The organism is Streptosporangium sp. NPDC049644 (genome assembly GCF_040675205.1).
In the GTDB taxonomy this organism is placed as follows: Bacteria; Actinomycetota; Actinomycetes; order Streptosporangiales; family Streptosporangiaceae; genus Streptosporangium; species Streptosporangium fukuiense.
The window spans coordinates 1-56,764 of record NZ_JBFAOJ010000042.1; the positions used below are offsets into that span (position 1 = coordinate 1).

The 56,764-nt window shown below is 70.8% G+C and carries 50 protein-coding genes, 2 tRNA genes and 1 riboswitch (1 of these 53 cut by a window edge); of the genes, 24 read left to right on the top strand and 28 right to left on the bottom strand.

The features are described 5' to 3' along the window. Window positions 1–47 precede the first annotated feature (47 nt). Window positions 48–121 (bottom strand) — tRNA-Pro (locus AB0J58_RS23150). Between the two features lie 89 nt (window positions 122–210). Here AB0J58_RS23150 and AB0J58_RS23155 point away from each other — a divergent pair. Beyond that, window positions 211–281: transfer RNA gene (locus tag AB0J58_RS23155), tRNA-Gly, on the top strand. A gap of 396 nt (window positions 282–677) precedes the next feature. On the opposite strand, the gene AB0J58_RS23160 is transcribed toward AB0J58_RS23155, so the two are convergent. Further along, window positions 678–1,142, bottom strand: a complete 465-nt coding sequence (locus AB0J58_RS23160) for a hypothetical protein (protein ID WP_364218613.1) — start codon at window positions 1,140–1,142, stop codon at window positions 678–680. Between the two features lie 388 nt (window positions 1,143–1,530). On the opposite strand from AB0J58_RS23160, the gene AB0J58_RS23165 reads away from it, so the two are divergent. From AB0J58_RS23165 to AB0J58_RS23175, 3 genes are all read left to right on the top strand, one after another. Then, window positions 1,531–2,889 carry a TrpB-like pyridoxal phosphate-dependent enzyme gene (locus AB0J58_RS23165; RefSeq protein WP_364218615.1) on the top strand — a complete coding sequence of 453 codons (1,359 nt, stop codon included), beginning with the start codon at window positions 1,531–1,533 and terminating at the stop codon, window positions 2,887–2,889. A 184-nt stretch (window positions 2,890–3,073) separates the two neighbouring features. Next, a complete protein-coding gene (locus AB0J58_RS23170; RefSeq protein WP_364218617.1) occupies window positions 3,074–4,660 on the top strand; it encodes an NAD(P)/FAD-dependent oxidoreductase in 1,587 nt (528 codons plus the stop codon). A 62-nt stretch (window positions 4,661–4,722) separates the two neighbouring features. After that, entirely contained in the window at window positions 4,723–6,378 is a 1,656-nt protein-coding gene (locus tag AB0J58_RS23175; protein ID WP_364218619.1) for a SpoIIE family protein phosphatase, read from the top strand. A 172-nt stretch (window positions 6,379–6,550) separates the two neighbouring features. Here the strand turns inward: AB0J58_RS23175 and AB0J58_RS23180 are convergent, their stop codons facing one another. Then, a complete protein-coding gene (locus AB0J58_RS23180) occupies window positions 6,551–8,095 on the bottom strand; it encodes a choice-of-anchor I family protein (protein WP_364218621.1) in 1,545 nt (514 codons plus the stop codon). Between the two features lie 185 nt (window positions 8,096–8,280). Between AB0J58_RS23180 and AB0J58_RS23185 the strand changes: the two genes are divergently transcribed. From AB0J58_RS23185 to AB0J58_RS23205, 5 genes are all read left to right on the top strand, one after another. Continuing rightward, complete coding sequence (locus tag AB0J58_RS23185) at window positions 8,281–8,868, top strand: TIGR03086 family metal-binding protein (RefSeq protein WP_364218622.1); 588 nt, start codon at window positions 8,281–8,283, stop codon at window positions 8,866–8,868. Between the two features lie 361 nt (window positions 8,869–9,229). After that, on the top strand, window positions 9,230–9,826 hold the full coding sequence (locus tag AB0J58_RS23190) for a metal-dependent phosphohydrolase (RefSeq protein ID WP_364218623.1): 597 nt from the start codon (window positions 9,230–9,232) through the stop codon (window positions 9,824–9,826). A gap of 86 nt (window positions 9,827–9,912) precedes the next feature. Beyond that, complete coding sequence (locus AB0J58_RS23195) at window positions 9,913–10,713, top strand: DeoR/GlpR family DNA-binding transcription regulator (protein ID WP_364218624.1); 801 nt, start codon at window positions 9,913–9,915, stop codon at window positions 10,711–10,713. Continuing rightward, on the top strand, window positions 10,710–11,789 hold the full coding sequence (gene galT / locus AB0J58_RS23200) for a galactose-1-phosphate uridylyltransferase (protein WP_364218626.1): 1,080 nt from the start codon (window positions 10,710–10,712) through the stop codon (window positions 11,787–11,789). The genes AB0J58_RS23195 and galT overlap by 4 nt, the downstream gene beginning before the upstream one ends. A gap of 72 nt (window positions 11,790–11,861) precedes the next feature. Next, window positions 11,862–11,998, top strand: a riboswitch (cyclic di-AMP (ydaO/yuaA leader). Between the two features lie 3 nt (window positions 11,999–12,001). Continuing rightward, window positions 12,002–12,976 carry a hypothetical protein gene (locus AB0J58_RS23205; protein WP_364218628.1) on the top strand — a complete coding sequence of 325 codons (975 nt, stop codon included), beginning with the start codon at window positions 12,002–12,004 and terminating at the stop codon, window positions 12,974–12,976. Between the two features lie 45 nt (window positions 12,977–13,021). Here the strand turns inward: AB0J58_RS23205 and AB0J58_RS23210 are convergent, their stop codons facing one another. From AB0J58_RS23210 to AB0J58_RS23240, 7 genes are all read right to left on the bottom strand, one after another. Beyond that, a complete protein-coding gene (locus AB0J58_RS23210; protein WP_364218630.1) occupies window positions 13,022–14,077 on the bottom strand; it encodes a VWA domain-containing protein in 1,056 nt (351 codons plus the stop codon). Next, complete coding sequence (locus AB0J58_RS23215; RefSeq protein ID WP_364218632.1) at window positions 14,078–15,028, bottom strand: VWA domain-containing protein; 951 nt, start codon at window positions 15,026–15,028, stop codon at window positions 14,078–14,080. 43 nt (window positions 15,029–15,071) lie between these two features. Further along, entirely contained in the window at window positions 15,072–15,956 is an 885-nt protein-coding gene (locus tag AB0J58_RS23220) for a DUF58 domain-containing protein (RefSeq protein WP_364218634.1), read from the bottom strand. Between the two features lie 6 nt (window positions 15,957–15,962). Beyond that, the gene (locus tag AB0J58_RS23225; protein ID WP_364218636.1) at window positions 15,963–16,952 is read right to left on the bottom strand and encodes a MoxR family ATPase; all 990 of its coding nucleotides are present in this window, start codon (window positions 16,950–16,952) and stop codon (window positions 15,963–15,965) included. Between the two features lie 27 nt (window positions 16,953–16,979). Further along, window positions 16,980–17,783 carry a trypsin-like peptidase domain-containing protein gene (locus AB0J58_RS23230; RefSeq protein WP_364218638.1) on the bottom strand — a complete coding sequence of 268 codons (804 nt, stop codon included), beginning with the start codon at window positions 17,781–17,783 and terminating at the stop codon, window positions 16,980–16,982. A 232-nt stretch (window positions 17,784–18,015) separates the two neighbouring features. Further along, window positions 18,016–19,080, bottom strand: a complete 1,065-nt coding sequence (locus AB0J58_RS23235) for a LacI family DNA-binding transcriptional regulator (RefSeq protein ID WP_364218640.1) — start codon at window positions 19,078–19,080, stop codon at window positions 18,016–18,018. Continuing rightward, window positions 19,064–21,520 (bottom strand): glycoside hydrolase family 3 N-terminal domain-containing protein, encoded by a 2,457-nt coding sequence (locus AB0J58_RS23240; RefSeq protein WP_364218642.1) that lies wholly within the window; start codon window positions 21,518–21,520, stop codon window positions 19,064–19,066. The genes AB0J58_RS23235 and AB0J58_RS23240 overlap by 17 nt, the downstream gene beginning before the upstream one ends. A gap of 356 nt (window positions 21,521–21,876) precedes the next feature. Here AB0J58_RS23240 and AB0J58_RS23245 point away from each other — a divergent pair, with 356 nt between their 5' ends. Genes AB0J58_RS23245 through AB0J58_RS23255 form a run of 3 tightly spaced genes read left to right on the top strand, consistent with a single transcriptional unit; the run spans window position 21,877 to window position 25,081 of the window. Then, complete coding sequence (locus tag AB0J58_RS23245) at window positions 21,877–23,232, top strand: extracellular solute-binding protein (RefSeq protein WP_364218644.1); 1,356 nt, start codon at window positions 21,877–21,879, stop codon at window positions 23,230–23,232. Beyond that, entirely contained in the window at window positions 23,229–24,155 is a 927-nt protein-coding gene (locus AB0J58_RS23250; RefSeq protein ID WP_364218646.1) for a sugar ABC transporter permease, read from the top strand. The genes AB0J58_RS23245 and AB0J58_RS23250 overlap by 4 nt, the downstream gene beginning before the upstream one ends. Before the next feature lie 8 nt (window positions 24,156–24,163). Further along, window positions 24,164–25,081 carry a carbohydrate ABC transporter permease gene (locus AB0J58_RS23255; RefSeq protein ID WP_364218648.1) on the top strand — a complete coding sequence of 306 codons (918 nt, stop codon included), beginning with the start codon at window positions 24,164–24,166 and terminating at the stop codon, window positions 25,079–25,081. A gap of 277 nt (window positions 25,082–25,358) precedes the next feature. Here AB0J58_RS23255 and AB0J58_RS23260 read toward each other — a convergent pair whose 3' ends face one another. The 6 genes from AB0J58_RS23260 to AB0J58_RS23285 all read right to left on the bottom strand — a co-directional run bounded on the left by AB0J58_RS23260 (window position 25,359) and on the right by AB0J58_RS23285 (window position 33,016). Beyond that, the gene (locus AB0J58_RS23260) at window positions 25,359–25,916 is read right to left on the bottom strand and encodes an OmpA family protein (RefSeq protein ID WP_364218650.1); all 558 of its coding nucleotides are present in this window, start codon (window positions 25,914–25,916) and stop codon (window positions 25,359–25,361) included. After that, a complete protein-coding gene (locus AB0J58_RS23265; RefSeq protein ID WP_364218651.1) occupies window positions 25,900–26,520 on the bottom strand; it encodes a hypothetical protein in 621 nt (206 codons plus the stop codon). Before AB0J58_RS23265 ends, AB0J58_RS23260 begins: the two co-directional genes overlap by 17 nt. A gap of 77 nt (window positions 26,521–26,597) precedes the next feature. Beyond that, window positions 26,598–29,408, bottom strand: coding sequence for a BTAD domain-containing putative transcriptional regulator (locus AB0J58_RS23270; protein ID WP_364218653.1), 2,811 nt, complete (start codon window positions 29,406–29,408; stop codon window positions 26,598–26,600). 3 nt (window positions 29,409–29,411) lie between these two features. Then, complete coding sequence (locus AB0J58_RS23275) at window positions 29,412–30,932, bottom strand: serine/threonine-protein kinase (RefSeq protein WP_364218655.1); 1,521 nt, start codon at window positions 30,930–30,932, stop codon at window positions 29,412–29,414. 201 nt (window positions 30,933–31,133) lie between these two features. Beyond that, window positions 31,134–31,655 (bottom strand): MarR family winged helix-turn-helix transcriptional regulator, encoded by a 522-nt coding sequence (locus tag AB0J58_RS23280; protein ID WP_364218657.1) that lies wholly within the window; start codon window positions 31,653–31,655, stop codon window positions 31,134–31,136. Window positions 31,656–31,708: 53 nt separating this feature from the next. Then, window positions 31,709–33,016 carry a M50 family metallopeptidase gene (locus AB0J58_RS23285; RefSeq protein ID WP_364218659.1) on the bottom strand — a complete coding sequence of 436 codons (1,308 nt, stop codon included), beginning with the start codon at window positions 33,014–33,016 and terminating at the stop codon, window positions 31,709–31,711. Between the two features lie 158 nt (window positions 33,017–33,174). Here AB0J58_RS23285 and AB0J58_RS23290 point away from each other — a divergent pair, with 158 nt between their 5' ends. Then, a complete protein-coding gene (locus AB0J58_RS23290; RefSeq protein WP_364218661.1) occupies window positions 33,175–33,810 on the top strand; it encodes a response regulator transcription factor in 636 nt (211 codons plus the stop codon). Window positions 33,811–33,823: 13 nt separating this feature from the next. Here the strand turns inward: AB0J58_RS23290 and AB0J58_RS23295 are convergent, their stop codons facing one another. After that, on the bottom strand, window positions 33,824–34,939 hold the full coding sequence (locus AB0J58_RS23295) for a PP2C family protein-serine/threonine phosphatase (RefSeq protein WP_364218663.1): 1,116 nt from the start codon (window positions 34,937–34,939) through the stop codon (window positions 33,824–33,826). 118 nt (window positions 34,940–35,057) lie between these two features. Between AB0J58_RS23295 and AB0J58_RS23300 the strand changes: the two genes are divergently transcribed. After that, window positions 35,058–36,287: a GNAT family N-acetyltransferase gene (locus AB0J58_RS23300; protein ID WP_364218665.1), complete on the top strand. Its 1,230-nt coding sequence runs from the start codon at window positions 35,058–35,060 to the stop codon at window positions 36,285–36,287. Window positions 36,288–36,370: 83 nt separating this feature from the next. Further along, window positions 36,371–36,517 (top strand): hypothetical protein, encoded by a 147-nt coding sequence (locus tag AB0J58_RS23305; RefSeq protein ID WP_364218667.1) that lies wholly within the window; start codon window positions 36,371–36,373, stop codon window positions 36,515–36,517. Between the two features lie 3 nt (window positions 36,518–36,520). On the opposite strand, the gene AB0J58_RS23310 is transcribed toward AB0J58_RS23305, so the two are convergent. Next, on the bottom strand, window positions 36,521–36,988 hold the full coding sequence (locus tag AB0J58_RS23310) for a ribose-5-phosphate isomerase (RefSeq protein WP_343983380.1): 468 nt from the start codon (window positions 36,986–36,988) through the stop codon (window positions 36,521–36,523). A 97-nt stretch (window positions 36,989–37,085) separates the two neighbouring features. On the opposite strand from AB0J58_RS23310, the gene def reads away from it, so the two are divergent. Further along, a complete protein-coding gene (gene def, locus AB0J58_RS23315) occupies window positions 37,086–37,574 on the top strand; it encodes a peptide deformylase (RefSeq protein WP_364218669.1) in 489 nt (162 codons plus the stop codon). A 45-nt stretch (window positions 37,575–37,619) separates the two neighbouring features. On the opposite strand, the gene AB0J58_RS23320 is transcribed toward def, so the two are convergent. Then, entirely contained in the window at window positions 37,620–39,029 is a 1,410-nt protein-coding gene (locus AB0J58_RS23320) for an aldehyde dehydrogenase family protein (RefSeq protein ID WP_364218671.1), read from the bottom strand. A gap of 169 nt (window positions 39,030–39,198) precedes the next feature. Further along, window positions 39,199–39,819: a disulfide bond formation protein DsbA gene (locus AB0J58_RS23325; protein WP_364218673.1), complete on the bottom strand. Its 621-nt coding sequence runs from the start codon at window positions 39,817–39,819 to the stop codon at window positions 39,199–39,201. A 219-nt stretch (window positions 39,820–40,038) separates the two neighbouring features. Here AB0J58_RS23325 and pepN point away from each other — a divergent pair, with 219 nt between their 5' ends. Together pepN and AB0J58_RS23335 are read left to right on the top strand one after the other, a co-directional pair. After that, a complete protein-coding gene (gene pepN / locus AB0J58_RS23330; protein WP_364218674.1) occupies window positions 40,039–42,606 on the top strand; it encodes an aminopeptidase N in 2,568 nt (855 codons plus the stop codon). Window positions 42,607–42,844: 238 nt separating this feature from the next. Then, a complete protein-coding gene (locus tag AB0J58_RS23335; protein ID WP_364218676.1) occupies window positions 42,845–43,807 on the top strand; it encodes a hypothetical protein in 963 nt (320 codons plus the stop codon). Between the two features lie 56 nt (window positions 43,808–43,863). Here AB0J58_RS23335 and AB0J58_RS23340 read toward each other — a convergent pair whose 3' ends face one another. From AB0J58_RS23340 to AB0J58_RS23355, 4 genes are read right to left on the bottom strand one after another with little or no spacing between them, the layout of a single operon-like run. Continuing rightward, window positions 43,864–44,415 carry a hypothetical protein gene (locus AB0J58_RS23340; protein ID WP_364218678.1) on the bottom strand — a complete coding sequence of 184 codons (552 nt, stop codon included), beginning with the start codon at window positions 44,413–44,415 and terminating at the stop codon, window positions 43,864–43,866. A 44-nt stretch (window positions 44,416–44,459) separates the two neighbouring features. Then, complete coding sequence (locus tag AB0J58_RS23345) at window positions 44,460–44,822, bottom strand: DUF5130 family protein (protein ID WP_343983401.1); 363 nt, start codon at window positions 44,820–44,822, stop codon at window positions 44,460–44,462. Between the two features lie 35 nt (window positions 44,823–44,857). Then, the gene (locus AB0J58_RS23350; RefSeq protein WP_343983404.1) at window positions 44,858–45,157 is read right to left on the bottom strand and encodes a hypothetical protein; all 300 of its coding nucleotides are present in this window, start codon (window positions 45,155–45,157) and stop codon (window positions 44,858–44,860) included. Window positions 45,158–45,195: 38 nt separating this feature from the next. Beyond that, a complete protein-coding gene (locus AB0J58_RS23355; protein ID WP_364218679.1) occupies window positions 45,196–46,617 on the bottom strand; it encodes an amidase in 1,422 nt (473 codons plus the stop codon). Between the two features lie 360 nt (window positions 46,618–46,977). Here AB0J58_RS23355 and AB0J58_RS23360 point away from each other — a divergent pair, with 360 nt between their 5' ends. From AB0J58_RS23360 to AB0J58_RS23370, 3 genes are all read left to right on the top strand, one after another. Continuing rightward, a complete protein-coding gene (locus tag AB0J58_RS23360; protein ID WP_364218681.1) occupies window positions 46,978–47,595 on the top strand; it encodes a nuclease-related domain-containing protein in 618 nt (205 codons plus the stop codon). A gap of 155 nt (window positions 47,596–47,750) precedes the next feature. Then, on the top strand, window positions 47,751–49,589 hold the full coding sequence (gene ilvD, locus AB0J58_RS23365) for a dihydroxy-acid dehydratase (RefSeq protein WP_364218683.1): 1,839 nt from the start codon (window positions 47,751–47,753) through the stop codon (window positions 49,587–49,589). Window positions 49,590–49,670: 81 nt separating this feature from the next. Further along, window positions 49,671–50,153, top strand: a complete 483-nt coding sequence (locus tag AB0J58_RS23370) for a WYL domain-containing protein (protein WP_364218685.1) — start codon at window positions 49,671–49,673, stop codon at window positions 50,151–50,153. 82 nt (window positions 50,154–50,235) lie between these two features. On the opposite strand, the gene AB0J58_RS23375 is transcribed toward AB0J58_RS23370, so the two are convergent. The 3 genes from AB0J58_RS23375 to AB0J58_RS23385 all read right to left on the bottom strand — a co-directional run bounded on the left by AB0J58_RS23375 (window position 50,236) and on the right by AB0J58_RS23385 (window position 51,982). Then, on the bottom strand, window positions 50,236–50,457 hold the full coding sequence (locus AB0J58_RS23375; protein ID WP_343983419.1) for a zinc ribbon domain-containing protein: 222 nt from the start codon (window positions 50,455–50,457) through the stop codon (window positions 50,236–50,238). A gap of 104 nt (window positions 50,458–50,561) precedes the next feature. Further along, window positions 50,562–51,383 (bottom strand): GNAT family N-acetyltransferase, encoded by an 822-nt coding sequence (locus AB0J58_RS23380; protein WP_364218687.1) that lies wholly within the window; start codon window positions 51,381–51,383, stop codon window positions 50,562–50,564. 89 nt (window positions 51,384–51,472) lie between these two features. Further along, window positions 51,473–51,982, bottom strand: a complete 510-nt coding sequence (locus AB0J58_RS23385; protein ID WP_030917850.1) for an HNH endonuclease — start codon at window positions 51,980–51,982, stop codon at window positions 51,473–51,475. 318 nt (window positions 51,983–52,300) lie between these two features. Between AB0J58_RS23385 and AB0J58_RS23390 the strand changes: the two genes are divergently transcribed. The 3 genes from AB0J58_RS23390 to AB0J58_RS23400 all read left to right on the top strand — a co-directional run bounded on the left by AB0J58_RS23390 (window position 52,301) and on the right by AB0J58_RS23400 (window position 55,684). Continuing rightward, window positions 52,301–54,373, top strand: a complete 2,073-nt coding sequence (locus AB0J58_RS23390; RefSeq protein WP_364218689.1) for a prolyl oligopeptidase family serine peptidase — start codon at window positions 52,301–52,303, stop codon at window positions 54,371–54,373. Window positions 54,374–54,458: 85 nt separating this feature from the next. After that, window positions 54,459–55,262 carry a helix-turn-helix domain-containing protein gene (locus AB0J58_RS23395; RefSeq protein WP_364218691.1) on the top strand — a complete coding sequence of 268 codons (804 nt, stop codon included), beginning with the start codon at window positions 54,459–54,461 and terminating at the stop codon, window positions 55,260–55,262. A 74-nt stretch (window positions 55,263–55,336) separates the two neighbouring features. Next, window positions 55,337–55,684 (top strand): VOC family protein, encoded by a 348-nt coding sequence (locus AB0J58_RS23400; RefSeq protein WP_343983433.1) that lies wholly within the window; start codon window positions 55,337–55,339, stop codon window positions 55,682–55,684. 18 nt (window positions 55,685–55,702) lie between these two features. Here AB0J58_RS23400 and hypF read toward each other — a convergent pair whose 3' ends face one another. Next, window positions 55,703–56,764: the 3' portion of a carbamoyltransferase HypF gene (hypF, locus tag AB0J58_RS23405; RefSeq protein WP_364218693.1), read on the bottom strand. Its footprint extends 1,269 nt past the window's final position; 1,062 of the gene's 2,331 nt are visible here — the last part of the coding sequence; the start codon falls outside the window, past its right edge — the gene reads right to left on this strand; the stop codon is at window positions 55,703–55,705.

Consider the following 56,764-nt stretch of genomic DNA (forward strand, 5'->3'; position numbering starts at 1 on the left):
GGAGCGGAAGAGGCCGATCCCCGTGAGGATCGGCCTCTGACCTGCGGTCGGGGTGACAGGATTTGAACCTGCGACCCCCTGCTCCCAAAGCAGGTGCGCTACCAAACTGCGCCACACCCCGGTAGGTCGAGTGCGCGCACGCTCCGGAACTCCGGTACGCTTACGCCCTGACGAACGGATGAAGTCTAGACCAGACTGAAGCCGCTTCGCGCGGACGTAGCTCAATGGTAGAGCCCCAGTCTTCCAAACTGGCTACGCGGGTTCGATTCCCGTCGTCCGCTCAGAATGGCAAAAGGCCAGGTCAACCGACATATGGTTGACCTGGCCTTTTGGGTTTCACACGCCCGCACCGACCTTCCCCGCCATCTGTGTGCCACCGACTTTCTTTTTTCTTTTTCCCGCGCCACTGTCAGCGCCCCGCCCGGCGCCGCCGCGATGACCTTGTCCCGGTCTCGACTCGCGCGCCGGTAGACGGGCGCCGCCCGCGCGGAGGCGTGCCCCATGCGGGGCAGTGGAAGCGTCCGAAGCGCCAGGCGAACGTCCGTCCGACCCTTTGCAGCGCGCCTGGAAGCGTCTGGAAGGAGGCCCGGGGCCCCGCCATCAGGCCGCCCTGTCTCTCCGAGTGGCGACCACGAAAAAAGATCAACAGCTGGTGCGGGGAATTCGCCGGGGCGCGGTCAGGTGGCGTCATCCAACTGTTCGGCCAGCCGCTCCAGGCCACCCTTGATGAGCTGCCCGTACTCGTCGTCGCCAAGTGCGCCGATCTCGGCCCGCGCCCGCTGGAGGTGCTCACGGGCGCGGCCGAGATCGCCCAGCTTGCGATAGCACTCGCTCACGTTGAGGTGCAACGACGGATACAGGCCGGCCACCGAAAGAGTCACCCCGGCTTGACCCGCCCGCTCATCGGTGACCAGATCGGCGGCGGCAAGCGCCCGCAGGTCCCACATCAGCTCCTGGTGCACGTCGTCCTGCACGTCGGCCATCGAGTGGGCGAGGACACAGACATGCAGCGGGTCGCCCTGCTCGCCTCCGATGCTGTCCCAGATCTCCGCGAACAACTCGCGAGCGGCTTCACGCTGACCTCGGTGGTGATGCAACTCCACCCCCTGGCCGATCCAGGTGAGCGTCGGGTCGGTGATCATTAGCGACTCCTTCACAAGCGCTGCGGCCGCACCCGGCCTACTTGCCCGACGCAGCTTAACGATCTTCAAGCTTCCGGCCGGCCGGTTCGCCTGACAACCCCAGAGAATCACGCTTCGGCCGGCGGGCCCAGCCGCTACGCGGCCCCTTCGGAACGCCTCACATCGCGCCGGCCCGCTCGCTCAGGACCGAACGCCTCCGGCGGGCGGGGCGTGTGCGTCCGCACAGGACCCTCAGGCCGCGCCACTCGCGCGCCAGTCCGGAAACCGGTCGGACCGTCACGGCCTCGGTGGCGGCGGGTGTCGCGAGGAACCGGGACGCCGCGCGCGAGCTGAACTACGGTGGGTGACGAGAGCGGCACTGAGTGGATCCGACACGTGGAGGCACCCGATGACCGAAGCCACCCGAATCCTGCTCGACGAGTCCCGTATCCCCCACAACTGGTACAACATCGTGGCCGACCTCCCGGTCCCGCCACCACCGATCCTGCACCCGGCCACCTCGCGGCCCGTCGAGCCGGACGATCTCATGCCACTGTTCCCGGTGGAGCTGATCGACCAGGAGGCGAGCGCTGAACGGTTCGTCCCGATCCCGGCGAGCGTCCGCGACGTCTACCGGCTCTGGCGGCCCACCCCGCTGATCCGGGCACGCAGGCTCGAACGTGCCCTTGGCACCCCCGCGAGGATCTACTACAAGTACGAGGGCGGCTCCCCCTCCGGCTCGCACAAGCCGAACACCGCCGTCCCGCAGGCCTACTACAACGCGCGCCAGGGGGTCGGGAAACTGGTCACGGAGACCGGGGCGGGCCAGTGGGGCTCGGCACTGGCGTTCGCCTGCGCGCAGTACGGCCTGGAGTGCGAGGTGTGGATGGTCCGCGCCTCGTACGACGGGAAACCCGGCCGCAGGAGCCTGATGCGGGCCTACGGCGCGACCGTGCACCCGAGCCCGTCCCCGCTGACGGCGTACGGCGCCGAGGCACTGGCCCACGACCCCGACTCACCGGGCAGCCTCGGCATCGCGATCAGCGAGGCCGTCGAGATCGCGAGGGCCGAACCGGGCACCCGGTACGCGCTGGGCAGCCTGCTGAACCATGTGCTGCTGCACCAGACGGTGATCGGCGAGGAGGCGATCGAGCAGATGGCCGCGTTCGGCGAGGCACCTGACATGGTCGTGGGGTGCACCGGAGGCGGCTCCAACTTCGCCGGGCTGGCCTTCCCGTTCCTCCGGGAGAAGCTGGCCGGGCGGATGGCCCCGGTGATCCGGGCGGTCGAACCGGCGGCCTGCCCGTCTCTCACCAGGGGCGTCTACGCCTACGACTTCGGCGACGCCGCGGGGCTGACCCCGCTGCTGAAGATGCACACCCTGGGCCACGGCTTCGTCCCCGATCCCATCCACGCGGGCGGGCTGCGCTACCACGGCATGTCCCCGCTGCTGTCGCACCTGTACGAGCTGGGGATGTTCGAGGCGGTGGCCATGGAGCAGAACGACTGCTTCGAGGCGGGGTCGCGCTTCGCCAGGTCCGAGGGGATCGTCCCCGCTCCAGAGGCGGCCCACGCGCTGGCCGAGGTCGTCGCCGAGGCACTGCGGTGCAGGGAGACGGGCGAGGAGAAGGTCCTGCTGACCGCGGTGTGCGGGCACGGGCACTTCGACCTGGACGGCTACGACCGCTACCTGTCGGGGCGGCTTGAGGATCTCTCGCTGCCGCAGGACCGGATCGACACGGCCCTGGCCGGCCTGCCCTCCCTGTGACCCGGCGCGCACCGGGAACTCAGGGAGTTCCCGGTGCGGCCTGCTGTGGCCACTTCGTCGGCTAAGCGCCCCTAAGTCCCAGTCCATGTGGAAATATCTACGAATCTCTGTTAAACACAGGGTTCGCATATAGATCATTCTTTACAATCCTCCATACCAGCAGTCAGAGTGCCCTGGAGGGAACGTGTCGGAGTTCGACGGCGTCATCGTGGGCGGGGGCCACAACGGCCTCACGTGTGCCGCCTACCTCGCGAAGGCGGGGCTGTCGGTCGCGGTCGTCGAGCGCAACGACGTCGTCGGCGGTGGTTGCAGCACCCAGGAGCTCACCCTCCCCGGGTTCCGGCACAACACCCACAGCAGCTACCACTTCCTGGAGGAGGGCCCGGTCCCCGCCGACCTGGAACTCCAGCGGTACGGCCTGAGCTACGTCTATCCCGAGACCCAGCACGCCACGGTCTTCCGGGACGGCCGGGCGATCACCGTCTACACCGACCCCAAACGCACCGCCGACTCCTTCGCCCGGTTCTCCAGGGCCGACGCCGAGCGCTGGCTGGAGCTGTACGAGCGCTACGCCGAGGCGGCCAGAGACCTGATGAACGGGTTTCTGTACTCCAGTCCGTTACCACCCCCCGTGCTCGCCGAGCGGCTCAAGGGCGACCTGGGCCGCGACCTGCTGAGCTACCTGCCGCTCTCGCTGTACGAGGCCGTCGACAGGAACTTCGAGAGCGAGCAGGTCAGGGTCCTGTTCAAGTCCTTCCTGCACGCCATCTCCATCGAGGACGTGCCGGGCACCGGCGGATTCTTCCCCCGGCTGCTGTCGCGCATCGCCCGGCTCGGTGTGCCCGTGGGCGGTGCGGGGAACGTCGCGAGCGCGCTGCGCGCGGTCATCGAGGAGCACGGCGGCACCGTGGTGACCGGCGCCCATGTCGAGCGGATCCTCGTCGATGACGGGCGGGCCACCGGGGTGGAGCTGGCAGGCGGCGACGTTCTCGCCGCCCGCCGGTTCGTGGCCAGCGCGGTGGACGCCCCGCAGACCGTCCGGCTGGCGGGCCCGGAGAACTTCGGCCCGGAGATCGCGGCCAAGGTCGAGGACTACCGGTGGGCCGGACACAGCCTCGTCACCCTCCACCTGGCACTCGACGAGGCGCCGCGCTACCGGGCCGCCGAGTTCGAGCCCGACGTGGACCGGGCCTTCCTCGTCGTGCTCGGCGCCGACGACAGCGAGCAGCTCGGCCGCACCTTCGACCAGATCCATCGGGGACAGTTGCCCGACCGGCTGGCCGGCAACGGCGCGTGCCCCTCGCTGTTCGACCCCTCGTACGCGCCGGACGGTAAACACGTGGCCTTCTGGTGGCCATGGGCCCCGTACGACCTCGGTGGCGACGCGGCGAACTGGGACCGTCGGCGCGAGGAGGTCGGTGAGCGGCTGCTCGCCGAATGGGCCGAGTACGCCCCCAACCTCGCAGGAGGCGCCGTCCTCGGCAGGCGGGTCTTCTCACCGCTCGACATCGAGCGGCACTGCGTCAACATGGTGCGCGGCAGCCACCACGTGGGGGCCTACGAACCATCCCAGCTGGGCGGAAACCGGCCGGTCCCCGAGATGGGCCGGTACCGCACCCCCATCGACGGCCTCTATCTCTGTGGCGCCAGCAGCCACCCCGGCGGCTCGGTCTCCGCGGCCCCCGGATACAACGGCGCCAACGCCATCGCAGAAGATCTCGAACTGGCAACCTGGTGGACGCCGGTTCCCGCACCCCGGTGGAGCGAGTGAAGTCCCGTTTCGTCACCAAAGACCCAGCGACGCCAGGGTTCAGGATGGGTAGTCCCGCATCCATGCACGAGCAGCTGTCCCTGCTCAACGCGGCCAGCAAACGCATCGGCAGCACACTGGACATGTTCGAGACCGGCAGGGAACTCATGGACGTCGCCGTGCCGCGCTTCGCGGACGCGGCCGGCATCCTGGTACAGGACCGGTTGGTGACCGAGGGGGAGTTCCCCCAGCAGACCACCGACGGCTCGGCGCTGGTACGGCGGATCGCGGTCGGCGTGGCCGATCCCGCCCCGGGCGTGTACGCCACCGCGTTCCCGGTGGACGAGGTGGCCGTCTACGAGTCGTGGACCCCCTACGCCCGGTGCATGGCCACCGGCAACCCGATCCTCTACCCTCGCCTGGGGCGCCGGACCGCCGAGGAGATCGGGCGGTTCTGGAAGCGCGACTCGGTGTCGAAGGTGCTGGAGGACAGCTCGTTCCTGGTGGTGCCGCTGAAGGCGCGCGGCCGGGTGCTCGGCTTCGTCATCTTCACCCGCCGTCCCACCAGCCAGCCCTTCGACGAGCAGGACGTCAACCTGGCCGAGGAACTGGCGGCCAGGACCGGGGTGTGCCTCGACAACTCCAGGCTCTACAACCGGGAGCGCCGTACCGCGCTGACCCTGCAGAGCAGCCTGCTGCCCGTCGACCTCTCCCAGCCGCTGGGCCTGACGATCGCCTCCCGCTACCTGCCCGCCAGCGATCTGGTCGGGGTGGGCGGCGACTGGTACGACGTGATCCCGCTGCCCGGCTGCCGGGTCGCCCTCGTCGTCGGCGACGTGATGGGGCACGGCATCAGGGCCGCCGCCACCATGGGCCAGCTCCGCACGGCCGCCCGCACGCTGGCCAGCCTGGACCTGAGCCCGGCCGACGTGCTGTTCCGGCTCAACCTGATGAGCCAGGACCTGGACGCCAGCCAGATCGCCACGTGCGTGTACGCCACCTACGATCCGGTCACGCGGCGGTGCGCGATAGCCTGCGCGGGTCACGTTCCGCCGATTCTGGTGCGGCCGGGCGGCGGGACCGAGCTGCTGGAGCTGCCGCCGGGACTGCCCCTGGGCATCGGCAACGAACCCGCCGAGATGCGGGAGTTCACGCTCCCCGACGGCAGCGTGCTCGCCTTCTACACCGACGGCCTGGTGGAGAGCCGCGACCGGGACATCGAGGAGGGCATCGGCGCGCTGCGCGGCCTGCTCTCCGGCCAGGACCAGGACCTGGAGGAGGTCTGCGACCTCACGATCGGCGCCCAGCGGCCGGGGCACGAGCGCGACGACATCGCCCTGCTGCTGGCCAGGGTGTCCGAGCTGACGGACAAGGAGTTCGTCGAGACGTCGCTGCCCGCCGACCGCCGCTCCGCCTCACAGGCCCGCCGCTTCGTCCGGGCCACACTCGGAGGCTGGGGACTCGACTCCCTGTGCGACAACACCGAGCTGATGGTCAGCGAGCTGGTCGCCAACGCTGTCGAACACGGCCAGGGCGAGGTCGAGCTACGCCTGCTGCGCGGGCCCACGCTGGTCTGCGAGGTATCCGACAGCTCCGCGTCCGAGCCGGTGATGCGGGAGGCGTCCACCACCAGCGACACCGGCCGCGGCCTGCACCTCATCAACTGGCTCGCCCACCGCTGGGGCTCCCGTCTCACCCCGAAGGGCAAGATCGTCTGGATCGAGCAGCGGCTGCGCTGATCTCCTCTCCGCCCCGCTTCGCCGTGCGGGGCCGGGATCACTCCCGGTCCTGCTCGCGTCCCACGGCCGTTGGGTCAGGCCGGCGACGTCACCGGCCTGTTCCCGCGCCGGTGACGTGCTCGGCGGGGGAACAGGCCGGTCGGTGTACGGCGTGTCCTCGCGGCCGCGCGGCTCAGCGAACCTCGTAGATCGCGGTGGTACCGCTGATCTCGTTGCCCACCACCAGGAGCGCGTGGCGGGTCGGGCTGTCGGAGGCGGGGATGAACAGCACACCCTCGGGGCCCACGTCCCCGGCGGTGCCGTCCGCGACCGAGCCGGCGAGGTCGCGGGTGTTGACGTATCCGGCCAGATCCGGCGCCCGGGGGTCGTCGATGTCGTAGGCGACGATCCCGCCGACCCGCTCCAGCCCGGCGAAGGCGTAGGTGCGGCCGCGCACCTCGCCGACCGCGACCCCCTCGGGTTCGGGGCCCTTGTTGTCGCTGCGGCTGTCGAAGGAGTCGTTCGCCTCGTTGTCGGCGTTGAACGCCTCGGGCAGTTCCTTGGCGACGAGCCGCTCCAGCTCGTCGCCGGAGTCCCAGACGAGCTCTCCGGAGGAGGACCTGATCGAGATCGAACGGGCGCCGAACGCGTGCAGCTCGGTGTAGGCGCCGCTCGCGTCCCTGGGCGAGTCGACGGCCACGTTCAGCCGGCCGAGCTCGCCGTCCTTCTTGAGGTTCTCCGCGTCCGGCATCGCGAGGTTCAGGGACTTCACCCTGACCTCGTCGGCGTGGCAGCCCCAGTCGCGCCCATCGCCCTCGTTCGCGGTGACCAGGTAGGTGCGTCCGCGGTCGCGGAAGTGCGCGATCCCGTCGGGCTGGTAGAGGCCCCTCACCGGCCTGGGCCTGATGTCGATCCTCCCGTCCCGGTCCGAGGCGTCGAAGCCGCTCTTCGACCAGTCCTTCAGGCCCAGCGGGACGACGTCCTTGACCTCCACCCGCTTCAGGTCGACGATCGCGAGCGCGTTGTTCTCCTGGAGGGTGACGTAGGCGGTGTCACCGTCGACGGTGACGTACTCGGGTTCCAGGTCCTGGGCGGCGGTGGCCCCGGGACCGGTGATCCGCACCCCCTTGCTCCGCAGCCGCTCGGCGTCGAACCTCTGGAACCCCGCGGTCCGCACCGTCCAGCGCTTCAGATCGACGACGCTCACCGAGCCCTCGGGGTCGGCCTTCTCCCCCTCGCAGTAGGAGGACGGCTCGCCCTCGTTGGCCACGACCACCCGGTGCCCGTCGGGGGTGAAGGTCACCATGTCGGGCAGCGCGCCGACGGTCACCTGCCTGAGCCTCTTCCCGCTCCGGGCGTCGAAGAAGGCGACGGTGCCCGGGTCGGTCTTGACCGCGGCCTGCTGGGCGACGGCGACCAGACCGTCGCGTACCGCGACGCTGTTGGCCCCGGGGGTGGCCAGGGTGGCGACCTTGCGAGGCCTGCGCGGGTCGCGGATGTCGAGCACGTCAACGGTGCCGGCCTGCGCGTTCACGACGAACACCCGGCGGGTCTTGGCGTCGTACGCGGTGATCTCCGAGGCACCGGCGGCGACGGTGCCGGTGGCGTGGCGGCCGAGGAAGGTCAGTTCGACACCTCGGGGACCGGATTCGGCGGCGGCCGGGGTCCCGGCCGCGGGCAGCAGGATCAGGCCGGTGGCCGCGGCGACGGCCGCTCGGGTGAAGGTCGTGATGCGCATAGAAGAGATCCTCACGCCATGTCGTGACTCTTCCCTGACGCCGAGATGACCGGGAGATGAAGCGGTCCGGTCGGATGCGCCGCCGGACGTGCCGGTCATGTCCGTTGACGCGATGACTACTGGCGGGCCAGGGGTTACGGTCAAGATGAGGGCCGGGAGAGAACCCGGGAGGGTATCGGGAGGGCATGATGACCATCGACGTACCCGAGGCTTACCGTCGCGCGCTGGACGACTTCGGCGCTCTCGTCCACCGCATCGGCCCCGACCAGTGGGAGAATCCGACACCGTGCGTCGACTGGGACGTGCGCTCCCTCGTCAACCACGTGGTCGGCGAGAACCTGTGGGCTCCCGAGCTGCTGGCCGGGCGGACCCACGCGGAGATCGGCGACGTCTTCGAGGGCGACCTGCTCGGCGACGACCCCATCAAGGCGTTCGACACCTCGGCCGTGCCCGCCGTCCAGGCGGCGATCGATCACCGGGTCCTCGACCGCGTCGTCCACCTGCCCTTCGGCGACGTGCCCGGCCGGGAGTACATCACCGAACTGTTCGCCGACGCCCTCATCCACACCTGGGACCTGGCCCGCGCCATCGGCGCCGACGAGCGGCTCGACCCGGAGTTGGTCACCGCCTGCGCCACCTGGTTCGCCGACGCGGGCTTCGGTTACCGGCAGGCCGCCGCCCTCGGGGAGCATCAGGCCGGAGAGCACCGGAAGGTGCCCTCCGAGACCGACGCGCAGGCCCGGCTGCTGGCCTCCTGGGGCCGCCGCGCGTGACCGCCCGTCTCCGTGTGCTCGGCCTCTGTGGTCGGTACGGCTAGCGAGCGGTCGGCCGTTTGCCGTGGTTGGCCTTGTTCTTCTTGCGGGCCTTGCCCTTACGTGATCTTCTGGCCATGCCGACCACCCCTTCCCTGAGGTCCTTCCAGGTCCCGCGAGCGCAGGCCTCCGTGGTTCCGGACCCGTACGGGACTCGATGTCACCGGTTCAGACCTTCACGTTCCTCCTGCGACGCCCGGCGCGCAAGGCCCGAACCGCGACCCACCCCGCTCCGGTGAGTGCGTTGCCCCAACCTTGACGATCAGCGCCTCCCGCGGGTGCGTCCGCCCCGATTCTGAGGATCTTCCCTAGGCTCACCCTCATGCGCGAGAAGCTGATGGCCCGCTGGCGGTCCCTGGCCGGTCCCGAGGCCGAACCCCTGGGCCGTGAACTGATCACCCGGTACGACGAGCCGCACCGCAGGTATCACACCGTCACCCACCTGGAGGCCGTGCTCACCCACATCGACACCCTGGCCTCTCATGCCGAGCACCCGGACCTGGTACGGCTGGCGGCCTGGTTCCACGACGCCGTCTACGACCCGCGGCGCGGCGACAACGAGGAGCGGAGCGCCATCCTCGCCGAGCGCGCGCTGCCGGAGACGGGGCTCTCCCCCGAGGCGGTGGCCACGGTCGCCCGGCTGGTCAGGCTGACCGTCACGCACGCCCCCGCACCGGGCGACGCGGACGGGGCCGTGCTGTCCGACGCGGACCTGGCGATCCTGGGCGCGGTGCCGGAGATCTACGCCGCCTACGCGGCCGCCGTACGCGAGGAGTACGCCTTCGTGCCCGACGACGCTTTCAGGTCCGGCAGGGCCGCGGTGCTGCGCTCGCTGCTCGACCTTCCGGCGATCTTCCACATCGCCGATCTGGAGGAGGCGGCACGGGCGAACATCATGGCGGAGCTTGAGCGGCTGTGAGCGGACGACCACCACAATTCAACAGTATTTCCCGATACTCACTGTGGTATTTTGGTGGAATCTGGTGAATTAAAGGGAGTGAGTCAATGCTCGCCCAGCAGCGGCAGCAGGCGATCCTGGAGAGGGTGCGGAGCAGGGGCGGGGTCAGGGTCGCCGATCTCGTCCGGGAGCTCGGCGTGTCCGACATGACGATCCGGCGCGACCTTGAGGTGCTCTCCGAGCGCGGACTGGTGGAGAAGGTCCACGGTGGCGCCACCGCCGCCGGTTCCGGCTCGACCGAGGAACCGGGCTTCGCCGCCAAGTCGGCGCGCCAGCAGGCGGAGAAGGAGACGATCGCCCGGCGGGCCGCCCGGCTCGTCCGGCCCGCCACCGCCATCGCACTCTCCGCGGGAACCACGACCTGGACGCTCGCCCACCATGTGACCGACGTGCCCGAGCTGACCGTGATCACCAACTCGATCCGGATCGCCGACGTCTTCCACCGCTCCCCAAGGGCCGACCGCACGGTCGTGCTCACCGGCGGGGTCCGCACCCCCTCCGACGCGCTGGTCGGCCCGGTCGCGGTCACGGCGATCCGGGGGCTCCACGTCGACACCCTCTTCCTCGGCGTGCACGGGATGAGCGCCAGAGCCGGGTTCACCACACCCAACCTGCTGGAGGCCGAGACCAACCGCGAACTGGTCGCCTCCGCGCACCGCCTGGTGGTGCTCGCCGACCATACCAAGTGGGGCACGGTCGGCATCAGCACGATCGCCGAGCTGTCCCAGGCCCACGTCGTGGTCACCGACTCCGGCCTGACCGGGGAGGCCCGCGAGGAGCTCGCCGCCTCGGTGGGAGAGCTGATCATCACAGAACCGCAGCAGGAGAGCGAGAGCGTCGGCCGATGAAGCGTACGATCACCCACCTGGCCGACGGCCGGGAACTGTTCTACTTCGACCACCGCGACGACGCCGACCGCGGAGCGGTCGACAGACGCGACTTGCCGCCCCGCCCCACCGCCTCCGAGCTGCGCTACGACCCGCTGACCGAGGAGTGGATCGCGGTGGCCGGACACCGCCAGGGCCGCACCTTCCTGCCTCCGGCCAGCGAGTGCCCGCTCTGCCCCTCCACCTCCGGCAACCTCACCGAGATCCCGTCCGCCGCCTACGACGTGGCGGTCTTCGAGAACAGGTTCCCCTCGTTCTCCACCCGTCTGGGGGACTATCAGCAGGTCGGCGGGTTGAGTGAGGTCCGCCCCGGGATCGGCCGCTGTGAGGTGGTCTGCTTCACCGCCGAGCACGACTCCTCGTTCGCGATGCTCCCCCCCGAGCAGGTGGAGCTGGTCATGGAGGCCTGGATCGACCGTACGGCGGAGTTGTCGGCGATGCCGGGCGTGGAGCAGGTGTTCTGCTTCGAGAACCGGGGAGCCGAGATCGGCATCACCCTGCTCCACCCGCACGGCCAGATCTACGCGTACCCCTACGTGACCCCGCGCACCAGGCTGACCCTCGGGGCGGCCGGGCGGCACCGGGAGCGGACCGGCGGCAACCTGTTCGCCGACGTGCTCGCCGCGGAGCGGGAGGCCGGGATCCGGGTGGTGGCCTCGAACGAGCACTGGACGGCGTTCGTCCCGGCCGCGGCCCGCTGGCCGGTGGAGGTCCACCTCTACCCCCACCGGCAGGTCCCCGATCTGGTCGGCCTGGAGCCCGCGGAGCGCGCGGCGTTCGGACCGCTCTACACCGACGTGCTCCGCCGCCTCGACGGACTGTTCGGCGTGCCGATGCCCTACATCGCGGCCTGGCACCAGGCGCCGGTCAACACCGGTCGTGACCTGTCGTACGCGCACATGGAGCTGTTCAGCATCCGCCGCGCGCCGAACAAGCTGAAATATCTCGCCGGCTCCGAGTCGGCCATGGGCGCCTTCGTGAACGACGTGCTGCCCGAGGAGGCAGCACACCTTCTGCGCTCTGTTGTCACGAACTGATCACCAATTGGTCTCGTCTTGAAGTCGCGTGACCCTCTGTTTACCACTACTATCCTTCCCACATCGGCTGCAACAGCCGATATGCCTAATCCCAGGCGCATCGCCCGGGAGCCGGGGAACCACCGCACCTGGGGTGAAACCACTTCGGTGGAAGGGCGTTCTCCAGCCCGAACCCGTCAGCTAACCCGGTAGGCGGAAGGAGAGGAGAGTTCGTGGCGGCCCCGTCCCCCACGTTCCGTCGGCATGCGGCTCTGGCCCTTTGTGCGAGCCTGATCGCCACGTTCACCCTCGGCGCCCCCACCGCGGGAAGCGCGGAGCCCAAGCCGACCGAGGCCAAGCTCCGCGCCGAGCTGGCCAAACTCGGCAAGAAGGTCGACTCGCTGATCGAGGCCTACGCGGCCAAGCGCGAGTCCCTCAAGAAGGCGCAGAAGGCCGAGGCCGTCGCCAAGCAGAACCTGGCCAGGGCCGAGGACCTCTACGCCAGGGCGGAGAAGCAGGTCGACTCCATAGTCCAGCTCCGTTACCAGAGCAGCACCGGCGGCCTGCCCGCGCTGCTGTTCGCCGACGACATGGGGGGAGCCGCGGTGATGGAGCAGCTCACCGCCCAGCAGAGCGCCCACCTGCAGGGTTTCGCCGAGAGCCTCGAACGCAGGAAGAGGGCGACCGAGACGGCCGCCAAGCTCACCGACGACATCGGTGAGGAGGCCAGAGAGATGCAGACCCAGCGCGACGAGGTCGAAGACGTGATCAAGGACATCAAGAACAAGCTCGACCAGCTCGCCCCCGTCGGCTCCGGGCGCCGCGCCGACGGCAGCTGGGCCCCGCAACTCCCCACCGGCGCCGACAACATCACCGACCGGACCCGGATCATGCGTGAGGCCGTCAAGAGACGCTTCGACCTCCCGTACTCGGTCGGTTGCTACCGGTCCGCGAACGACGGCGGCGAGCACCCCCTCGGCCGCGCCTGCGACTTCATGATGAGCACCGGCGGCACGATGCCCTCGGCCGCCAATCTCCGGCTCGGCGACGAGATCGCCGCCTGGGCCATCAAGAACAAGGCCAAGCTCGGGGTGAAGTACGTGATCTGGCGCCAGCGCATCAACCACGGCTCCGGCTGGAGAACCATGTCCAACCGCGGCGGCATCACCGCCAACCACTACGACCACCCGCACATCTCGATGTACTAGCGCCGTCCCCGCGGGGGCCGCTGAGGCGTTGCGGCCACGGGTACGTCAGCGGGTCGGTGTCCGGGGGCGATTCCACCAGAGGGAGAGGGACAGGGCCGCGGTGACGAGGGCGGCGCCCCCGGCGGCGAAGGCGGGGGCGGTGTCGACCTGTTGCCGGATGACGGTGAAGCTGCCGGGGAGGGCGTCGAGGGCGCTCTGGAGCTGGTCGGCGTTCTCAGCGCGGTGGTAGGAGCCGCCGGTGGTCTGGGCTATCCGTTTGAGTGCGGGCTCGTCGATGACACGGGGGTTGCGGCCCCTGTCGAATCCGCCGCGACCGCCGAAGCCGCCGCCCCAGCCGCCGAATCCGCGGCCGTCGAACTGTGAGTTGTCGCAGACCATCGGGGCCGGGTTCGTGGTGCCGAAGCCGATGGTGAAGACACGGACGCGGCGCAGGGCCGCCTCCTGGGCGGCGAGCTGCGGGTCGACGCCCTGGGTGTTGGCGCCGTCGGTGAGCACGACGATCGCGGCAGCGGCGTAGCCCGACCCGCCGCCGGGGTTCGCCCCGGTGGAGGCGACCGACGGGTCGACCTCCGCGATCGCGTCGATCGAGGTGAGCACGGCCTGCCCGATCGCGGTGCCCCGGGACACGGTGAGGCCGTCCAGCGCCTCGATCAGCGAGTCGGTGTCGTCGGTGGGCGGGACGAGCAGACCCGCGGTGCCCGCGAAGGTGACCAGGCCGATGCGCGGCCCGCCCCGCTGCGACTCGATGAACTCGGCGGCGGCTTTCCTCGCGGCGGTGATGCGGTTGGGGTCGACGTCCGTGGAGCACATGGAGCCGGAGGTGTCGAAGGCGAGCAGGATCGTCGCCGACGTCTGTGGCACCGGGACCGACGCCTGTGGTCGCGCGGCCCCGACCGCGAGCAGCGCGAGTCCGGCTACGAACAGTGCCGCGGGGATCTTCCGCGTCCAGCGCGTACGGCCGGGCAGGGCGCTGCGTACGAGCGCGATCGAGGTGACGCGCACAGCGGCCCGCCGGCGGCGGCGCCGCGCCCACTCGCGGATCGCGAAGATCAGCGGGATGACCAGGATGGACAGCATTGCCCACGGCCACGAGAACGACATTCAGATCACCCGTCCGGACCGGAGCACGGTGAGCGCCGCGCCCGCGGTGAACAGCGCGAGGGCGAGCCCGATCAGCCCGCCGGCGAGGGGCAGCGGCTCGTCGGAGACGGTGAGCCGCAGGTCGATCGTGTCGGCGATCCCGTCGAGCCGCGCGGTGTCGGAGGCGGGGTGGTAGGCGCCGCCGGTGGTCTGCGCGATCAAGGTGAGGGTGTCCTCCTCGAGCGAGGTCCGCAGGTGGTAGCCGTCGACCCGCACCGTCGCCCCGGCGGTGGTGCCGACCCCGACGGTGTGGATGTGGACGCCCGCCCGCTGGGCCACGGTGGCGGCGCGCTCGACGTCCGCGCCCTGGTTCTGGCCGTCGGAGAACATCACGATCGTCGCCGACGGCCAGTAGCCGATGTCGGGGGCGGCGCCGTCGCGGCCGACGGCCACCTGCTTGCCGGTGATCGCCGACAGCGAGCCCGTGATGGCCGTCCCCAGCGAGGTGCCGCCAGTGATCTTCAGCCGGTCGATGGCCTTGAGCGCGACGGAGTGGTCGGCGTCGGGCCGCGCGGTGGTGAGCGCGCCCCGTTCGAACGCGACGACTCCGATGTCGACGCTGTCGGGCTGGGCCGCCACGAACGCGCGGGCCGCCCGCTGCGCGGCCGCCAGCCGGGTGGGCACGACGTCGTCCGCCCCCATGCTGTTGGAGACGTCGATGGCGAGGATGACGGTGCCCGCGGTCCGCGGGACCGGTACCATGGCCGCCGGTCCGGCGATGGCGATCGCGAGTACCCCGACGCCGGCGATCGTCAGGCCGACTCCGAGGTACGTCCGGCGGCTGCCCGGCACAGCGACCCCGGCCGCGGTGAGGGCGGCCGTCCGGCGGCGCGCCGAGACGACGGCAGCCCAGGCGAGCGCCGCCGTGACGAGCAGTCCGACGGCCAGCAGCAGCGGGGAGGACAGGGTCATGAGGCCGGCCTCACATGTCCGTCGATGACCTCGGCAGGCTCGGTCATGGCGACCGGTCCCCGGTTCGGGCGACGACCTCGACGAGCGTCTCGGCCAGATCGCGGTCGGTGTCGATGCGGTGGACGGGCACCCCGGCCCGGCGCATGCCCGCCTCGAGCCGGGCGTCGCGGGCGTCGACGGCGGCGCGGAAGCGGACCCGCAACAGCGGGTCGGCGGAGTCGACGACGAGCTGCTCGCCGGTCTCGGCGTCCTCGACCACGATCAGCCCGGCTTCGGGCAGCACGTCGTCGGCCGTGTCCGCGATCCGCAGGGCGACCACCTCGTGCCGCCTGGCCAGGCGCTGGAGCGAGCGCTCCCAGTCGCCGTCGCCGATGAAGTCCGACAGCACCACGACGAGTGCGCGGCGGCGCGCGAGCCGTCCGGCCGCATCGAGCATCTCCGCCAGGTCGGTGGTGGTGCCACCGCGCGCCTTGGAGGTGCGTTCCAGCTCGGCGCCGATCCGCAGCGCGTGCCGCCGGGAGGTGCCGGGCGGCACGACGCGCAGCATCCCGGTGTCGAACAGCAGGGCGCCGACGCGGTTGCCGCCCCGGCCGAACAGCCGAGTGAGGACGAGCGCGAGCTCGGCGAGTACGTCGCGCTTGCCGCGCCCCGGCCGGTCGGCCGCCATCGACGCCGACCGGTCGAGGACAAGCCACACCGTCAGCTCGCGGTCCTCGGTGAACACTCGCAGGTGCGGCTCGTCCAGCCGTGCGGTCACGTTCCAGTCGATGTGCCGGGCGTCGTCACCGTCGCCGTAGGGGCGCAACCCGGTGAAGTCGATCCCGGAGCCGCGGTGCGCGGTGCGGTGCGCGCCCTGGAGCCGGCCGTCGAGTCTGCGGACGACCTTCCACTCCAGGCGCAGCAGGAGCCTCTCGGGGGCGGCGGCCATGGCGGCTCAGCGGTTCTGCAGGACGACGTCGGGCGCCCGGACGGCCCCGAGCACCCTGGTGATGATCGTGTCGGCGTCGACGTCGTCCGCGAGGGCCTCGTAGGACAGCACGAGGCGGTGGCGCAGCACGTCGAGCGCGAGCTCGGACAGGTCGCGCGGCAGGACGTAGCTGCGGCCGCGCAGGAACGCCAGCGCCCGGGCGCCCGTGACGAGCGCGATGGACGCCCGCGGGCTCGCCCCGTAGGTGACATACCGTTCCAGCTCGCCGAGCCCGGCCGTCGCGGGGGAACGCGTCACGGAGACCAGCCGTACCGCGTAGTCGACGATCGCCGGATCGACGTACACCTGCTGAGCGCGGGCCCGCATCGCGATCAGCTCCTCGGCCGTCACCATCGGCCGCGGCGGCTCGGGCGGACGCAGCGCTCGTTCGACGATCGCCTGCTCTTCGGGCTGCGTCGGATAGTCGACGACCACCTTCATCATGAAACGGTCGACCTGCGCTTCGGGCAGCGGGTAGGTGCCCTCCGACTCGATCGGGTTCTCCGTCGCCATGACCAGGAACGGCTCGGGCACCCGGAACGTCTCACGGCCGATCGTCACCTGATGCTCCTGCATCACTTCCAGCAGGGCGCTCTGCACCTTGGCGGGGGCGCGGTTGATCTCGTCGGCCAGCAGCAGGTTCGCGAACACCGGGCCGAGCTCGGTTTTGAACTCCCCGGAGTGCTGGTGGTAGACCCGCGTCCCCACGAGGTCGGCCGGCACCAGGTCGGGGGTGAACTGGACGCGCTGGAAACTCCCGGTGATCGCGGCGGCCAGCGACCTCACCGCGAGCGTCTTGGCCAGGCCCGGCACGCCCTCGACGAGCAGGTGGCCGCCGGCGACCAACGCGACGGCCATGCGCTCCAGCAGGACGTCCTGACCGACGATCGTGCGTTTGACCTCGAACAGCACATGTTCGAGCGGATGGGCCGACGTGGAGGACTTGGTCGAGGTCATATGGTGTTCCTTCTCGTGACGCTTCGGTCAGATCTCGGGCCCGCCGCCCGGCGGGCCGTCGCCCTCGCCACCGCCCAGTGCCGCGCCGATCGGCACCGCGAACGCGATGCCGGCGAACGCCTCGTCTCCTCCCGGGTCGGCGATCGAGACGACGATCCCGATGACCAGGCCGCGGGCGTCCAGGAGGGGACCGCCGGAGCTGCCCGGGTTCACGGAGGCGTCGAACTGGATGAGCCCGTTCAGGCCGCCGTCTTTGGCGGTCCGGTTCAGGCCCGACACGACGCCGGTGGAGACGCTGTAGGTCAGGCCCAGCGGATTGCCGATCGCCACGACAGGCACGCCCACGGTCGCGGTGCCGCCGAGCGTCGCCGGGATGACGATCTCCGGCAGTTTCGCGGGTTTGAGGGTCGCGACGTCGAGCTTGGGATTCGACGACGCGACAACGGCCTTCGTCCTGGTGCCGTCGGCGAACGTCACGGTGACGTTCTCTGCGCCTTTGTTCGAAGTGCCTTCGACGACGTGGTGGGCCGTCAGAATCGTCCCGTCCTCGGCCGCGATCACCCCGGTTCCAAGCGACTTCCCGGCCTGGATGACCACCACCGACGGCCCGACCCTCTTGAAGACGTCGGGCACCGTGAGCATCGCACTGGGCGTCGGCGTCGCGCTCGGCCTGGGCGCGGCCTCCTCGCCGTTCCCACTGCTGCTTCCCAGCCAGTACGCGAGCAGCGCCACGACGACAAGGGCGCCGCCCCCGACGGCGAACCGCCGAGCCCTCCCGGCCACGGCTCCCTGAGCATCGGCCGCATCGGCCTGCTGCGGCACACGCTCCATTGCCACATACTCATAAATTTCAGTTGAAAGTGCTACAAACTCCGCCTGAGAACTCCCTGAGAATCGGCCCCCGCGACCCCACGCGCGCAGCACGGAGACGAGGATGGCGGCGCCGACCGCCCTGCCCAAGCCGATGGAGCCTGCCGCCCCCCGAGCCACGCGTCCGGCCGGGAGCAAGGAGGCGGCACCGGGAGAACGCGTCCCGCCCCATCGGCCGGCTTCACCGCGAAGGTCAGCGGGCCCCGGCCGTTCCCCCGTGGCCGGGGGAGCCCTCGGGCGGGGCGGGGGCGGTGGAGCCGCGCACCACCAGTTCGGTGGCGAGTTCGACGTGGTGGGAGTCGACTCGTTCGCCTGCCGCCAGGCGCAGGGCCGTGCGTACGGCGACGCCGCCCATCTCTCGCAGCGGCTGGCGTACGGTGGTCAGCGGGGGCGAGGCCATGCAGGCGACCTGGGTGTCGTCGAAGCCGACGATGCTGAGGTCCTCGGGCACGCGCAACCCTCGCGCCCTGGCCGCCTCCAGCACGCCGAGCGCGATGTCGTCGCAGCCGGTGAAGACGGCCGTGGGGACCTCAGGCAGGTCGAACAGGGCCGCGCCGCCCGTCACACCGTCCCGGTAGCGGAAGTGCCCCGCCCGTACGTAACCCGGGGGAACCGAGGCGCCTGCGGCCTCCATGGCGGCGCGGTAGCCGTGTAGCCGGGCCTGGTTGCAGGCGGCGGTGGCCGGGCCGCCGAGGTAGGCGATGCGCCGGTGTCCGAGCGTGAGCAGGTGCTGCGTCGCGGCCAGGCCCCCGGCGAAGTTCGTCGAGCCGACGCTGGTGACCCCTCTGGTCTGCGGCAGGTTCAGCGGGTCGATCACGACCAGTGGCAGCCGCACCCGGGACAGGGCGGCGAGCTGCCCGGCGGTCAGCTCGCTGGTGATGGCGATCAGGGCCCGCCGTCCGGCCGTGACCAGGCCGCGCGCCCAGGCTCCGGCGCGGTCGGCGTTCGTCCGGATGCTCACCACGATCGCCGCGTCGGCCTCGGCCCCAGCCTGCACGGCGCCCTGGACGATCTCGGTCGAGTACGCGTTGAGGTCGGCGTCCAACTCCACTTCGATCGTGGCCGGCACGGCCGCGTCGCCCCGGCGGCGCTGCGGCGGCGCGACGTAGCGGTGCTGCTCCAGCAACGACTCCACCAGGGAACGGGTCACCGGGGAGACGTCACCTCGGCCGTTGAGCACCTTCGACACGGTCGCGATCGACACGCCCGCCGAGGCCGCGACCATGGCCAGCGTGGCCCGTCTAGGACTGGCCGGCATCTGTTCCTCCCTGGTGTGTGGCGGAAGAGCCCGGTACCGGTTCCACATCCACCCGGGTGACCAGCCGGCGGCCTGGGCCGACGTGGCGCAGCGGGCCGGTCAGTCGTATGCGGCCCCGGCAGGGCAGATCGGACGCCGACGTGCCCACGAGCACCTCAAGATCCCCCGGTTCGACGACGCGCCGCAGGTCGCGCCCGGTGAACGCGGTCCGGTCGGCGGGTACGGTGAAGGTCGCCAGGGCGCTCGCGCCGGGCTCCAGCCGGACCCGGGTGAACCCGGTGAGCTGCCGCACCGGCCGGGTGACCTGGGCGACCACATCGTACAGGAAGAGCTGGACGACCTCCTCCCCCGTCCGGCCCCCGGTGTTGCGCACCCGCACCGACACGGTGAACTCGCCGTCGGTGGGCACCTCGGCGTCGCTGATCCTCAAGGAGTCGACCTCGAAGGTGGTGTACGAGGTGCCGTACCCGAACGGGAACAGCGGGGTCGGGTCGAGATTGCTGATGCCGTGGCTGTTGGAGCCCAGCGGCGGTTGCAGGTAGGTGCCCGGCTGCCCGCCCGGGCCGCGCGGGATCTGCACCGGCAGCTTTCCGCTGGGCTGCACCCTGCCGGACAGGACCCCGGCGATGGCCGCCCCGCCCTCCTCGCCGGGCATGAACGCCTGGACGAGCGCGGCGGCGGTCCCGGACACACCGCCCAGCGCGTACGGGCGGCCCGAGACGACGACCACCACGACCGGCGTGCCGGTGGTGGCCAGCTCGGCCAGCAGGTCCTCCTGCACGCCGGGCAGCCGCAGGTCGTCGGCGTCGCAGCCTTCGCCCGAGGTACCCAGCCCGAACATCCCCGCCAGGTCGCCGACGACTGCCACGCACACGTCGGACTCACGGGCCGCCCGGAGTGCGGCGGCGAAGCCGGAGCGGTCGTCGCCCCGCACGTCGCAGCCCGGCTCGTGGATCAGTTCGGCGTCGGGCAGCTCGGCCCGCAGCGCGTCGAGCAGGCTGGGCGCGGCCACGCCGAGCCCGAGCCCCGGATGCCGGGGCAGCACGTGGTTGGGGAAGGCGTAGCAGCCCATGAACGTGTGCGGGTCGTCGGCGCAGGGGCCGACCACGGCCACCCGGCGCGGCTCCGGACGCCCCTCGCCGAGCAACGGCAGCGCGGTGCCCGCGTCGAGCAGCACGATCGACCGCTCGGCCAGTTCCCGGGCCAGCGCCCGGTTGGCCGGCGAGTCCAGGTCCACGGCCCGTGCCCCGGCCACCGACTTCTCCGGCGTCCAGTCCGGGTCCAGCAGTCCGAGCTGCACCTTCTGCGTGAGCAGGCGCCGGGCTGCCCGGTCGATCAGGGACTCCGGCAGCTCACCCCGCCGCACCCGTTCGACCAGATGCGGGCCGAAGCCGAGCGTGTCGGGCAGCTCGACGTCGATGCCCGCGGTCAGCGCCTGCACCCCGGCCTCGCCCGCGTCCGCGGCGACCTGGTGCATCGTCGCGAGGAACGGGATCGCCCAGTAGTCCGACACCACCGTCCCGGTGAACCCCCACTCGTCGCGCAGCAGGTCGGTCAGCAGCCACGAGTCGGCCACGGCGGGAACGCCGTCCACGTCGGAGTAGGAGTTCATGACCGAACGCGCGCCGCCCTCGACGAGGGCGGTCTCGAACGGCGGCAGGATCATGTCCATCAGCTCGCGCCGCCCCATCGGCACCGGGCCGTGGTTGCGGGCCGCCCGGGAGGCGGAGTAACCGGCGAAGTGCTTGAGCGTGGCGATGACCCCGGCGTTCTCCAGGCCGCGCACGTAGGCCGCGCCGAGCATCGAGACGAGGTACGGATCCTCGCCCATGGTCTCCTCGACCCGGCCCCAGCGGTAGTCGCGCACCACGTCCAGCACCGGTGACAGGCCCTGGTGGACGCCCAGGGCGCGCATGTCCCGCCCGATGGCGGTGGCCATCCGCTCCACCAGGTCCGGGTCGAACGTCGCACCCCAGGCGATGGCCGCCGGGTAGACGGTCGCACCGTAGGTGGTGAAACCGGTCAGGCACTCCTCGTGGACCAGCGCCGGGATGCCGAGCCGGGAGTGTTTCACCACCTCGGACTGCAGCCGCACCACCTCAGCGGCGCCCTCCGCCGCGGTCACCGGAGCACTGCCGAACACTCGTGTCAGGTGGCCGAGCCCGTGGCGGATCGTCTCCTCGAAGGGCACGCCTCCCGAGGCGGCGAAGACGTCCTGCATCGGGGCGACGTTCGCCGTGCCCTCGGACCTCTTCTCGGGCTCCCCGCCCTGGTCGGCCCGCATGGCGTTGCCCGGCCACCGGCTGCCGAGCTGGCCGACCTTCTCCTCCAGGGTCATCTCCTCAAGGAGGGCGTCGACCCGCTCGGCCACGGGGAGTGCCGGGTCCTGCCACGGACGGAGGATCCGGCCCGCCGCGGAAACCCCATCTAGCGCCGTCATCTGCTCTCCCCTCAAGAAAAAATCCGTTCCCGCGGTTCTCCGAAATATTTCGGCACCTTGCGGCAGCTCTACTCGACATCCTGCCGCACACCGGATGACCGGAAAAGCCCTAGATAAGGGTACTTTACACATCTTGAACACTTAGCCCGGTCGACGCGAGACCCCTCTTGACAGGTAAGTAGCGGAAATCTAAATTGACGTGCCACGCGGCTTATTTCGGAAATGTTTCGACATACCGGACTCAAGAGGAGCGGACGCCTGGCAGCGGAGGTGCTGATCCACGGCGGACGACCACCGCCACTGATGTTTCACCTGGAGCCGCACCCAGCCTTGGCATTCGACATACGGAGATCAGCGTGAAACCAACGACACCGTCTCGCCGTACCTTCCTCAGTCTCTCCATCGGCGTTCCCCTGGGGGCCGCGCTGGCGGCCTGCGGCACTTCCGGCCCCACCCCGGCGGGTGGAACCGGGGCCGGCGGCAGCGGCGGGAACGCCGCGAACAAGGCCAGCTACTGGTTCCTGTCGGTCCAGCCGCAGGAGGGCGTGCGCACCCGGGCCGTGGAGCGGTTCAACCGGGCCAACCCCAACGGGCAGATCACCTTCACGACCATGCAGAACGACGCCTACAAAACGAAGATCAAGACGGCGATCGGGGCGGGCCAGGCGCCCACCATCATCTGGGGCTGGGGCGGCGGGACCCTGCGCACCTACGTGCAGGCCGGCCAGGTGGAGGACCTCACCTCGTGGTTCGAGCAGAACCCCGCCGTGAAGGACCGGCTGTTCGCCTCCTCCTTCGGTGCGGCCACGATCGACGGCAAGATCTACGCGATGCCGGCCGAGACCATGCAGCCCATCATCCTGTACTACAACAAGAAGGTCTTCGACCAGGTCGGCGCGGAACCGCCCGAGTCGTGGGGCGACATCATGGCCCTGGTCCCCAAGTTCAACGCCGCCGGCATCGCCCCGTTCTCCCTCGGAGGCCAGTCCCGCTGGACGAACATGATGTGGCTGGAGTTCCTCTTCGACCGCATCGGCGGCCCCGAGGTGTTCCAGGCCGTGTTCGATGGCAAGAAGGACGCCTGGTCCCACCCCGCCGCCCTCGACGCCCTGACCAAGCTGCAGGAACTCGTCAAGGCGGACGGGTTCATCAAGGGCTTCTCCTCGATCACCGCCGACTCCAACGCCGACCAGGCCCTGCTGTACACCGGCAAGGCCGCGATGATGCTGCATGGCGGCTGGACGTACGGCAGCATGTCGGCCGACGGCGGCGACTTCGTCTCCGGCGGCCACCTCGGCTACATGAACTTCCCGCCGGTCGAAGGCGGCAAGGGCGACCCCGGTAACACCGTCGGCAACCCCGGCCAGTACCTGTCGATCTCCTCCAAGGCGACCCCCGAGCAGAAGGAGATCGCCAAGAAGTTCTTCGCCACCGCCGTGCTCAACGACGAGGACGTCAAGGAGTGGGCGGGCACGGGCGCGGTGCCGATCGTCAACGGCGCCGACAGCGCGTTCGCCGGCGCCAAGGACGAGGATTTCCTGAAGTTCGTCTACGGCATCGCCAGCAACGCCAAGTCGTTCGCCCAGTCCTGGGACCAGGCTCTCAGCCCCACCGCGGCCGAGGTGCTGCTGGACAACATCGCCAAGCTGTTCCAGCTGTCGATCACGCCGGAGCAGTTCGCGTCCAACATGAACGCGGTCATCGGCAGTTGAACGCGTTGGCCACCCCCGCTCGGAGAAGGACGCCGCCGGCCGCCACGCGAGGGAGCCGAGGCGGCGTCCTTCCGTGGCTGGCCGTTCCGGCCCTGCTGTTCTTCGTCGCCTTCGGGGTGATTCCGCTGGTCGGGGTCCTGTTCCTCAGCTTCACGTCCTGGGACGGGCTCGGCGAGATCCAGATGTCCGGGTTCACAAGCTGGCGAGCCGTGCTCGCCGACCCCGGTCTCCTGCACGCGCTGTGGGTGACGTTGCTGGTGATGGCCGTCTCCTGGGCGGTCCAGACCCCGGCCAGCATCCTGCTCGGGGTGTTCCTGGCCGGGCGGCAGCGCTACCGCGCGCTGCTGGCCGTGCTGTACTTCATCCCGCTGCTGCTGAGCTCGGCCGCCATCGCGATCGCCTACAAGGCGCTGCTCGACCCGAACTTCGGGCTCGGTGCCGGGCTGAACATCGAGTTGCTCGTACAGGACTGGCTCGGCGAGCCCGTCCTCGCCTTCGGTGTCGTGATCTTCGTGGTGTCGTGGCAGTTCATCCCCTTCCACTCGCTGATCTACCAGGGCGGCGTGCGGCAGATCCCGCGCTCCATGTACGAGGCCGCCGAGATAGACGGCGCGGGCCGCGTCCGCAAGTTCTTCAGCATCACGCTGCCGCAGCTCAAGTACACGATCATCACGTCCTCCACCCTCATGGTCGTCGGGTCCCTGACCTTCTTCGACCTGATCTTCGTGCTGACCGCGGGCGGGCCTGGTGACGCCACCCGGGTGCTCGCCCTGGACATGTACAAGCGCGGGTTCCAGGCCAACCTCATGGGACCGGCCAGCGCCATCGCCGTCATCCTCGTCCTGGTGGGCCTCGCCCTGGCGTTGCTGCTGCGCCGGCTCGGCGGCCGCGACGCAGGAGCCAGCCAAATGGAAGGGGCCTGACCATGGGCATGACCCAGACGACGAGGCCCGAGCGGGCCGCGGCGGCCGGAACGAGGACGCACCGGCACCGGCACCGGGCGGGCGGCGAGCAGCGGTCGCGGGCGCTCGGCGAGCGTCCCAACTGGCTCGGCGGGGTCGCGGGCTGGCTGTGGCTGGCGATCGTGATCGTGCCGATCTACTGGATCCTCATCACCAGCTTCAAGGCACAGAGCAGCTACTACGCCACCAACCCGCTGGCGCCGCCCACCGAGCCGTCCCTCGCCAACTACCAGCTGGTCGTCGAGTCCGACTTCCCGCTGTACTTCCTCAACAGCCTCATCGTGACCGTCGGCGCGGTCGTCCCGGCGGTCACGGTCGCGTTCATGGCGGCGTACGCGATCGTCCGCGGCGGCGCCCGCCGCTTCCTGCGCGGGGTGAACTCACTCTTTCTCATGGGGCTGGCCATCCCGCTGCAGGCGACCATCATCCCGATCTACCTGATCATCATCCGGCTGCGCCTCTACGACTCGCTGGCGGCGCTGATCCTTCCGTCCATCGCCTTCGCGATCCCGCTCTCGGTGCTGGTCCTGGCCAACTTCATCCGTGACGTGCCCAAAGAGCTGTTCGAGTCGATGCGGCTGGACGGCGCGGGCGAGATGAGGACGCTCTGGCGCCTGGCCCTGCCGCTCACCCTGCCGGCCGTGGTGACGGTGACGATCTACAACGCACTGACGATCTGGAACGGATTCCTGCTGCCTCTGATCCTCACCCAGAGCCCCGACAAGCGCACACTGCCGCTCGCGCTGTGGACCTTCCAGGGACAGTACAGCGTGAACGTGCCCGCCGTACTCGCCTCCGTCGTGCTGACCACGCTCCCTCTCCTGATCCTGTACGTGGTCGGCCGCCGTCAGCTGCTCAGCGGCCTGACGGCCGGTTTCAGCAAGTGACCGGCGCCGCGGGCCGCCGCTCCCGCCTGGCCGCCGGGCTCATAGAGGTCCGGCGGCGCCGAGCGGTCCGGTTCTCCCGGCGTGGGTGGTCGAGCACATCGGGGCGTGCTCGGCCACCCATGCCGGGGATGACTCCCGGACGGCGGCCGGGCCGGGCAGGGGGCGGGGTCGGGCGCGACCCCTTCTCTTCCTTCGCCCGACGTCCCGCCCCGAGTCACAGGCCGGCCGCCGTGGCGGGCCGGATCTCGACGCGTCGACGTGCCGGGCAGGGCACGGATCACCGTTTGGCGCTGAAGATGATCTCCACCCGCCGGTTCTTCGCCTGGTTCTCCCGCACCGGCCGCCCCTGAGCGGCGTTGGGCACTTTGGGCCGTCTCTCGCCGAAGCCCATGGCCTGGAAGGTCACCTGTGACAGCTGCCGCGCGAGGACCTGCCGCACGGCCTGCGCCCGGCGCAGGGACAGCGCGTCGTTGTAGACCTCGGTCCCCTGGTCGTCGGTGTGCCCCTCGATCCTGACCGTCCCGCCCGCGGAGTCGATCCGGATCCGCTCGGCGACCCGCCGCAGCCGCTGTCGCGCCCGCGGCGTCAGCACGGCCCTGTCAAGTGCGAACAGCACGTCGCTGGTGAGCGCCACGGTGACCTGATCACCCTGCTTGGACTCGCTCTCGGCGCCGTCGAGCGATTCCACTTCGGCGATGACGTCCTCGACGGGGGTGACGATGTCCTCCACCCCGGCCACGGTGTCCTCCGGATCCGCCCACGCGGCCGCGGCCGGGCCCGTCGCCAGGGTGAGCGCGAGCGCGAGGACCGCGAGACGCTCAGGAGATCGGGACATCGGTGAAAACGCCCAGTACCTTGAGGTCCACATTGATCTTCGTGACGTCCGGCGGCGGGGCGGCGAACGTGGCGTGCAGCGGCAGCACCTCGCCCGGCTCGGTGAACACGTCGTAGTCGGAGCACAGGCACTTGGTCTTGGGGTACTTGCCCGTGCGCGCGACGGTGTACCGCTTGCCGTTGACCGGGTCGACCAGGCTGATCCCCGCCACGGTCAGGCCGAGGTTGTCCGGGGTGTCCCCCATGTCGCTGTTCATCTGCCAGCGCTCGTCGCCCTTGTTGGTGACCGTCCAGGTCAGCGTGGAGAGCCGGCCCTGCCGCTTGAGGCCGGTGATCTGCACGGTCAGGTCGGCGCCACCGGCCTTGACCTCCCTGCCGGCGATCACCTCGCCCTGCTCGGCGGGCGCGACCTTCTGCTCGGCGGCCCCAGCTGCTTCGGAAGGCTCGGCGGACCCGGCGGACCCGGCGGACCCGACGGGCTCGGTGGAGCCGGTGGCCTGCTTCTCCTCGCCGCCACCGCCCTGCTGCCCGGGAAGCGTTCCGCAACCGGCCAGCACGATCGCCAGCACGGACGCGGCCACCGCCGGCGTGATTCCTCTTCTCAACGCGTTCCACCCCTAGCCGTCATGGATCGGATCGAACCCGACCTTAGGCGGGCCACCTTCAGAATCCGCATAGTGCGCTATAGGCGCAGGCCGCGGCGGCGCCGTACCTCGCCGGCGAGTTCTTCCGCCCCGGCGAGACCGTGCCGATCGCCGAGAACGTCAAACTCTCCCATAGAGCTTGTTATTGCATCAACTGCACCATCTATCTCATCAAGGTCTAAAAGGGCTGCGGCCAGGGTCAGCAGCGCCTGCGCGGCACCTCTGCGGTCCGCGTGCTCGCGGAACGTGCCGAGCGCCCCCTCCGCGGCCCCGCGGGCGACGTCGGGCCGGCCCTCCGCCATGGCCACCCTGGCCAGGACCACCAGTCCCGCGGCCTCGGGCAGCCGATCCCCCAGCCGCCTGAGCAGGCCGAGACCGCGTTCGGCCCGCTCACGCGCCTCGGCAGGGCACCGCCGGTCCAGAAGGAGCCCGGCGAGGTCGAGCGAGACGGCCGCCTCGCCGCGCGGATCACCCAGCTCCCGATAGGCCGCGAGGCTCCTGACGAGCAGGTCCTCCGCACGCCGCAACCCGCCCAGGGCGCGCAACGCGTCGGCCCTGCCGCGCTGGTCGCCCGCGGCCGAGAACGCGGTCAGGCAGGCCACAAAACACGCCTCCGCCTCCTGCCGCCGCCCCCTGGCGAGGTGGACCAGGCCGAGCCGGTGCCGGGTACGGGCCACCTCTCCGGCCTCCGCCAGCGAAAGCGCCCGCTGGAGGGCCTCGGCCGCCGCCGCCAGGTGGCCCCGTGCCCGGTGCAGGTCCGCCATGGAGCGCAACAGCAGCGCCTCGCCGTGGCGGTGTCCCATCCGCCTCGCGGCCCGCAGGCCGATCTCCGCGGCCATCCGCCAGTCCTCGTGGTGCGCGCCGAGCTCGAAGAAGGGTGTCAGGTAGAAGGCCAGCCGCCAGGCCGCCTCGTCCAGGCCGGTCCGCTGGAGGTCGGCGACCGTCGCGACCAGGAACCCCCGCTCGGCGGCCAGCCAGCGGGCCGACTCCCTGAACTGCGTGGTCGCAAGGGCCATGACCTGCTCCGCCGTATGGACCAGGGTCTGGCCCGAGCCCGGCTCCGCGGGCAGCAGCAGTGCCCTGGCCCGCCGGGTGCGGTCCAGTATCTCCCGCCCGGCCGCGGCGAGGACCTGCCCGGGGGTGCCCTCCTCCCCATCCAGGCGCTCGGCGGCATAAAGCCTGGTCAGCTCGTGCCAGCCGTACCTCTCCTGGCCGGCCGCGTCGAGCCCGCGCGCCTGCAGCAGGCCCGCCTCGGCCAGTGCCTCCAGCAGCCGGTCCGCGGGCGCGCCGAGGACCGCGGCGGCCGCCCACGGAGCGAAGTCGAGTGCGGACAGCGCACCGAGGCGGCGCAGCAGCAGGCGTTCCCGATCCGAGAGCGCGTGGTAACCGAGCGCCAGGCTGCTCCGTACGGCCAGATCGCCCGCGCTTAGCTCGTCGAGGCGGCCGCGCTCGTCCTCAAGTCGTCCCGCCAGGTGCCTCAGCGTCCAGTCCGGCCGCCGCGCCAGCCTGGACCCGGCGATCCTGAGCGCCAGCGGCAGCCCGCCGCACAGCACCGCGATCCGCGCCGCCGCCTGTGGCTCGGCCCGCACGCGCTGCTCGCCCACCACCCTGGCCAGCATCGCCACCGACTCGCCGGGATCGAACACGTCAAGCTCGCGGGCGCGCGCCGCCTCCAGGCCGAGCAGCGGCGAGCGGCTGGTCACCAGCGTCAGGCAGCCGGGCCCGGTGGGCAGCAGCGGGCGCACCTGTGCCTCGTCGACCGCATCGTCCAGCACCACCAGCAGCCGCCGCCCGCTCACCATGCTGCGGTAGAGCCGGGCCCGCTCGGCCGGCTCTGCGGGCACGGCCCCCTGCGGGCAGCCGAGCGAGCGCAGCAGGTCCTCCAGCACCGCGCCCGGCGCCCTGGCCCTGAGCGAGGCGTAGAGCCGCCCGTCGGGGAAATCGAGCGCGGCGGCCGCGTGGACCGCCATCGCGGACTTGCCCGCTCCCGCCGGGCCGTGCAGCACCAGGTGGACCGGCGCGCTACCGGCCGTGGGCACCGCCCCGCGGATCCAGTCCAGCACGCGCTCCCGCCCGGTGAAATCGACGACGTCCGGCGGCATCTCGTTCGGCACGGCTCTCGGAGACGCGTCCCTGGCCAGGACCCGCTCGTGCGCCTCCCGCAGCTCGGCACCGGGTTCCAGGCCGAGTTCGTCGATCAGCAGCCGCCGCGCCTCCTGGTAGACGCTCAGCGCCTCCGGCCTGCGTCCCGCCTGGTTGAGCGCCAGCATGAGCTGCCCCCATGCCCGCTCCCGCAGCGGGTACGCGGCCACGAGCGCGCGCAGCTCCCCGGTCAGCTCCGCACCGCGGCCGAGCGCCAAATCCAGCTCGACGCGCTCTTCGAGTGCGGTGAGCCGCAACTCCTCCAGCGGCACGGCGTAGGCCCGCCGCAGCGGCCCCGAGTCGACGCCGGCCAGCGCGGGTCCCCGCCAGATCGCCAGGGCGGCACGCAACTCGTCGGCCGCCTCGGCGGTCCTGCCCGCGTCCCTGGCCCGCCTGCCCACGCTCACCAGGCGCTCGAACCTGTGCGCGTCCACCTGGTCGGGATCGACGTCGAGAAGGTAGCCTCCGGGCACGGTCCGGATCCCGTCCACCACCTTGCGCAGCGCGCTCACGTACACCCGCAGCACCGGCTCGGCCGACGCGGGCGGCTCCTCGCCCCACACCTCGGCGATCAACCGGTCGACGGTCAGCACCTGTCCTCGCCGCAGCAGCAGCGCGGCCAGCAGCGCGCGGTGTTTGGCGGGCCCGGGCGTGAGGTCGCGGTCGCCGTCAAGGACCCGCAGCGGTCCCAGCACGTCGAACCGCATCGCTCAGCCCTTCGCCGGGCGAAGCTCGAACGAGCGGAACCTGACCTGGACGGGCTCGGCCGTGTCCGGCGCCGCGTAGACGCCGGTGTCCCCCGGGCCGTAGGGGCTCCGCGTGTCGGCGGCCTCGCCCACCGGTTCGTCGTTGAGCCACATGCTCAGGGCGACCCGGTCCCCCCGCTGCTCGCACTGGGCGACGATCCGGTCGTCGGCCGACCTCTTCACCCGTACGGGCCCGTGCAGGACCGTGCTCTGCCCGCCGTGCCGTTTGGTGATCGAGGCGCTGCCCGAACCGGTGACCGCGAAGTCGTAGCGGTCACCGGTACTCGCGTCACCGCGGCACCAGACGCCGAACTCCCCCGAGCCCCGCTCCAGCCGGATCCTGGAGCTGACCACGATGCCCTCGGCGGGCTCGCCGGAGAAGGGCGCCGACTTCCACAGCCGCCAGCCGGGGTTCACGGTCAGCAGGTAGGACTCGCCGTCCTGCTCGGCCCTGCCGCCGTCGGACACGCCGACGGCCCAGGACCCGGCGAAGTCCGCGTGGTAGGGCAGCGCCGGTGTGCCGAGGCCGGCGTAGACGGCCCATCCGCCTGCCACGAGCGCCGCGAGCACGCCGGCGGCCGCGATCCACGGCCACCGCCGCACGCCCCTTCCGGGCCCTGTCTCCGCTGTGACCGGTCCCTCGGGTGCGCCCGGCGCACCGGTGACGGCCCAGGTACGCTCGACCACCTGGCTTGCCGCCGCCGGGGTCGGCCGGCCGCCGATCAGCTCGTCCAGCAACTGCTGGGCGCTCGGCCGCCGCGCGGGATCCCTGGCCATGGCCCGCTCGACGACGGCGCGCATGCGTTCGTCGAGGCCGTCGAGATTCGGCCCCTCGTTGAGGATCCGGTAGAGGACCTCCGGTGGCGGACCACCGCCGAACGGCAACCGTCCCGTGCCGGCGAACGCGATCACCCCGCCCCACGCGTAGACGTCGATCGCGGGCGTCAACGGCTCGCCGCGCACCTGTTCGGGGGCCATGAAGGCGGGCGTACCCATGACCGTCTGGCTGGTCAGGCTCTGGTGGTCGACGAGCTGGGCGATACCGAAGTCGATCACGCGCGGGCCGAGCGGCGACAGCAGCACGTTCGACGGCTTGAGGTCGCGATGGATCACCCCCGCCCCGTGGATGGCGTGCAGCGCCGTGGCGATCCCGACCGCGAGCGCCTCCAGGTTGGCGCCGGTCAGCGGCCCCTGCTCGCGTACCGCCCGCGCCAGATCGGGTCCCCTCACGTACTCCGTGACGAGATAGGCGGCACCTTCCTCGATTCCGGCGTCGAGCACCAGAGCGGTGCAGAACCTGGCCACGCTGCGCGCCGCCGTGACCTCGCGCTCGAAGCGCCGCCGGAAGGCCGGATCGCCGGCCAGCTCCGGGTGGATCACCTTCACCGCGGCCAGGCCACCGGCCGGGGTGGTGGCCAGATGCACCACGCCCATACCGCCCCGGCCCAGCTCACGCCTGAGCTCGTATCCCCCGATCGCCTTCACCGGAGTCACCCTACGATCAAACGATTACATCCGGGACAAGCCCTCCCTTTCTTCGCGCCTCATCGCCGGCACCTCCGCGGACCCGGCGTACGCCCGGCACGACGGCCATGCCGACGTCGTCCGCGAACGGATCGACAATGTGGCCGGATCGACGGGGTGGCCGGGGAGTGGGCGGGTCCGGTGGGAAACCGGACGGGCGGCTCAACCGGGGGCGGGGATCTCCGCCAGCGTCTCGGCGATCAGCCGGTCGAGGTTGGCCGGGCTCGCCGGGCGGGCGATGGCGGCATCGGCGAAACGGGCCAGGAGCCGGGCGAAGATCTCTCGGTCCTGCTCGTCCCAGTCGGCCATCAGGCCGTCCAGGTAGGTGCGCCGGTGGCGGACCACCACCTCCAGCACGCGGCGACCCCGCTCGCTCAGCACGAGCCTGGCCCGCCTGGCGTCCACGGCCGACTCCTCGCGCTCCACGAACCCCGCACCGATCGCGTCGTTGACCAGCCTGCTGGCGGTGGAGGGATCGACGTCCAACTGCTCGGCCACGGCACCCACGGTCACCTCGGGCACGTCCAGGCTCAGCTTGTGCACGGCGTGCACGACCATGACGTTCGACATGTGCACCGGCCGCTGCGGTTCTTCTGCCCTGCGCGCTCGCAGTGGCCGCGACCAGATCCGGCGTAGCCGGAACAGGGCCACATCGATCATCGCTCCGGGCGTCCCCTCGTTCACGGCGCCACCCTAACGCCTGCAGGGGGCGACGGGCGCCCCCCGCCAGAAGATGGTCAGCCGGCCAGCCGGACCGGGTTGACCAGATCGGCGTACATCAGCAGGCCCGCCATGATGACCATCAGGAAGGCGATCGCGTACGTGAGCGGAAGCGCCTTGGCGATGTCTACGTGGCCGGGGGCGGGACGGCGGGCGACGCGAGCGAAGCCGCGCTTGAGGCCCTCCCAGAGGCCACCGGCGATGTGGCCGCCGTCCAGCGGGAGCAGCGGGATCAGGTTGAACAGGCCGATCGCCAGGTTGAAGCCCGCCAGCAGGTTGATGAAGACGACGATCTTGTTCTCCAGCGGGATCGCGGAGGCGGCGATCTCCCCGCCGATGCGGCTGACGCCGATGACGCCGATCGGGCCGTTCTTGTCACGCTCGTCACCGGAGAAGGCGGCGTTCCAGACGCCCACCATCTTCTCGGGGAACCTGAGCAGCGCGGAGGCGGTGGCCGAGGTGAGGTCCCACATGTGCTCGGTCACGGCGCCGAAGCTCTGCTGCTCTATGGCGATCTTCGGGCTGACCCCGAGGTACCCGACACCCTTTTCGATCTTGCCGGGCTCGTCGAGCGACTCGCGGTCCTGGGCGATGAGGGTGGCGTTGACGGTCAGCTCCTGCCCCCCGCGCCTGATACCGATCGCGATCGGCCCCGCGCCGTGGTCGCGGATGGCCCGCGTCGCGGCGTCCCAGCTCGCGGCGGGCCTGCCCGCCACGGCCACGATGACGTCCCCCGGCCTCAGCCCCGCCACGCTGGCCGGGCTGGGCTGGTCGGCCGCGGTGCACTCCTGGTTCTTGGCGTAGTCGGCCGCGGTCTTCACGCACTGCGGGATCGAGGCGATCTCGGTCTTCTGCACGGGGATGCCGAACCCCATGAGCACGACGCCGAACAGGATGAACGCCAGCACGAAGTTCATCGCCGGACCGCCGGACATGATGATGACCTTCTGCCACCAGGGCTTGCGGTAGAACACCCGGTTCTCGTCGCCCGGCTGCACGTCCTCCAGGGCCACGTCACGCGCGTTCTCGATCAGGCCCTGCCACGGCCCGGTGGAGACCGAGCGCACCTTGCCCGGGGCGTCGGTGGGCCGGGGCGGCAGCATGCCGATCATCCGGATGTAGCCGCCGAGCGGGAGCCACTTGATCCCGTACTCGGTTTCGCCCTTGCGGCGCGACCACATCGTCGGGCCGAAACCGACCATGTACTGGGTGACCTTGACGCCGAACAGCTTGGCCGGCACCAGGTGGCCGATCTCGTGCAACCCGATCGACACCATCAGTCCCACGAGGAATACAACGACTCCGACCACGGAGAGCCAGCTCACAGGTTCATACTCCCATCGCGGTTTCACCGACAATGCCCCATAAGAGATTAGCCGAAGTATCCGGCCTTCACGGCCCCGTTCCCCGTCGGGTCACCCGAGGACACTTTGCCGATCCGCCACATTTTGTTGACATTCAGCGATCGTCCGATCACTCTTTGATGAGGGCGAGGGTGAGAGATCGGAGCGTTTTGATCGGAATTTTGGTTGCCGAACACCTACCCCTGATACGGCGCGGGCTGGTGGCCTCGCTGGAGGGCGAGAGCGACATGCGGGTGGTGGCCGACGTGGCCGACGGCGAGGACGTCGTGCCCGCCGTGCTGCGGCACGCGCCCGAGACCGCGGTCATCGACCTCGACCTGCCCGGGGCCGACGGTTTCACCACCGCCCTCCGGCTGCACGAGGAGGCTCCCCGCTGCAGTGTCCTGCTGCTCTCCCGCGCCCCGAACCCGGGCCAGGTCCGCCGCGCCTTCGCCGTCCACGCGCTCGGTTTCATGAGCCTGGAGGTCGACCCCGGGCAGCTGGCCGACGGCGTCCGCCAGGTCGCGGCCGGCCGTCGCGCGGTCGACTCCGAACTCGCGGTGGCGGCCCTGAGGTCGGCGGACAACCCCCTGACCCGCCGGGAGCTCGATGTGCTCCGGCTGGTCGCGCGGGGCGCCAGGTCCGGCGAGATCGCCGACCAGCTGTTCCTCTCCGTGGGAACGGTCCGCAACCACCTGTCACGGATCATGTGCAAGACCCAGGCCCGCAACCGTCTCGACGCCGTGCGCATCGCCGACGACTCCGGGTGGCTCTGACGCCCTTCGCGCCTCAGGGGCGCCAGATGAGGATGAGGGCGCAGTCGTCGTTGTGCCCCGCCGACATGGAGGTGACCAGGTTACGGGCGCCGTCGCGGAACCCGGAGGGCACCAGTCGCTCGGCCTCTCCCAGCAGGCGGTCGAGGCCCGCGTCGATGTCGCGCCCCGGCTGCTCGATCAGGCCGTCGGTGTAGAGCATGAGCGCGTCACCCTTGCGGAGCATCCCCTGGTCCGCCTCGCAGTGCAGGTCGGGCACGACGCCGAGGACGACGCCCTTGGCCGTGGAGACCCGCCACGTTCCCGCGCCCGACTCGTACTTGACCACCGGCGGGTGCCCGGCCGAGGTGATCACGTACTCGCCCGTCGCGAGGTTGAGCCGCAGGTGGACCGCGGTGACGAAGCCCTCGGCCTCACGCTGGCGGTGCAGGTAGGCGTTGCAGGCGGGCAGGAAGTCGTCGACCGAGCCGAGCAGCCCGCCGAAGGTGCCCGACAGCAGCAGTGCCCGGGTGCCCGCGTCGACGCCCTTGCCGGACACGTCGACCAGGGCGAGCTCCATCGTGTCGCCCTCGCGGATGGAGACCAGGAAGTCACCGCCGAAGGAGGATCCTCCGGCCTGCTTGAGCACCACCTTGGAGCCCCACTCCTTGGACAGCGGGGGCAGGTCGCTCTGGCTCTTGAGACGGTCGCGCAGCTCCAGCAGCATCGCGTCGCCGCGCAGGCCCTGCACGCCGAGCTTGCCCCGGGTACGGGCCATCAGCGCGGCCAGCACGGCGGTGAAGCCGAAGGTGACCAGCAGGCCGGGGCCGATGTAGTCCACCCCTCGCACCGCGGCCACGTAGATCAGCGAGGCCGCGACCGCGCACAACAGCTTGACGAGGCTGTTCAGCCGGAGCTGAAGCCCGGCCACCAGGGTGATCGGGATCATGAGCGCCGGGGAGAACCACTCCATGGAGACCCTCGCGGCCAGCACACCGATCGCCAGGGTCAGCAGGATCAGCGTGATGAGCAGGTTACGGTCGCGCGCCAGAGGGCCCCGGCGCAGCAGACGCACGATGGGGACGAGAAGCGGGATGCGGACCAGGAACGCGCGGAGCGCCGGGGGAAGCAGCGGCACCGGACGGGAACTCATGATGCGCCTGACTGTATCTGGCTATCCCCCATTTGGGCAGCCGACTTGACCAATGCCTTGATCACTAAGCGTGGATATTAGCTGGCCGGAACTGTTTGTCCCATCTACCGTGTGAAAAATGACTCTTAGCCTGCGTCCGATCACCGAAGCCGAGTGGTCCGGTTGGATGACCGTGGACGAGGAGGCGTTCGGCGCTCCCGTCCTCCCGCACCGAGCGGAGCTGTACCTGGGTGTCACCGAGTTCGACCGCTCGCTCGGCGTGTTCGACGGCGATCTGCTCGTGGGCACCACGGGGGTGTGCAGTTTCACCATGACCGTGCCCGGCGGCCCGATCCCGGTCGGCGGCGTCACCGCGGTCGGCGTACTGCCCTCCCATCGCCGCCGGGGAGTCCTCTCCTCGCTGATGACCCGCCAGCTGTCCGACCTGCACGAGCGGGGTGAGGCGGTCGCCGCGCTCTACGCCTCCGAGGCCGCGATCTACGGGCGTTACGGCTACGGCAGGGCCGCGGACAGCCTGGTCTTCCGGATCCCCACGGCGAAAACGGCCTTCACCCGGCACGCCCCCGTCGATCCGGGTCTGCGGCTGCGCGTCGTCAGGCCCGCGGAGGCCAGGGCCACCTTCGAGAAGGTCTACGAGTCGGCGCTCGACGAGCGGCCGGGACTGTACGCCCGCACGTCCGGACGCTGGGACTCGGTGCTGAGCGACCACGAGGCCGACCAGGGCGGCGCCGGACCGCTGCGTGCCGTGGTCGTCGAGGACGACGCCGGTCCACGGGGCTACGCGCTCTTCAGGATCAGGCCGAACTGGACCGAGGACGACGTCCCCGACGGCGAACTGCGGATCAAGGAGCTGTTCGGTCTCGATGCCGCCGCCTACGCGCTGCTCTGGCGGCACGTCCTGGACCGCGACCTGGTCTCGCACGTCACCGCCAGGAACCGTCCCTCGGACGACCCGCTGATCCACCTGCTGGCCGAACCCCGCGTGCTCCACGCGCGCTGGCTGGACGAGCTGTGGATCCGCGTCGTGGACGTCGAGCGGGCCCTGCCGGCCCGCCGCTACTCCGCGCCCGTGGACGTGGTGATCGACGTCGAGGACGACGTCTGCCCGTGGAACGCGCGCCGCTGGCGGCTGACCGCCGACACCTCCGCCGCCCGCTGCGTGCCCTGCGACGATCCGGCCGACCTGGCACTGCCGGTCTCCGTACTGGGCGCGGCCTACCTGGGCGGGCGCCCGCTGGCGGCCCTGCTGGCGGCGGGGGTGGTACGCGAGTCGCGCGCGGGGGCCCTGCGGGAGCTGTCCACCGCGATGTCGTGGGACACCGCCCCCTGGGGCGGGACGATCTTCTGACCAGGGCCACGACCGCCCGGCCTGATCAAGGCCGGGCCCGGGCACGGCCCGCCCTGACGGGCCGGGCGGGTTATGGTTGCGGCATGGCACTGCAGAGCTTGCAGATCAACGCGATCACCGCGATGCGGGCGCGAGACATCTCGCGCCCGACACAGGAGCAGCAGGAGAGCGCGGACCGCCGCCCGCTGCGCGACGAGACGCCCCGCAAGGAGCCCACGCGCAGGCGGTGAGGACTACGGCAGCGGCGGAAGCTGACCGATGGTCTCGTACGAGGTGATCTGAGCGATCCGGCGGTTGTGGCGCTCGGCCCCGGAGTACGAGGTGTTGAGGAAGACCTCGACGAACCGGGTCGCCTCCTCCTCCGGGTGCATCCGCGCGCCGATGCTGACGACGTTGGCGTTGTTGTGCTCGCGGGCGAGCCTGGCGGTCTCCTCGCTCCAGGCCAGCGCGGCGCGGATGCCGCGCACCTTGTTGGCCGCGATCTGCTCGCCGTTGCCCGAACCGCCGATGACGACCCCCAGGCTGCCCTGGTCGTCCACGACGCCCTGGGCCGCGCGCAGCACGAACGGCGGGTAGTCGTCCTCCGCGTCGTAGACGAAGGGACCGCAGTCCACGACATCGTGGCCGTGCTCCTTCAGCCAGGAGACGATGTGGTTTTTGAACTCATAGCCGGCATGGTCGGCACCGATGTAGACGCGCACCCACCCAGTTTCGCAGGTGTGCGCGGGCGGCTTTACCCGGCCCCGGCTAGAGTAATGGCCCCTATGCTCACCCAACCCTTACAAGAGAGAACTCCACATGCGTGACATCCGAGTGGTCGGTGACCCCGTCCTGCGCACGCCCGCCGAGCCGATCACCGAGTTCGACCGCGATCTGCGGCGCATGATCGACGAGATGTTCGACGTGATGTACGCCGCGCAGGGCGTCGGCCTGGCGGGCCCGCAGATCGGCGTGTCGAAAAGGATCTTCGTCTACGACTGCAGCAACCGCAAGGGGCACGTGATCAACCCTGAGCTGACCGTGGACGACGACTCCGAGGTCCTCGACGAGGAGGGCTGCCTGTCCGTTCCCAGCCGCGAGACCGGCACCCCGCTCTACGCCAGGACGCCCCGTGCCGCCGGCGTGACGGTAAGCGGCCTGGACCGGCTGGGGCGGCCGATCCGGCTCAAAGCCCGCGGCCTGCTGGCACGCTGCTTCCAGCACGAGACCGACCACCTCGACGGCATGCTCTACGTGGACCGGCTGGCCAAGGACGCGGCCAGGAAGGTCCTGCTCCAGGCGCCCTGATCCGGCGGGGCCGGCCGGGCGCGGACAGCCGCGCCCGGGGCGCCCTCAGAGCTGGATCGCCTTGATCTCCAGATACTCCTCAAGGCCGAACTCGCCCAGCTCGCGGCCGAGGCCCGACTGCTTGTAGCCGCCGAAGGGGGCTCGCGGATTGAACTGGCCGCCGTTGATCGCCACCTGGCCGGTGCGCAGCCGTCGTGCGACCTCGACAGCGCGCTGCTCGCCACCCGCCCACACCGCGCCCGCCAGGCCGTACGGGGTGCCGTTGGCGATGGCGACGGCCTCGTCCTCACCCCGGGTGTAGGGGATGATCGTGAGGACCGGGCCGAAGATCTCCTCCTGCTCGATCACCATCCCCGGCTCCACCCCGGCGAACACCGTGGGCTCCACGTAGAAACCACGCTCCAGCGGCCGGTCGGTGCCTCCGGCGACCAGCCTGGCGCCCTCCTCCTGGCCCCGGTTGATGTAGCGGATCACCCGGTCACGCTGGGCCGCCGACACGAGCGGGCCGAGCCGGGTCGCCTCGTCGAAGGGGTCGCCGACCGTGTACTTCCGGGCGGCCTCGACGACGAGCCGGACCACCTCGTCGTACTGGTCCCGGTGGACGATCATGCGGGTCCAGGCGGAGCAGGTCTGGCCGGAGTTGAGGAAGGCGTTGGCCACCGTCGCCTTGGCCGCCGCCGGAAGGTCCGCGTCCGGCAGGACCAGGCTGGCGGACTTGCCGCCGAGCTCCAGGGCCACCCGCTTGATCGTCTCGGCCGCGAGCGAGGCGACCCGGCGCCCGGCCCCGGTGGAACCGGTGAACGACACCATGTCCACCTCCGGGTGGGTGACCAGGGCCTCGCCCACCACCGGGCCGTGACCGCTGAGCATGTTGAAGACCCCGGCGGGCAACCCGACCTCGTCGAAGATCCCGGCGAGCGCGAAGGCCGCCAGCGGAGCCACCTCGCTGGGCTTCAGCACGACGGTGCAGCCCGCGGCGAGCGCGGCGCCCACCTTGCAGACGACCTGGTGGAGGGGGTAGTTCCAGGGGGTGATGGCGGCGACCACCCCGACCGGCTCCCTGAGGACGCGGGAGTTGCCGACCCGCCCGCCCTCGAAGTCGTAGGTCTCGGCCAGCTGGGCGTAGGAGGCCAGCACCCCGGCCGGCATCAGCGTCTGCACCCTCATCGCCACGCCGTACGGCGCGCCCATGTCCGTGGCGATGATCCTGGCTATCTGGTCGGAGCGTTCTCGGATCAGCCCGGCGGCGGCTGCGAGGATCCGGCCTCGCTCGGCGGGAGCCGTCGCCGACCAGGAGGGAAAGGCCTCGCGGGCGGCGGCCACGGCGACCTCGACGTCGGCGGGCGTCCCGGCGGGCACCCTGTCGATCAGCTCCTCGGTCGCCGGGTTGATCACGTCGATGCTCTCGCCCGACGTGGAGGGCCGCCAGGCTCCGTCCAGATAAAGGTGACGCATACCCCTCATCTTTGCGCGCGTGCCCTTGTTCCGCGAGGGCACGGCGGGTACGGCGGTCACGCGGAGATCATCGTTGTGCGGGAGCACAGTCGCGGTCCCGCCGGACGCGCCCCGCCCCCACCCGCCCGGCCATGCGCGGCGGGCCGGGCGGAAAGGGCCGGGCGGCGGATCAGTCGAAGATCGGACGCCGGTCCCTGGACCGCTTGAGCTCGAAGAAGCCGTCGGTGGCCGCGACCAGCCGTACCCCGTCCCAGAGCTTGCCCGCGTCCTCGCCCTTGGGCGCGGGCGAGATGACCGGGCCGAAGAAGGCGACGCCCTCGACCGAGATCACCGGGGTGCCGACCTCCTGGCCGACCCGCTCGATGCCGTCGTTGTGCGAGGCGCGGAGTGCCTCGTCGAACTCCGTCGAGTCCATCGCGTCGGCGAACGTGCGGTCGAGCCCGGCGGCCTCCAACGCCTCCTCGACGGTCTCGCGGAGCGTGTCGAGCTCCTTGACCCTGCCCTGGTTGTGAAAGCGGGTGCCAAGCTCGGTGTAGAGGCGGCCCACCGTCTCGGAGTCGTACTTCTCCTGCACGGCGGTGACCACCCGGACCGGGCCGATGGCCTTGGCGATCATCTCACGGTAGCTGTCGGGGATCTCCTTGTCCTCGTTCAGCACGTTGAGGCTCATGATGTGCCAGCGCGGCTCGATCGGCCGCACCTTCTCCACTTCCAGCAGCCAGCGAGAGGTCATCCACGCGAACGGGCAGAAAGGGTCAAACCAGAGGTCGACGGGGGTTCGCTCAGTCATCTTCTCGGCTTCCTGGTCGTAAGACTTCGTCGACAGCGACAACCCGGACACCCGAGTTCCCTATTCCATGGGTGGATTAATACCTTTACATGTGACTTTATTCTCAAATTTAATGATCAGCTCATAGGTTGTGCCAACGCCGCGCGTCGCGGACTTACGTGGCAGGATTCAGTCACCCCCTAGCAACGGAGCGGGGGAAGTTGTTAAGAGGGAGCGGTAGTGGCAGGCAATCTGACCCGTGACGAGGCGCGCGAGCGCGCACGGCTGCTCAGTGTGCAGTCCTATACGGTGGAGCTCGACCTGACCGAGGGTGAGGAGCGCTTCGAGAGCGTCACCACGGTCCGCTTCACCAGCACCCGCCCGGGTGCCGAGACGTTCGTCGACCTGGCCGGCGCGAAGGTGCGCAAGGCGGTCCTGAACGGCGTCGAGCTGGACGTGAGCGGCTATGACCCGGAGACCGGGCGGCTGCCGCTGCCGGATCTGGCCGGGACCAACGAACTGCGCGTGGACGCCGACTGTTCCTACACCCGCACCGGTGAGGGCCTGCACCGCTTCGTCGACCCGGTCGACAAGAGCGTCTATCTGTACAGCCAGTTCGAGACGGCCGACGCGCACCGGATGTACGCGTGCTTCGACCAGCCCGACCTGAAGGCCACCTTCGAGCTGACCGTGCTCGCGCCGTCCCACTGGGAGGTCATCTCCAACGCGGCGCCCGACTCGGCCGAGGAACTGGCGGAACACCATGGCAGGCACGGCGCGCTCCAGGCGGCCAAGCGCTGGCACTTCCCGCCCACCCCGGTGATGTCGACCTACATCACCGCGCTGTGCGCCGGGCCCTACCACAAGGTGACCTCCGAGCACGACGGCATCCCGCTGGGCCTGTACTGCCGGGCCTCGCTCGCCGAGCACCTCGACCCGGAGAACCTCTTCGAGGTGACCAGGCAGGGCTTCGACTTCTTCCACGAGATCTTCGGCGTCCGCTACCCGTTCGGGAAGTACGACCAGCTCTTCGTCCCCGAGTTCAACGCCGGGGCGATGGAGAACGCGGGCTGCGTGACCTTCCTGGAGGACTACGTCTTCCGCTCGCGCGTCACCGACGCGATGATCGAGCGCCGCGCCGAGACGATCCTGCACGAGATGGCGCACATGTGGTTCGGTGACCTGGTCACCATGCGCTGGTGGGACGACCTGTGGCTGAACGAGTCGTTCGCCACCTACGCCTCGGTGCTCTGCCAGGCCGAGGCCACCCGCTGGGGCCAGGGCGCCTGGACCACCTTCGCCAACGTCGAGAAGTCCTGGGCCTACCGCCAGGACCAGCTGCCCTCGACCCACCCGATCGCCGCCGACATCGTCGACATGCACGCGGTCGAGGTCAACTTCGACGGGATCACGTACGCCAAGGGCGCCTCGGTCCTCAAGCAGCTCGTCGCCTACGTGGGGCTGGACAACTTCCTGGCCGGGGTACGCGACTACTTCCGCGAGCACGCCTGGGGCAACACCACGCTCGCGGACCTGCTCGGCGCGCTGGAGCGCACCTCGGGGCGCGACCTGTCCTCCTGGTCCAAGGAGTGGCTGGAGACCTCCTGGGTCAACACGCTGCGCCCGTCGTTCACCACCGACCCCGAGGGCCGCTTCATCGAGTTCGACGTGCTCCAGGAGGCCCCCGCCGACTACCCGACGCTGCGCTCGCACCGCGTGGCCATCGGCCTGTACTCCCTGCGGGACGACAGGCTGGTCCGGGTGCGGCGAGTCGAGCTGGACGTGGTCGGCGCACGCACCGCGGTGGCCGAACTGGTCGGCGAGGTACAGCCGGACCTGATCCTGATCAACGACGACGACCTGACCTACGCCAAGGTCAGGCTCGACGAGCGGTCGCTGCAGACCGTGGTGAACGGCGGCATCGGCAAGTTCACCGAGTCCCTGCCCCGTGCGCTGTGCTGGTCGGCCGCCTGGGACATGACCCGGGACGCCGAGATGTCCGCCCGCGACTACCTCGCCCTGGCCCTCTCCGGGATCCAGTCGATCACCGACATCACGGTCGCCCAGACCGTGCTCCGCCAGACCCGCCTGGCCCTCCAGCAGTACGCCGACCCCGCCTGGCGCGCCCAGGGCCTGGCCCGGCTGAACGCCGCGCTGCGCGACCTGGTCACCGGTGCCGCGCCCGGCTCCGACTACCAGCTCGCCTACCTGAACGCGCTGGCGTCCACCGCCACCTCAGCCGAGGACCTGGCGTTCCTGAAGGGGCTGCTGGACGGTGAGACCGTGCTCGACGGCCTCACCGTCGACACCGACCTGCGCTGGACGCTGACCAGCGCCCTGGTCTCCGGTGGCCTGTTCGGCGAGGAGGACATCGCTCAGGAGCTGCTGCGCGACGCCACCGCGACGGGCGAGCGCTCCGCCACGCTCTCCCGCGCCTTGATCCCGACGGCCCAGGGCAAGGCGAACGCCTGGGGCGCGATCATCGAGGGCAAGCTGAGCGGCGCGCTGCTCCGCTCGACGATCGTCGGTTTCATGGACGCGCGCCACCCGGAGCTGCTGGAGCCGTACGCGGCGAAGTACTTCGAGGAGATCGGCAGGATCTGGAAGTCCTGGACCTCCGACAGCGCTCAGAACTTCGCCAACGGCTGCTACCCGTCTCTGGTCATCTCCCCCGAGACGGTCGCCAGGACCCAGGACTTCATCTCGGCCGACCAGCCGCCGCACGCCCTGCGGCGCCTGCTGCTCGAGGGCGCCGACGGTATCGGCCGCGCCCTGCGCGCCCAGGCCAAGGACGCATCCACGGACTGACCTCGCCGCGGAGCCGGACGGACACCCCTCGCCAGGACGGGCGAGGGGTGTCCGTCCAGTGCGTCCTCACCGGCCGCTGAGGCCAAGCGGCCCTGAGCACCTTGGGGCGAACACTGGTAGAGATAGGTGTCAACCGCAAGGAACACCCCATGTCCGGCTTTGCCCGGTCATCGAGATCTCGCCGGGGGGTGCGGACCCTGGGCTCCGGCCCCGGAAAGCGAAGTCAAGAGAGGGCCCTGTGGAATCGGCACGTGATCTGCTCATCTCCCTGGCCAGGAGGTACGCCTTCGGTGATGTCGGAGCCCTCGCCTCCGGTGTCGTGGAGAAAGCGGGTGACATCGAGGCGGCGTGCGAGTTCGGCCAGCGACTGCTCTCGCTCGACGCGGAGGACTTCGCCGCCGAGGCGCGGGCCGTGCCGAGTGACCTGCGGCGGCGGGCTCGGGCCTGCACGATGCCGCAGACACCCCGCGAGCAGCCACGCGGCGCGCTGGAGTCGCTGCGGCCCGCGTACGGGCTGCTGCTGGAGGTCATCGCGGTCAGGTGGCACCGCCGGGAACTGAGTCCCATGGTCGCCGCCATCCACATCGCCAGCGAGTATCTCCCGCTGCTCGCGTTCGAGCCGGTACTCGGCAGCGCCGGTGATCCCGCGCGCTGGCCGGAGGGCCTGACCGCGCCGGACAGCAGGTTCGGGGTGATCGGCGACCGCGAGTGCGATCACACGAAGGCCGAGCAGTCGGCGGTCAACCGGACACTGCGCGTGGCGGGGGAGCCCGCCGAGGGATGGCGCGCCTACTTCGACCGCCAGCACAGCCAGGTCGCCGGGGCGCTGGCCACCTGCGTGGCCGACTGCCGCAGCCCCTGCACCGCGATGGACTGGGTGCGAGCGGACCGCCGCGACGACCTCGCCCTGCGTGCCGGTGTGGCGCTGGCCTTCGCCGAGACCCCGCTGGTGCGGCTGCGCCACGCCGCTCCGGTGGGCCACGGGTTCGGCGTGCCCTCTCCCGAGGAGGTCATCGAGGCCTGGGAACGCAGCCGGGCCATCCTGGCCAAGAACGAGGTGGGCGCCGAGGCGTCCGGTGACGACGGCTTCCCCCTGCCGGGGCTGCCGGCCCTGTTCTCCGCCGTCGCGGGCGCCCCGGTGACGCCCTCGACGCTGCTGACGGACATCAGCCGCCATCTGGTGCGGCTTCTCCAGTCCTGAGCCGGCCCCGAACCGGCCCTGAGACGGCCCTGAGCCGACGTTGCCGGCGAGGCCGATCAGAGCAACCGGCTGACGCACGCCGACAGCGCGCAGCAGGTGATGGAGAGCAGCATCAGCCAGACGCCCCGGCGGATGTAGCGCCGCTTGGCGTCTCCGACGGCGCTGAGCCTCCTGATCTCCAGGACGAGCAGGTCGACCCTGTCGCCAGGCCTCGATCCCGGCCGTACCTCGCCGCCGAACCCTCCGGGATAGAACCGGCGTCTCTCCAGCGTCCTGCCCGCCAGCCCCGCGGTACGGCGGTAGAGGGCTCCGACGAGCATGAGGATCCCCATCAGCCAGAAGAACATGCCGGCCCACCAGAGCCATTCGATCTTGCTGGACAACTCGCCGGGCCTCCAGTACCCGTTCAACAGCCCGACGACGACGGCACCGGCTGCCGCGCCCGTCGTGACCAGCAGGATGACCGCCGTCTCGTCCTCCCCGCGGACCCTCGCCCGGACCTCGGCGAATGCCTCCTGCACGTAGCCGATGATCATGTCGGGCTCCCGCGCCGCCGGGAACCCCCTGGAAGAGCGACCCAGCAGCGCGTCCCACCTGATCCTCAGCACAAGCCGATTATCCGGGAAAATCATCTTCGCTCAGCGCGAACGGATCAGCCGCGCCGCGATGCCCGGTCGGCCAGCAGCAGGACTCCGGTGACCACCCCGCCCACCAGGTCGCCCAGGCCGAGGATCGCGGCCATCGACATCGCGGCCGCGCGGCATTCGGCGTCGGGCAGCCACGCCCTGGCCCGCGGACCCGTGACGATCTCCAGTGCCCTCCCGCCATGGTCCACGAAGACGAGCACCGCCCTGTCGGCCTCCTCTCCCAGCGCGGCGTGCAGCCGCTCCGAGAAGTGACGGCGCGGGCCGATCGCCGGCCCGAGGTAGGCGGCGAAGCGCAGCCCGGTGAGCCGCTCCGCGGTGCGCAGGGCCCCGCGGACGTCGTCCCCCTCCGTCGAGGTCAGGGTCAGCATCTCGGTACCTCGCCTCCGTCGGCCCTCGCCGAGCCTCACCAGGCCGCCGACGCCCCACCGGTGTGCCGTCCCGGCTCGGCGGTCTCCGCGAGCGAGACCCAGTCTGCCTCAGGCGCCGGAGACGGGCTCGGACGCCGCTCCGTCAGCACCAGAACGGCATCGCTGACCCCGCGCTCGCTGCCGAACGGTCCCCCCAGCCAGACCGCACCCGCCGACGTGCTCCTCGCGGCCCTGTCGCGCATCCTGCCGGGCATCGTCACAAGCAGGACGATGAGCAGGAACAGGCCACCGGAGACCCCGATGAGAAAGCCCAGGACCTCGATCGCGCTGTCCATCTCTCAAAAGTAACCCCAGGTCGGCGGCCCGTCGAGGACTACCAGACGGTGGGCCTGCGCTCACCCCAGAACCCCCCGCGAGCGGCCTCGATCTGCGACGACACGGAGATCAGGGTGCCCTCGTCGCCGAACCTGCCGGCCAGCATCACGCCGATCGGGAGGCCGTCCGCGCTCCAGTGCAGCGGCAGGTTGACCGCGGGCTGGCCGCTGACGTTGTAGACGGCGGGGAAGGCGGCGAACCGCTTCATCCGCTCGAAGGTCTCCTCGGGGCCCTCGACGTCCTCGAACCAGCCCACGGGCCTGGGCGGTTGCGTCACGGTCGGGGTGAGCACCGCGTCGTAGGGGTCGGTCGCCAGCAGGCCGAACCGGGTGGCGAGCTGCAGCGCCGACTGGGCCTGCAGGAAGTCGGGGGCCGGGGTGGCGAAGCCGCGCTCGCGCAGCCAGGCGGTCAGCGGCCGGAGCCTGTCCTGCCTGGTCAGATCGACCGGGTGCATGCACGAGAACGCGTACCAGAGCGTCACGAACTGCGGCACCGTGTCCGGCCCGAACGGCGGGGCGATGTCGACCACCTCGTGTCCGAGCGCCGCCAGCTCCGCCGAGGCGTGCTCGTAGGCGGCGAGCACCTCGGGGTCCACGACGACGCCGGGGACCAGCGGCTCGGCGTAGCGGGCGATCCGCAGGCGACCGGGGTCGCGGCCCACGTACGCGTGGAAGGAGCCGAGTTCCGGCGGCGGCGCGTGATAGAGATCGCCGGGGTTGTGGTGGGCCATCACGTCGAGCAGCGCGGCGGCGTCGGCGACGGTTCTGGTGATCGGGCCGTTGGTCGACAGGCCGGCCAGGTCGGGAACTATCGGTGCGAAGCTGATCCTGCCCCGGGAGGGCTTGATACCGAACAGCCCGCAGACCGAGGCGGGGATGCGGATCGACCCGGCGCCGTCGCTGCCCTGCGCGGCGGGGGCCAGGCCCGCGGCGACCGCCGCCGCCGCGCCGCCGCTGGACCCGCCCGCCGACCGGGAGAGATCCCACGGGGTGCGGCTGGGCGCCGAGACGGAGGTCTCGGTGTAGCACGGCAGCCCGAACTCGGGCGTCGCGGTCTTGCCGAGCATGATCGTCCCAGCGTCCCTGAGCCGCTCGACCACGCTGTCGTCCACCGGCGCGACGAAGTCCTCATAGGTGGCCGAGCCGAAGTGGATCGGCACGCCCTTGACGAGGTTGAGGTCCTTGATCGGGATCGGCACCCCGGCCAGGGGAGAGGGATCGTCTCCGGCGAGCACCCTCGCCTCGACCTTGTGCGCCTGTTCCAGGGCGAGTTCGGGGGTCACGGTTACGTACGCGCCGATCCGGGGGTCCAGGCGGGCGATCCGGTCGAGGTAGTGCTCGGTGATCTCGACGGGCGAGACCTCCCTGCGCCGCACGGCCGCCGCCTGCTCCAGAGCGTTAAGATCGTGAATGTGAGCCACGCCCCGCACAGTAGGCGCAGAGCGCGCGGTTATCCAGAGTGGAAGCCCATAGATACCCGGTTCATAGCAGCGCCAAGCGGGTGACGGCGGTCACAAAAGTATGAGATACGCAATACTAGGCACCCCCCGAGGATGTCAGCTACCGTGAGTTACGTGGATTCCGGTCAGGTACCAGAAGACGGTAACACTACGTCACCGATTTGGGTCAGTGACCGACAGGCCGAGGACCGGCCGACGTCTCGACCCGCCGCACCAGCGTCTACGTACGCACCCGTCGAGCGCGCCGCGCTGCGCAGCCTGCTCGATCACCCCAAGTACCGCCACCTGCGCCGACGCGTTCTCGTCGCGGTCGGCGTGGGCGTGCTCGCAGCCATCCTGCTGGCCAGCTGGCAGCTGGGCTTCACCGCCGCCGTGGTGGCCGCGATCGTCGACACCGTGCTGCACGCCCGTTCCAACTCGTCGGTGCCCGCCTGGCGGCGCTCCTCGGTCGCGGAACGGCGGACGGAGATGCAGTTGAAACGGCTGGAGCGCGGGGGCTACCGCACCCTGCACGCCCGTGCGATCCCCGGCAGCGAGGCCCAGATCGACCACCTGGTCGTGGGTCCCACCGGCGTCTACGCGGTCGACTCCGAGAAATGGGACAAGCGCCTGCCCGTCCGCGTCCAGTCGCACCGCAAGCTGTTCCACGGCCCGTTCAACCAGAAGCCACGTCTCGACGAGGCGCGCTGGGAGGCGTCCCAGGCCGCCGAACTGATCGGCGCGGAGCTCGGCCGTGAGGTCACGATCGTGCCGTCTCTGGCGATCTACGGCCCGGCCATCCCCTGGAAGGTCCTCAACGTCCGCGAGGTGGACGTATTCGACGGCAGTCGTGTCCGTAAATGGATCACCAAGCGGGAGCGCTCACTCACCGACACCGAGATCGACAGGATCTACGAGGTCGCCGAGCAGGTTCTGCCCGCGCGCTACCCGGAGAACTGACCTCGCCGGCTCTCCCGCACGGTGTTCGCGAAGCGACGGTGTTCGCGGAACCTGTGGTCACGAACCCGATGTCTCATGGCATGGGCGGTCGTCTCACGCGCTGAGCGGTGGCCGTACCATTCATAGACCACGGTTTCGATGATGGGAGAAGCCTCATGCCCGCCCTCAGGTCTCGTACGGTCACTCACGGCAGGAACATGGCCGGGGCCCGGGCCCTACTCCGGGCGACGGGCGTAGCCGGCGAGGACTTCGGAAAACCGATCATCGCCGTGGCCAACAGCTTCACCCAGTTCGTCCCCGGGCACGTCCACCTGCGCGAGGTCGGCGACGTGGTGGCCGGCGCGATCCGCGAGGCGGGGGCGATCCCGCGCGAGTTCAACACGATCGCGGTCGACGACGGCATCGCGATGGGTCATGGCGGCATGCTGTACTCGCTGCCCAGCCGCGAACTGATCGCGGACGCGGTCGAGTACATGGTCAACGCGCACTGTGCCGACGCGCTGATCTGCGTCTCCAACTGCGACAAGATCACTCCGGGCATGCTGCTCGCCGCCTTCCGGCTGAACATCCCCACGGTCTTCGTCTCCGGCGGCCCGATGGAGGCGGGCAAGACCCCCAACGGGAAGCTCGACCTGATCGACCCGATGATCGCCGCGGCCAACGACGCCGTCTCCGACGCGGAGCTGCTGGAGATGGAGGAGAACGCCTGTCCGACCTGCGGTTCGTGCAGTGGCATGTTCACCGCCAACTCGATGAACTGCCTCGCCGAGGCCATCGGCCTCGCGCTTCCGGGCAACGGCACGATCCTGGCCACGCACAAGGCGCGCAGGAAGCTGTTCGAGGACGCCGGACGCCGGCTCGTAGAGATCACCCGCCGCTACTACGAGCAGGACGACGAGACGGTCCTGCCACGCGCCATCGCGACCAAGGACGCGTTCGAGAACGCCATGGCGCTGGACGTGGCGATGGGCGGCTCGACCAACACCATCCTGCACATCCTCGCCGCGGCCCGCGAGGCCCAGGTCGACTTCGGGCTGAAGGAGATCAACGAGATCTCGCTGCGGGTGCCCTGCCTGTGCAAGGTCGCCCCCGCCACCGCGAAGTACCACGTCGAGGACGTCCACCGCGCCGGCGGCATCCCGGCGATCCTGGGCGAGCTCGACCGGGGCGGCCTGCTCCACCGCGACGCCTACACGGTCAACGGCGGCACCCTGGGCGACTACCTCGACTCATGGGACCCGCAGTCGCCGCGCGCGCTGCCCGAGGCCCTTGAGCTGTGGCACGCGGGTCCCGGCAACGCCCGCACCGTGAAGCCCTTCTCCCAGGGAGCCCGCTGGGAGGAGCTGGACCTCGACCGGTCCGAGGGCTGCGTGCGCGACATCGAGCACGCCTACACCCGCGACGGCGGCCTGGCCGTCCTCTACGGCAACATCGCCACCGAGGGCTGCATCGTCAAGACCGCCGGGGTCGACGAGTCGATCTGGAGGTTCGAGGGCCCCGCGGTGGTCTTCGAGTCGCAGGACGACGCGGTCGAGGGCATCCTCAACAACAAGGTCAAGGCCGGCGACGTCGTGGTGATCCGCTACGAGGGGCCGAAGGGCGGGCCAGGCATGCAGGAGATGCTCTACCCCACCTCGTTCCTCAAGGGCAAGGGGCTGGGCAAGGACTGCGCGCTGATCACCGACGGCCGCTTCTCCGGCGGCACGAGCGGCCTGTCCATCGGCCACGCCTCCCCCGAGGCGGCCGAGGGCGGCACCATCGCGCTCGTCGAGGACGGCGACCTCGTCACGATCGACATCCCCGGCCGCTCGATCGAGCTGAAGGTCTCCGAGGAGGAACTGGCCGCCCGCCGGGAGAAGCTCCTGGCCGAACTGGGCGGCTACCGGCCGCGGACGCGCCAGCGCCCGGTGAGCGCCGCGCTGCAGGCATACGCCGCGCTCACCACCTCCGCCTCCACCGGTGCCTCGCGCGACCTGTCACAGCTGTCACGCTGACCTGGGCTTCCTGTCGGACAGAGATGCCTTACCCGATAGGAAGTTCGAAAAAATGTCAGTGCTCGGACGTATCATCTGGGTATGACTAGCGTCATGAAGCTCACCACCCCGCTGACGGCCGCCGAGATCGCCGCCCTCGCCCTGTCGATGGCACATCTGGGGTCGGGCCCGCAGGCCAACGCCGCTCGCAGCGGCCTGCGTCATGCGTTCGAGCAGATGGAGATCGACGACGACGTCGTCGCCACCACCCTGACGACCCTCACCGAGCCGATGCCCGCCCCGATCGCCGACCGCGCCCGGACGATCGCCAACGCCATCACCTCAGGCCTCGTCATCCGCCTCCACTACCGTGACGTCTCCGGGCGGATCACAGTCCGTGACGTCGACCCGGTGACCTGCATGGTCCACCGCGAATACTGGTATCTCGTCGGCATGTGCCGCATGCGCCACGGGATCCGGGCGTTCCGGTTCGACCGGATCGTCGCCACCGAACCCACCTTCGTACCGGCCCGCCCGCACCGAGCCGAGGGATTCCTGCCCTTCCAGGGCAAGCGCGCCGCATAGCCGGTCGCGATCGGGTCATCGCGAGCCGCCACCCCGGCCCGGACCGGGCCGGGGTGGGGTGGGGTGGCGGCTCGCGATGCGGTCAGCCGCAGCAGCCGCCGCCGCAACACCCGCCGCCACCGCCGGAAGGCCGGGGCGCGGCCGGGGAACTCGCGGAGCCGCCGGTCACCGCGACGGTGGACAGCAGCTTGACCGTGTCGTCGTGGCCGTCGGGGCAGAGCGCCGGCTCACCGGAGCGTGCCATCGGACGGGAGATCTCAAAGGTGGACCCGCAGGCGCGGCAGCGGAAGTCGTATCGGGGCATGACCCCAAGGTTACCCGGCTCGCTCGCCGATCACCCGTGCCGCCGGTGTCCTGTCTCCTCGCGCGAGGCCTCCCGGGCAGGCGGGAAACGAGCGCCGAGAAAGGTCAGGCGAAGGTGATGGAGGCGTAGTCGGCCACCGGCCGGTAGCCGATCGCCCGGTAGATCGAGTTGGACGTGGGGTTGGACAGGTCCGTGAAGAGCAGCACCTCCTCGGCGCCCTCGGTGAGCACCTTGGCGCTCACGGCATGCGAGAGCGCGGTGCCGTAGCCCTTCCGGCGAAACTCCGCCGGCGTGTAGACGGGGCCGACCCGAGACATCCCGCCGATGGGCGAGGAGGCCCCGGCGAACGCGACGGGCCGCCCGCCCGCCTCCCACACGACCAGTTCCCGTCTGGCGATCCGGCTGGCCACCAGCGGGGTCAGGTCGACGGGGCCGACCGCCTCGGCCTCGGCCTGGAACTCCTCACCCCACCGGACCAGGAGAGCGAGGTCGTCGGCGACGGCCACCCGTGAGGCCCCTCGCGGAGCGGGGTCCGGGCCGACCAGCGCGTCGAGCCGGTAGAGGCGTTCCGCACGACGTTTGGCCTCGGGCCGCCACCAGGAGGCGGCGAACGCCTCGGCCAGCGGGAGCGGCCCGGCCACGCCGGGGACCGCCCGTTCCTTCTCGATCAGGTCGGTGGCGAGGTCGAGCACGGTGTCGGCGGGGATGTCGGGGAGCAGAAGGGCGTGCGGAGGCGTCTGGATCGCGGTCGCCACGATCCGGCCGCCGCGCTCCAGCCTGCCCAGCAGCACGTCATCGCCCCACAGACCGCTCCGTACGGCGCGCAGGACCGTGAGAGGGACGGTGTTGCGGACCGGATCCCGCAGCAGCCACGGCTCCGCCATCCCCGCGTACACCTCGATGTCGGAGGTGAAGGTCCATGTCATGACCATGATTGTGCCCATCGGGGGTCGTCGGCGCCAACGGGCCTGCCGCCGTGATCACGCCGTGCGGCGCGATCACGGCGGCGCCGTTCTCAGGCCGCGCTCTCCGCGAGGTAGGGCGCCCACTGGGGGTCGCCGACGATGTGCGCGCCGATCAACCGCCAGTGGACGCCGCGTGGCACCACCGGGGCGACGCTGAGCGTCCACCCCAGTTCCTCCAGCATGCGATCGGCCTTGCGGTGGTTGCACGTCGTGCACGACGCGACGCAGTTCTCCCAGGTGTGGGGGCCGCCCCGCGAGCGCGGGATGACATGGTCGATGGTCTCGGCCCGCTGGCCGCAGTAGGCGCACCGGTAGTCGTCCCGGCGCATCAACGCGGTTCGGGTCAGCGGAATCCGCGACCGGTAGGGAATCCGGACATATCTTCGAAGCCTGATCACCGAAGGAACGTCGAGCGTGCGGCTCGCCGAGCGGAACACGGCGCCCCGCCCGTCGCGGTGCACGACGTCCGCCTTCTCCCTGAGCACGAGCACGACGGCCCGGTGCAGGGACAGGGTGGTCAGGGGTTCGTAGGTGGCGTTCAAGAGCAGGACCTGGCGCATCAGCGGGCCTCTCCCGCCGCAGGACGTGTCAGTTGAGGGGGCACGCCACCGCGTGCCCCGGCTGGCGGCCCCTCCTGGGGCCCGGGCGCTTCCGTCACGAGGACCTCCGCCGGACGGCCCAGCGGATGCTCACCACGGCACCGTCCTTCACCAAGTTTGGCTTCTGCGTCGCGGTTCCCGCCACCCATAAATGACTGGAGAGAAACCTGATACGTTTTATGCCCGCATTACCAGTTCTTAACTCCTCCTGCCGCAGATCAGATACGCCCGTCGCGCAATGCCCGCGTTCTGCCCCGCCGAGGTCGTAGGGTTCCTGCCATGACGCGACAGCCATATCCTCCAGCCAGCCGTGTTGAGCTCGTCGAGGAGCTCCACGGGGTGCCTGTTTCCGACCCCTACCGCTGGCTGGAGGATTCGGATGATCCGGCGACGAAGGACTGGCTGGTGGGGCAGGAGAGGCTGCTGGAGACCGAGCTGGACATCCTCCCCGGACGCGAGGGTTTCAAGGCGCGGATCACGGAGCTGCTCAGGTCCGGTTCGGTCAGCGCGCCGACATGGCGCGGGGAGCGGCAGTTCTTCATGAGGCGCACCCCGGGACAGGAGCACGCCGTGCTCTACACCGTCGACCCCGGCGGCACCGAGCGGGCGCTGCTCGACCCGATGGCGCTCGACTCGACCGGGCTGACCACCCTCGACTCCTGGCAGCCCGACAAGGAGGGCCGCCTGCTCGCCTACCAGGTCTCGGTGGGCGGCGACGAGGAGTCGAGCCTCTACCTGATGGACGTCGCGTTCGGCGACCGCATCGAGGGACCGATCGACCGCTGCCGCTACTCCCCCGTGGCGTGGCTGCCCGGCGGCGAGGCTTTCTACTACGTGCGCAGACTGCCCGCCACCGAGGTGCCCGAGGGGGAGGAGCAGTTCCACCGCCGGGTCTACCTGCACAGGGTCGGCACCTCCACCGAGGAGGACGTCCTGATCTTCGGTGAGGGCCTGGAGAAGACCAACTACTACGGCGTGGCGGTCTCCCGCGACGGCCGGTGGCTGCAGATCTCCGCCTCCCGCGGCACCGCACCGCGCAACGACCTGTGGGTGGCCGACCTGGAGGCCTCCTCTCCCTCCTCCCCCGACCTGGTCGTCGTCCAGCAGGACGTCGACGCCCAGACGGCCCTGCACTTCGGCCGCGACGGCCGCCTGTACGTCTTCACGGACCGCGACGCCCCGCGCGCCCGTGTCTGCGTGACCGACCCGTCCGACCCTCGGTTCGAGAACTGGCGTGACCTCATCCCGCAGGACCCCGAGGCCGTGCTGACGGACTTCGCGATCCTCGACGACCTCGACCGGCCGGTCATGCTCGCTGGCTGGACCCGCCACGCGATCAGCGAGATCTCGGTACACGACCTGGCCACCGGTGAGCGCGTCGGAGATGTGCCGACGCCCGGCCTGGGCACCATCGGCGGCATCAGCGAGCGCCCGGAGGGCGGCCACGAGGCGTGGTTCGGCTACACCGACAACACCACGCCGCCGAGCATCCAGCGCTACGACGCCCGCACCGGCGAGACGACGCTCTGGGCGGCCTCCCCCGGCGCCGTCGAGGTGCCCGCCGTCGACACCGAGCAGGTGACCTACCGCTCCGCCGACGGCAGCGAGGTCCACATGCTGGTGATCTCCCGTCCCGGCGCCGAGGGCCCGCGCCCCACGATCCTGTACGGCTACGGCGGTTTCGGGCTCTCGATGACCCCCGGCTACTCGGCGTCCATCCTGAGCTGGGTCGAGGCGGGCGGCACGTACGCCATCGCCCAGCTGCGCGGCGGCGGCGAGCAGGGCGAGGAGTGGCACCGGGCCGGGATGCTCTCCCACAAGCAGAACGTCTTCGACGACCTGCACGCGGCGGCCGAGCACCTGATCGCCACCGGCGTGACCACGTCCTCGCAACTGGCCATCTCCGGCGGCTCGAACGGCGGCCTCCTGGTCGGCGCGGCCCTGACCCAGCGCCCGGAGCTGTACGCCGCGGTGGTCTGCTCGGCTCCGCTGCTCGACATGATCCGCTACGAGCTGTTCGGCCTGGGCGCGACGTGGAACGTCGAGTACGGCTCCGCCGAGAAGCCCGACGAGTTCGCCTGGCTGCACTCCTACTCCCCCTATCACCATGTACGCGAGGGGGAGTGCTACCCGGCGACGTTGTTCACGGTCTTCCAGTCCGACACCCGGGTCCATCCGCTGCACGCCTGGAAGATGTGCGCGGCCCTGCAGCACGCCCAGGCCTGTGACCGGCCGATCCTGCTCCGCAACGAGATCGAGGCCGGCCACGGGGCCCGTTCGGTGAGCAAGACCATCGAGCTCGCCGCCGACCAGCTGACCTTCCTCGCCTATCACACCGGGCTGACCTCCTGAGCGGCGGGGAGGGCACCTCCTGGAGCGCCCTCCCCCGGTACGTCCGCGACGCCGGACTGTCGTGGGCGGCGGTTATGGTCGGGGAGTGGACGACGCAGCGGTGGCCGAGGGTCTGACCTTCGTCGAAGGCGAGCCCGGCGCCTTCCTTCGGCCGTACGTCACGCATCTGTCGGCCTACACCGAGCGTCACGCCGAGCCCGTGCCCCGGCGGCAGCCGCCGTTCGCCGGCGTCGTGATGATCTTCGGTTTCGGTGCGCCGCTCGCGCTGAGCGGGCCGCGGGGAGGGCGGCGGCTGGCGTCGTTCGCGGGCGGCCTGCACGACACCTACGTCGACACCACCACGGCCGGAACCGCCGAGGGGGTGCAGGTCAACCTCACACCGCTCGGGGCCAGGCGGCTGCTCGGGGTGCCCATGCGGGAGCTGACCAACCGGGTGGTGTCGCTGGAGGAGGTGCTCGGGCCGTGGGCTACGACCACGGTCGAGCGGTTGGCGCAGGCTTCCGGCCGGGCCGCCCGGCTCGCGCTGCTGGACGAGGCGCTCAGCGAGCGGATCGACGAGGCGCCGGCCGCCGACCGCCGCGTCGGCTGGGCGTGGAGCCGCCTGGTCGCCAGCCGTGGCACGGTCTCCGTGGCCTCGATGGCCGCCGAGCTGGGGTGGAGCCACCGGCATCTGGTCTCCCGCTTTCACGACCAGGTCGGGCTGGCGCCGAAGGCCGCGGCCAGGGTGCTGCGTTTCGAGCACGCCACCGGCCGGCTGAGGTCCGGCATGTCCCTGGCCGACACCGCGGCCGCCTGCGGCTACTACGACCAGGCCCACATGAACCGCGACTTCAGGGCCATGGCCGGAGTCACCCCCCGCGAGCTGGCGGCGCCGCGCGCCCCCGGATGATCAGGTCAGATTTTTCCAAGCCCGGCCCCTCCCCCCGGTGACATCGTGGTGATCACCGAACAGGAGGAGGAAGCATGCGAACCGTGTATCCGCTGGTCCGCTACCACGACCCCGCCAAGGCCGTCGACTGGCTGGTCCGGGCATTCGGATTCGAGGTCCACGAGCTGGTCACGTCCGACGACGGGGGCGTCGGCCATGGCGAACTGCTCGTCGGCACCGGGATGGTCATGACCGGTAGGGGCGAGCCCGGCGGCCCGGGGATCTACATCGCCGTGGACGACCCCGACGCCCACCACGACAGGGCCGTCGCGGCCGGAGCCGAGGTCACCAGCGAGCCGGCCGACCAGGACTACGGCTCGCGCGACTACGCCTGCAAGGACCCGGAGGGCAACCTCTGGTATTTCGGGACGTACCGGCCCTGACTCCCGCGGCGTCCCTTCTCAGGATCCGGGGCAGGGGTGGCCGAGGACGTCGCGCGCCGCCGCCACGGCGGCCTGGCCGAAGCTGATGCCGCCGTCGTTGGGCGGTACCGCGCGGTGGGTCAGGATCCGGAAGCCGCCGAGCCCGAGGGCGCCTGCGAGACCGTCGAGCAACAGGCGGTTCTGGAAGACCCCGCCGGACAGCGCGACCGTGCCTATCCCGGTGCTCTCCCGGATTCTGACGCACGCCGCGGCGGTGACGGCGGCGAGCCCGTTGTGGAAGCGGGCGGAGACGAGCGCCGGGGCCACCCCGGCGCGGGTCTCCTCGGTGACCGCACGAATGAGGTCCGCGACCTGGATCGTCACGAGCGACCCCTCGTCGAGGATCCGCGCCGGGTAGGCGCCGCCCTCGGCGGGGTCGGCCCGCTGCTCCAGGGCGATCGCGGCCTGTCCCTCGTATCCGGCGGTGTCGCGGAGCCCGAGGATCGCCGCCACCGCGTCGAACAGGCGGCCCGCGCTGGAGGTGAGCGGGGAGTTCGTCCCCGCTCCTGCCACGGCGAGCACCTCGTCCCAGCGTGTGCCGTGGCGGGCCCTGACCCGCAGGTCCTCGGGGAGCGCGGCACCGTACGCCGCGTTCAGGTGGGCGGCCGCCATCCGCCAGGGCTGCCTGATGGCCGCGGTGCCGCCGGGCATCGGCACCGGCGCCAGGCGGCCGGCACGGGTGAAGCCGACGAGGTCGGCCACCAGGAGCTCGCCACCCCAGATCGTGCCGTCGGTGCCGTACCCGAGACCGTCGAAGGCCACTCCGATGACCGGGCCGCTCTCGGCGTTGTCGGCCAGGCAGGAGGCGATGTGCGCGTGGTGGTGCTGCACCCCGGTCAGGTCCACCGACTCCAGATCGAGGGCGTACTTGGTGGACAGGTACTCGGGGTGGAGATCGTGTGCGACGAGGCCGGGGGTGACGCCGAGCAGGCGCCCGAGGTGTTCGATCCCCTCGGTGAAGGAGCGCAGCGTCTCGTAGTTCTCCAGGTCGCCTATGTGCTGGGAGACGAAGGCGTACCCTCGCCTCGCGAGGCAGAACGT

Bases quoted from the DNA above. Each gene is read 5' to 3' on its own strand.
- AB0J58_RS23185 (WP_364218622.1), top strand. From the start codon at position 8,281: ATGATGACCATCGACGTACCCGAGGCTTACCGTCGCGCGCTGGACGAC.
- AB0J58_RS23380 (WP_364218687.1), bottom strand. From the start codon at position 51,383: ATGACATGGACCTTCACCTCCGACATCGAGGTGTACGCGGGGATGGCG.
- AB0J58_RS23375 (WP_343983419.1), bottom strand. From the start codon at position 50,457: ATGCCCCGATACGACTTCCGCTGCCGCGCCTGCGGGTCCACCTTTGAG.
- ilvD (WP_364218683.1), top strand. From the start codon at position 47,751: ATGCCCGCCCTCAGGTCTCGTACGGTCACTCACGGCAGGAACATGGCC.
- AB0J58_RS23290 (WP_364218661.1), top strand. From the start codon at position 33,175: ATGAGGGCGAGGGTGAGAGATCGGAGCGTTTTGATCGGAATTTTGGTT.
- AB0J58_RS23350 (WP_343983404.1), bottom strand. From the start codon at position 45,157: ATGGACAGCGCGATCGAGGTCCTGGGCTTTCTCATCGGGGTCTCCGGT.
- AB0J58_RS23235 (WP_364218640.1), bottom strand. From the start codon at position 19,080: ATGCCGGCCAGTCCTAGACGGGCCACGCTGGCCATGGTCGCGGCCTCG.
- AB0J58_RS23175 (WP_364218619.1), top strand. From the start codon at position 4,723: ATGCACGAGCAGCTGTCCCTGCTCAACGCGGCCAGCAAACGCATCGGC.
- AB0J58_RS23295 (WP_364218663.1), bottom strand. From the start codon at position 34,939: ATGAGTTCCCGTCCGGTGCCGCTGCTTCCCCCGGCGCTCCGCGCGTTC.
- AB0J58_RS23225 (WP_364218636.1), bottom strand. From the start codon at position 16,952: ATGACCTCGACCAAGTCCTCCACGTCGGCCCATCCGCTCGAACATGTG.
- AB0J58_RS23210 (WP_364218630.1), bottom strand. From the start codon at position 14,077: ATGTCGTTCTCGTGGCCGTGGGCAATGCTGTCCATCCTGGTCATCCCG.
- def (WP_364218669.1), top strand. From the start codon at position 37,086: ATGCGTGACATCCGAGTGGTCGGTGACCCCGTCCTGCGCACGCCCGCC.
- AB0J58_RS23220 (WP_364218634.1), bottom strand. From the start codon at position 15,956: ATGGCCGCCGCCCCCGAGAGGCTCCTGCTGCGCCTGGAGTGGAAGGTC.
- AB0J58_RS23195 (WP_364218624.1), top strand. From the start codon at position 9,913: ATGCTCGCCCAGCAGCGGCAGCAGGCGATCCTGGAGAGGGTGCGGAGC.
- AB0J58_RS23165 (WP_364218615.1), top strand. From the start codon at position 1,531: ATGACCGAAGCCACCCGAATCCTGCTCGACGAGTCCCGTATCCCCCAC.
- AB0J58_RS23345 (WP_343983401.1), bottom strand. From the start codon at position 44,822: ATGCTGACCCTGACCTCGACGGAGGGGGACGACGTCCGCGGGGCCCTG.
- AB0J58_RS23215 (WP_364218632.1), bottom strand. From the start codon at position 15,028: ATGACCCTGTCCTCCCCGCTGCTGCTGGCCGTCGGACTGCTCGTCACG.
- AB0J58_RS23325 (WP_364218673.1), bottom strand. From the start codon at position 39,819: ATGACTGAGCGAACCCCCGTCGACCTCTGGTTTGACCCTTTCTGCCCG.
- AB0J58_RS23240 (WP_364218642.1), bottom strand. From the start codon at position 21,520: ATGACGGCGCTAGATGGGGTTTCCGCGGCGGGCCGGATCCTCCGTCCG.
- AB0J58_RS23230 (WP_364218638.1), bottom strand. From the start codon at position 17,783: ATGGAGCGTGTGCCGCAGCAGGCCGATGCGGCCGATGCTCAGGGAGCC.
- AB0J58_RS23390 (WP_364218689.1), top strand. From the start codon at position 52,301: ATGACGCGACAGCCATATCCTCCAGCCAGCCGTGTTGAGCTCGTCGAG.
- AB0J58_RS23260 (WP_364218650.1), bottom strand. From the start codon at position 25,916: ATGTCCCGATCTCCTGAGCGTCTCGCGGTCCTCGCGCTCGCGCTCACC.
- AB0J58_RS23190 (WP_364218623.1), top strand. From the start codon at position 9,230: ATGCGCGAGAAGCTGATGGCCCGCTGGCGGTCCCTGGCCGGTCCCGAG.
- AB0J58_RS23370 (WP_364218685.1), top strand. From the start codon at position 49,671: ATGACTAGCGTCATGAAGCTCACCACCCCGCTGACGGCCGCCGAGATC.
- galT (WP_364218626.1), top strand. From the start codon at position 10,710: ATGAAGCGTACGATCACCCACCTGGCCGACGGCCGGGAACTGTTCTAC.
- AB0J58_RS23180 (WP_364218621.1), bottom strand. From the start codon at position 8,095: ATGCGCATCACGACCTTCACCCGAGCGGCCGTCGCCGCGGCCACCGGC.
- AB0J58_RS23400 (WP_343983433.1), top strand. From the start codon at position 55,337: ATGCGAACCGTGTATCCGCTGGTCCGCTACCACGACCCCGCCAAGGCC.
- AB0J58_RS23270 (WP_364218653.1), bottom strand. From the start codon at position 29,408: ATGCGGTTCGACGTGCTGGGACCGCTGCGGGTCCTTGACGGCGACCGC.
- AB0J58_RS23385 (WP_030917850.1), bottom strand. From the start codon at position 51,982: ATGCGCCAGGTCCTGCTCTTGAACGCCACCTACGAACCCCTGACCACC.
- AB0J58_RS23160 (WP_364218613.1), bottom strand. From the start codon at position 1,142: ATGATCACCGACCCGACGCTCACCTGGATCGGCCAGGGGGTGGAGTTG.
- AB0J58_RS23300 (WP_364218665.1), top strand. From the start codon at position 35,058: ATGACTCTTAGCCTGCGTCCGATCACCGAAGCCGAGTGGTCCGGTTGG.
- AB0J58_RS23305 (WP_364218667.1), top strand. From the start codon at position 36,371: ATGGCACTGCAGAGCTTGCAGATCAACGCGATCACCGCGATGCGGGCG.
- AB0J58_RS23320 (WP_364218671.1), bottom strand. From the start codon at position 39,029: ATGCGTCACCTTTATCTGGACGGAGCCTGGCGGCCCTCCACGTCGGGC.
- AB0J58_RS23255 (WP_364218648.1), top strand. From the start codon at position 24,164: ATGACCCAGACGACGAGGCCCGAGCGGGCCGCGGCGGCCGGAACGAGG.